Here is a 55,326-nt window from a genome sequence, read left to right as displayed (position 1 = left end):
TGATGAACGCCCACAACTGGTACAGCCAGATCGGCGCGGCGAGCACCACGCCCGCCGTCATGCCCACCTTCAATCGCAGCATGAACTGTTCGAACGGGGCGGTCGCCAGCAATCGGCAGGCGCCGTCCGGTGTGAGCGAGGCTCGGGAGGAGGCAGGCAGCGAACAGTACGGCCCGAGCAGAACATCGCCGAGACTCTCGAGGCCGAAGATCGAATGCGAATACCAGAAGAAGCCGAACAACGTGGTCAGCAGGACCGCGGCGATCGAAATCAGCAGTCGGCTGCGCAGCTCTTGCAGATGCTCGACCAACGACATGGTGCCGTCGGGATTCGTCCTGCGCTTGCTGTGCCGAGGATCGAACGGGATTCGCATGGTGGTGTGTTGGCCCCTGGGTTGGATGTGCCCGCGTCGGCGGCGGCGGCGTCGATCGGCGGGCAACAGCGCTATGCCCGGAGTGAGTGCGACTCACCCCGGCGCTGAAGCTCGACTCAGACCGACTTCGGCGTGGTGTGGGGCTCCGCGACGGTCGCCTGCGGCTGGGCGATCGTCGCCTGCGGCAGCTCCTGGACCGGTTGCTGAACCGGTGCCGCGCTCGCAGGCGCGGTGCTCTCGTTCTGCATCTGGCTGACCTCGCTCTTGAAGATGCGCAACGACCGGCCCAGGCTGCGGGCGGCGTCGGGCATCCGCTTCGCGCCGAAGAACATCACGAAGAGCCCGGCAATGATCAGCCAGTGCCAGATGCTCAGACTGCCCATGGTTAACCTCCCAAGAATGTGGTAGCTCCGATGCTACCGGACCATGACGTGGGCGAACTCCCGCGTCAGTACTCGTTTGCCCGGCGTTCAACCCCGGCCGGTGGCGGCCGCCGCCCGCAGCTGTTCCCAGAGTTCGGGGCCCGTCCAGGTACGCCGGTCGCCGTGTTCGGCGGCCACGATCAATTCGATCAGTCGTTGATTCACCGGCGTCGGCGTACCGACCATCGCGCCGAGGCTCACAATTTCGCCGCACAGCCAGGAGATCTCCGTCTTGCGGCCGAGGGCGAGATCGTCGGCCATCGACGAGCGCGCGACCGGGTCGATGGCCAGCACCTGACCCGCTACCCGCCGAAAGATCCCGTCCGGAACGGTCAGCAGCCGGACCATGAGCCGCGGCGGCAGCGGGGTCAGCCGGGCCGGGCGAATTCGCGCTCTGTTCATCGCGGCGAGCGCTTCGCCCTGGGTGAGTGCCAGGCAGCGGCGGTAGTTCCGGTCGGCGAGTTCCTCGCGCAGCGGCCTGCCGGACAGCGCGTTGATGGGATTGTTGAGATTGAGCAGTAACTTCGCCCACTGCACAGGCAGCAGGTCGGGATGGCGGCGCAGCGGCAGCCCGGCCTGCGCGAAGAGCTCGACGAAGTGCGCCAATGCCGGATCGTCCTGCACGGCGAGCCCGCCGTCGGTGCCTCGATGGAAACGACCGTCTCCGTGGTGGACGACGTTGAACATCACCATGCCCGCAAGCACCACACAGGTAGGCAGGACATCCCGGATCACGGTGTCGTTGCCGATCCCGTTCTGCAGGCTCAACACGACGGTGCCCGGGCGAATCTTGCCGGCCAACTCGCGCACCGCCTCGGAGGTCGCCGCCGATTTCACGGTGACGAGCACCAGGTCCGCCGACCCGACGTCCGCAGGCTCGGTGGCCACCCGGAACCCGTCCGCGGCCACTACGTCATCACCGCCGTCGAGGTCGGTCAGGTGCAGCCCGGACGCGGTGATCTCATCGAGTGTGCGACGCCTGCCGACGAACGTCACGTCCGCGCCTGCCGACGCCAGCTTGCCGCCGACGAAGGTACCGATACTCCCGGCGCCGAGCACCATCACGTGACAGGTCACACCGGCCCGACTTCCGCTGATCCGGCTTCTTCGTACGCCGCCAGCGCGGCATTCGAGCGCTCACGCACTGCGGCGACCAACTCGGGCGGCCCGAGCACGGTGACACCCGAGCCGAAGCCGAGCAGCAACCGCGCCATCCAATCCAGGGTGGCGAACCGCATGGTCGCCTCGAGACTGCCATCGGGATGCACGGCCAGCCGATGCATCGGATACTGGTCGAGCACCCAGCCGTAGTCGCCGCGAATCCGTAAGCGAGCCAAGGGAACCGCGGGATCGTCCTGGAACAGGTCGAGTGCGGCGGACTCCTCGGTCGCATGGCTGGGCGGTCGAGCCTGCTCGTCCAGTTCGGTGGCCGCCTCGATCCGGTCGAACCGGAACAGCCGCACCCCTTCGGCCTGCCTGCACCACGCCTGAAGGTAACTGTTGTTGTCCACCAAGACGATTCGAATGGGATCGACGACCCGTTCGGACACCACATCGCGACTGGCCGAGTAGTAGACCAGTCGCAGCACGTGCTGGCGAGCCAGCGCAGAGCGCACCGTCGCCACCGCGGGCGCCTCGACCGGCGCGCTCGACGACTCCCCCAGCCCCACGCCTTCGGCAGATCCACCGTGGGAGATGGCCGATTCGATTTTCGCGATCGCCGCGTGCGCCGCCGTCGGATCGACCATGCCGGGCATGTCCACGATCGACCGCAATGCGACAAGCAAGGCCGTCGCCTCGGTGGAGGTCAGCCGCAGCGGACGGTCGATGCCCGCCGAAAAGGTCACCTCGATGCTCTCCTCGGAGAACGACAGATCGATCAGATCACCGGGTCCGTAACCGGGCAGCCCGCACATCCACAGCTGATTCAGATCGCCCATCAGCTGTTTGGTGGTCACGCCGAGATCGACGGCCGCCTCGGCGGCGCTGATCCCGGGATGGGCGATGAAATACGGGATCATGTTCAGCAAACGCGAAAGCCGAACAGATAACCGTGAGCTCACGCTGTCACCTCCGTGCGATCGAAGACCGACCGCAGTCTCGCGACGACATCGGCGCGCAGTTCCTCCGGCGCGAGCACCACCGCATCGGGTCCGAGCCCGGTGATCAACCGCGCCAACCAGTCGCGGGAGCGGACGGGCAGCTCCACCACGACACCGTGACGTGCGCCGATCATCCGGTCGCCGGTGATCCGGCCGAGCCTGCGGATTTCCCGACCGCGATCGTCGGCCACCCACACGGTGGCCGAGCCGGTCACCGGAGCGCTGCCGGTGACGGTGTCGACGATGGCGCGCAGGTCCACCCCGTCCGGCTTGCTGACAGCGTTCGGCGGGCCGTACGCGGTCACATCATCACCGATCCGCGAGAGCCGGAAGCTGCGCACCGCGTTCCGGTCCCGGTCGTGACCGACGAGATACCAGCGGCCGTGGTGGGTGACCACACCCCACGGCTCCACATCGCGCATGAGATAGGGCGCGTTGACCGCGCCCCGGTGTTCGAACCGGACCGCCTGCCCGGCGTCGATGGCCGTCAGCAGTTTGCCGAGCACCGGTTCCGAGCCGCGAGTCCGCGCGGGTACCGCAGGCACCGACGCCACCGCGGCATCGGTCTCGACGTGGATTCCGGCCGCGCGCAGCTTGAGCAGCGCGCCCTCGGCCGCAGCGGCGAGCTCCGGCGACTCCCACATCTGCACGGCGACCGCGACAGCCGCGGCCTCCTCGCTGGTCAAATCGATCTCGGGCAGCTCGTAGGCGTCGCGGTTGATCCGGTAGCCCTCCATCGTGGAGAACCGGCTCACCGGCCCTACCTCGAGCGGAATGCCCAGGTCACGCAGCTCGTTCTTGTCTCGCTCGAACATCCGGCTGAACGCTTCGTCGCTGACCGACTCCTCGTAGCCGGCGACGCTGTCCCGAATCCGCTCCGCGGTCAAGAACTGCCGGGTCGACAGCAGCGCGATGACCAGATTCATCAGCCGCTCGACCTTGGATATCGCCACCCGAACAGGGTAATGGGCCGGGCGGCGCAACGGCGCGGCGGCGCACTATTCGCGCGCTACGGACATGTCACACTTGTCGAATGATCGTCGCTTTCTCCGTGACTCCGCTCGGTACTGGCGTCGACGTCGGCCGTGCCGTGGCCGAGGCGGTCCGGGTGGTCCGGGCCAGCGGACTGCCGAACCGCACCGACGCCATGTTCACCACGATCGAGGGCGAATGGGACGAGGTGATGGGTGTCGTGAAGCAGGCCACCGACGCCATCCTCGCGGTCGCGCCGCGGTGCAGTCTGGTACTCAAGGCCGACATCCGGCCCGGCGTCACCGACGCGATGACCACGAAAGTCGAGAAGGTCGAGCGGTATCTGACGGAGTCCTAGCCACCACTGTTCGCTTCGGCCACAACAGTTTTCGTCGACAGCAAGGGGGCCCGGGTTCCGAGGAAACCGGGCCCGCTGCCCGAACGCTCGCTACATCGAGGCGATGAGCCGGTCGACACGCTCGTCGACCGAGCGGAACGGGTCCTTGCACAGCACGGTGCGCTGCGCCTGGTCGTTCAGCTTCAAGTGCACCCAGTCGACGGTGAAGTCGCGACCCGCCTCCTGCGCGGCGGTGATGAAGTCGCCGCGCAGCTTGGCCCGGGTGGTCTGCGGTGGAGTGTCGACCGCCGCGTCCACGGCTTCGTCCTCGGTGACACGCTTGGCCAGGCCCTTGCGCTGCAGCAGGTCGAAGACGCCGCGGCCGCGCTTGATGTCGTGATAAGCCAGATCCAGCTGGGCAATCTTCGGATCCGACAGCTCCATACCGTAGCGGTCCTGATAGCGCTGGAACAGCTTGCGCTTGATCACCCAGTCGACCTCGGTGTCGACCTTCGCGAAGTCCTGTGCCTCGACCGCGTCCAGGGTCCGCCCCCACAGGTCGACGACCTGGTCGACGTGGGGATCGCGGTCGCGGTTGCGCAGGTGCTCGACGGCGCGCGCGTAGTACTCGCGCTGGATCTCCAGGGCGCTTGCCTGCCTGCCGCCAGCCAGCCGAACCGGGCGCTTGCCGGTCAGGTCGTGGCTGACCTCACGGATGGCGCGGATCGGGTTGTCCAGGGCGAAGTCGCGGAACGAGACCCCCGCCTCGATCATTTCCAGCACCAGCGAGGCCGTGCCGACCTTGAGCATGGTGGTGGTCTCGGACATGTTCGAGTCGCCGACGATCACGTGCAGACGGCGGTATTTCTCCGCGTCCGCGTGTGGCTCGTCGCGGGTGTTGATGATCGGCCGCGACCGTGTGGTCGCCGAGGACACACCCTCCCAGATGTGCTCGGCACGCTGCGACAGGCAGAACGTGGCCGCCTTCGGCGTCTGCAGGATCTTGCCCGCCCCGCAGATCAGCTGGCGGGTGACCAGGAACGGCAGCAGCACGTCGGAGATCCTGGAGAATTCACCGGCGCGGACCACGAGAAAGTTCTCGTGGCAACCGTAGGAGTTGCCCGCCGAATCGGTGTTGTTCTTGAACAGGTAGATATCACCGCCGATGCCTTCCTCCGCGAGGCGCTGCTCGGCGTCGATCAACAGCTCCTCCAGCACCCGCTCGCCCGCCCTGTCATGGGTGACCAGCTGGGCCAAGTTGTCGCACTCGGCCGTGGCGTATTCCGGATGCGACCCGACATCGAGGTAGAGCCGAGCACCGTTGCGGAGGAACACGTTCGAACTACGTCCCCAGGAAACTACCCGGCGGAACAAATACCGGGCTACCTCGTCAGGGCTGAGCCGGCGGTGTCCGTGGAAGGTGCACGTCACACCGAATTCGGTCTCGATCCCCATGATTCGTCGCTGCACACTATCGACATTACAGCCATGTCATGTACTCGCGTGGGGGTGCGGACAACCCGGATGCATACGTCTTCACAACGATTTTGCACGTCGGCGCAACATTCGACGGAAAAGTACCGGCTACGAACGAGACCCCCGACGCTCCGTGGGACGGAACACCGGGGGCCTCGACGACCGGATACGGCGACGATCACTCCGACTTCGGAGCGTCCTCCGCTTCCGCCGCGGCGGTCGCGGCGGCGGCCTTGCTCTTGCTGCCCGATTTGCTGCCGGCCAGCAGCCCTTCCAGGGCGGTGTCCGAAACCCGGCGGAACGCCCGCCGCGGCCGGGCCTGCTCCAGCGTGGCGACCTCGAGCGAGCTCACCCCGAGTACGCGCTTCTCCTTGTCCGCACCCTCGGGAACACCCGCGGTCAGCGCCTTGACCGCCACGCCGACGGCCGAGGACAGGTCGAGACCGGGCTGATAGGACGCCTTCAACGCGGTGAGGATCGGTTCGGTCGTACCGCCCATCACCACGTATTCGCGCTCGTCCACGATCGAACCGTCGAAGGTGATCCGGTAGAGCACCGAGGTCGGCGTCTGCTCCGGATACCCCACCTCGGCCACACAGATCTCCACCTCGTACGGCTTGAGCTGATCGGTGAAGATCGTGCCGAGAGTCTGCGCGTAGGCGTTGGCGAGGCCGCGACCGGTGACATCGCGCCGGTCGTACTGATAACCCTTCAGATCGGCCTGCAGGATGCCGCCGCGGCGCAGCGCCTCGAACTCGTTGTACTTGCCGACCGCGGCGAACCCGACGCGGTCGTACAACTCGCTCACCTTGTGCAGCGTCGCCGACGGGTTCTCGGCGACGAACAGCACGCCCTTGTCGTACACCAGCACGATGACACTGCGACCACGACCGATGCCCTTGCGCGCAAGTTCGGTCTTGTCGCGCATGATCTGTTCGGCCGACGCGTAATACGGCAGTGTCATGCTTGCGCACTCCCTTCTTCCGCGGCCTCGCGGTCGGCGACGATCCCGCGCGCGATCTCCGCCAGACGCTCCTCCGGCACCAGATCGGCGCCCTCCTCGTTGACGACGATCGCCGTCGGATAGATGCCGCGCATGATGTCGGGACCACCGGTAGCGGTGTCGTCATCGGCCGCGTCGAAGAGCGACTCGACGGCGATGCGCAACGCGCGGTCCTCGTCGATTCCCTTGGCGTACAGCTTCTTCAGCGAAGACTTGGCGAAATTCGAACCGGAACCCACAGCGGTGTAGCCGAAACGTTCCTCGCTGCGGCCGCCGACCACATCGTAGGAAACGATGCGGCCCGCTTTGTCCGGATCGGTGGCGTATTCGTCGTAGCCGACGAGCACCGGGACCACCGCAAGACCCTGAAGCGCCGCGGGCAGGTTGTCCCGCACCATCTTCGAGAGCTTGTTCGCCTTACCGTCGAAGGTCAGCGAGACGCCTTCGATCTTCTCGTAGTACTCGAGCTCCACCGCGAAAAGCCGCACCATCTCGATGGCCATGCCCGCGGTGCCCGCGATGCCCGCCGCCGAGTAGGTGTCGGTGATGTACACCTTCTCCATGTCCCTGCTGGCCAACAGGTTTCCCATGGTGGCCCGCCGGTCACCGGCGATCAGCACGCCACCGCGATAGGAGACCGCGACGATGGTGGTCCCGTGCGGAGCCAGGTCCTTCGCGGCGGTGCCACCGGAGCTACCGGTGGCACCCTCTATCGCGGCGAATCTGTTGCCGGGCAACAGTTCCGGTGCGTGCATGCGGAGATGTTCGGTGAATGACGAGAGAGCGTGTCCCGGGTGGAGACGCAACGGGTCACCTGCTGTCACTGGCCACCCTTCTGCACGTACGCACGAACGAAGTCTTCCGCGTTCTCCTCGAGCACATCATCGATCTCGTCGAGCAGGTCGTCGGTCTCCTCCGCCAGCTTCTCGCGGCGCTCCTGTCCGGCGGCGTCTACGCCCTCCGGGCCCTCATCCTCGTCGCCGCCCCCGGCGCGCTTGGTCTGCTCTTGTGCCATGGCAGCCGACCTCCTCTGTCCTCATCATGACCAGGGCTCATGGTCCGAGCACGGCCCTGATCATGAGCAATGTCCGTGCTCGTCCTTCAACACTACCCAGCGACACCGACACGGTGTCGTATTCCGAGCCGATGTGCGGCCGAGTCGACACCGGATCTCACTCAGGTGGTCAGCTGTTCGACAAGCTCGGCGGCGGTGTTGACGCCGTCGAGCAGCTTGCCGACGTGCGCCTTTGTCCCGCGGCGTGGCTCGAGCGTCGGGATGCGCACCAGCGAATCCCCGCCGAGATCGAAGATCACCGAATCCCAGCTCGCGGCAGCGATATCGGCGCCGAAGCGGCGCAGGCACTCACCGCGGAAGTAGGCACGGGTGTCGGTGGGCGGCTTGGTCATCGCATCGAGAATCTGCTGCTCGGTGACGAGACGTTTCATCGATCCGCGTGCCACGAGGCGGTTGTAGAGCCCTTTGTCCAGCCGCACGTCGGAGTACTGCAGGTCCATCAGGTGCAGTTTGGGCGCGGCCCAGCTCAGGCCCTCACGCTTGCGCATCCCCTCGAGCAGACGCAGCTTGGCGGGCCAGTCGAGCAGGTCGGCGCATTCCATCGGATCGCGTTCGAGCAGGTCGAGCACCATCGCCCAGTTCTCGATGATGTCGCGAACCCGGGGATCGTCGTTGGCGCTGCGTGCCACGTACTTCTCCACCCGATCCAGGTAGATGCGCTGCAGGGCGAGGCCGGTGAGCTCACGACCGTCGCTGAGCGCCACCGTGGCGCGCAGGGTGGGGTCGTGTGAGATCTGGTGCACCGCGGTGACGGGACGGGCCAGCTGCAGATCCGACAGGTCCTCGCCCGCCTCGATCAGGTCCAGCACCAGCGCGGTGGTGCCGACCTTGAGGTAGGTGGACATTTCGGCCAGGTTGGCGTCGCCGATGATGACGTGCAGCCTGCGGTACTTGTCGGCGTCGGCGTGCGGCTCGTCGCGGGTGTTGATGATGCCGCGCTTGAGCGTGGTCTCCAGGCCGACCTCGACCTCGATGTAGTCGGCACGCTGGGACAACTGGAAACCGGCGTGGTCACCGGACTGGCCGATGCCGACCCGACCGGAACCCGTGATCACCTGACGCGACACGAAGAACGGGGTCAGGCCGACGATGATCTGATTGAACGGGGTTTCGCGGCTCATCAGGTAGTTCTCGTGGGTGCCGTAGGAGGCCCCCTTGCCGTCGACATTGTTCTTGTACAACTGCAGCCGCGGTGCGCCCGGCACGCTCGACGCATGCCGCGCCGCGGCCTCCATCACACGTTCGCCTGCCTTGTCCCAGATCACCGCGTCCATCGGGTCGACGACCTCGGGTGCGGAGTACTCGGGATGCGCATGGTCGACATACAGCCGGGCGCCGTTGGTGAGGATCATGTTCGCCGCACCCACCTCGTCGGCGTCGATCACCGGCGCAGGCCCGTTCATCCGACTCAGGTCGAAGCCGCGCGCATCGCGTAGCGGCGACTCCACCTCGTAGTCCCATCGAGTTCGCTTCGCGCGCGGCACACCCTCCGCCGCCGCATAGGCGAGAACCGCCTGGGTGGAGGTGAGGATCGGGTTGGCGGACGGCTCGGTGGGAGTGGAGATGCCGTATTCGACCTCGATGCCGATGATGCGCTGCATAGCGACGAGCCTAGTGTGCAGTCGGCGAAGACCGTCGACAGTCCCGCACTTGAACGACGGCCGCGGCCCCCGATGTCCCGAGGCGGCGAAAGTCCGTCGTCGGCATCCGCGCTCGGTCGAGGGCATCGTCCATCCGGCGGACCTCGATCTCATACCGTGGGTGGTACTTACGGAGGACCTGTCCCGGCCCGGGTGAACGGGATATTCGGAGCATGACCGAATCGATCGCCGATTCCCACTCGGATACCGCGGGGCGGCACCGCACAACGGACGAGCCGAGCACGGCAGCACCGACTCCCGCCGCGCCCTCGCGAGTCGTCGCGCTGGATGTGCTGCGTGGCATCGCCATCCTGGGCACGCTCGGCACGAACATCTGGATTCTCACCCATGCCGAAGGCCTCGTCGGCTACCTCGACGAGCTGCGCACCGACGCGACCGGCTGGATGTGGGTCGAGCGGGTCATGCAGCAGATGGCGCAGGGTAAGTTCCTCGGGCTGCTCACCATCATGTTCGGCATCGGGCTTGCCATCCAGCAGGGTTCGGCCACGCGAGCAGGCCGCCGCTGGCCGGGCAGCTATCCGTGGCGGGCCGGGCTGCTCCTGCTCGACGGACTGCTGAATTTCCTGTTCGTCGCCGAGTTCGACGTGCTGATGGGGTACGCGCTCACCGGACTGGTCGTCGCCTTCATCCTCGCGACAAGCGCACGGGCGCAACGTCGTTGGCTGATCGTCGCGGCGGGCCTCCACGTCGCGATGTTGACATTGATCGCGGTCGGCATGGCGTTCGATTCCCGGTCGGACTCGGGGCCGAGGGCAGCGCTCGACCCGAATCCCTATGCCGACGGATCGTTCTGGGATCTCGTGCTGTTCCGGCTGGAGAACGCGGGTATGTTCCGATTCGAGGCGATCTTCGTGTTCCCCATGTCGATCGCGCTGTTCCTGGCCGGTGCCCGGCTGTTCCGAGCCGGGGTCTTCCGGCCCGAAGGCGCACGAATCCGCAAGCGGCTCATGATCGCCGGGTTCGCGCTGGCGGCTCCCCTCGATCTGATCGTCGGTGTACTCGGTGGGGGCGACATGCTGCTGTTCACCCGATACGGCACGGCACCGGTCGTCGCGTTCGGCATCCTGGCACTGGTGGCCGAGTTCTTTCTGCGCCGCCCGCGTGTCGGATTCCTCGGCCGCCGCCTCACCGACGTCGGCCGTACCGCACTCAGCTGCTACATCCTGCAGAACCTGGTGGCGTCGATCCTGTGCTACGGCTGGGGTTTCGGCCTCGCCGCCCGAGTGTCGCCCGATGCCCGCATCCCCTTCACCGTGGGCATCTATCTGCTGGTCGCCCTGATCATCGTCGCCTTCGCGCACCTCTGGCTGCGCCGCTTCGAGCGTGGGCCGGTGGAGTGGCTGTGGAATGCCAGTTACCGCGCGCTCACTCGCGAACGCTGACCGGTGCGGTCAGCCGATGTAGTGAACTACTCGACCGGTGTTGTCCGGACCGCCGTTATCGGCGATGTAGACGCCGCCGTACGTGGTGGCGGCAAGGCCCTTCACGTCGACGAGGCCGCTCAACGACAGGCGGGTCGCCACCCCGCCCTCGAACCAGGGCGGCAGCTTGTAGACGATATCGTCGCCGCCGAAATAGAGCGCACCCGATTGGTCTACGGCCACGGCTCTCGGGCTGCGGAGGCCCGCGAAATCCTGCCTCGCGCCGGAGACGCTGTAGGCCAAGAGCCTAGCCGCCGGGCCATTCACCTGTGCCGCCGCTCCGGTGTACAACCGGCCCTTGCTGTCGATCGCGAGGCCGACATAGTCGAGCGGACCGGGTATCCCCCGTGCCTGAACAACCCCCGCACCGCCACGCTCCCACATCCACACCTGCTGAATGTTGTCTCCGTTGGCCGAGTTTCGCGCCAGGATGTAGACGGTTCGCCTGCTGTCGACCGCCAGCCCTTTGATGTCGCTGAAGCCGGTGAAAGGCAATGTCTCTGCGGTGGCCGCGCCCGAACCGAGCATGAACACCCGCGACGAATCGGCGACATAGACCGCGCCGGTCGAGTCGAGCGCAAGTACCCGTGGACGGTCACCGCCGTCGAAGGGCGGGAACGGCAGCTCTACCGCAGTCGCGGAGCCGCCCGGCAGCTTCAACACACTGTTATCGGCCACATATACCGTCCCGGCATCATCGACGGCCACCGCGTTCGGCGAGACGAGCGACGGAAACGGGAGGGTCGCGATCGCGGCTGAGGCCGAGGCCATGGAACCACCAACGGCCGAGGATTCACCTACGTCGTAGAGCCATGGGAGTTTTCCGCTCCGTGCGAGAACGAAGGTCGAGATCGCCACAACCAGCAGCATGACTGCCGCCACCGCGACAACCAGGTGCCTGTGAGGTGACAGCCGCCTTCGGATCATTGCGAAGGACGCACCCGCCATAGAGGTTTTGACAACCGGTCGGCTGCCCAGAGCGGCTCCGAGAGACTGTTGGTCGTTCGAAGGGATCTCCGATCGAGCATCCGATGCGGTGTCGGCAGGTTGCGCGCCGGGCCCGAGGGGGCTCGGCGAATCGGGGTCAGCGACGACCATCGTCTCGGCTGTGCGACCGCTTGCAGCCGAATTCGACCCCTCCGCCGAAACCGCACCCTGGTCGGACGAACCCGCGGGGACCGGCTCGACCACTATCGACACCGGGCGCGCACCTCGGCTGCCGCTCGCCGCACCTAGCGCTGAGACCGAATCCGTGAGATCCGGTTCGGCCACAGCAGCCACCGATGTGGGCTCGCCTTCGACCGCACCACGCAAATCCCGCTGGGCCGAGACCGATTCCGCAGATTCCGGCCCCTCCGCAACAGACGGCGTGGCCGCATGTGATTCGAGCCAATTGTGCGCCGCGGCCGAGACCGACCTGCTGTCGTCGTCGAGCAGGAAGCGCGCTTCGTCGCGCAGCCGGGCTCGAACCGCCGGATTTCCGATCTGGTGCAGATGATCGAAATGTTCCAGCGCGGTGAGACGTTCGCGCGACAGCGGACTGTTCAGCGCGTTGCGCACGTACCCGGGAATCGTCCAGTTGACGTTCGCGGCCAGCACCGTGCGGCCCTCGACGTTGTCCTGCTTCTTCGGGCGCTGTTGTGGCCGCTCCTCGACGACTTTGTCATGGACATAGCTGTAGAGCTCGTCAATGGTGATGTCACCGTCGTGATCGAGGTCCGCGCTGCCGTCGCGCAATCCGGCGACCAGATGTCTGGTGAACACCGATTGCTGTGCCGTGCCGCGGATTACGCCGCCCTCGAACGCATACTGCGTCGCGTCGGACGCGGTGAGTACGGTGCGACCGCGACCGCCGAGCCGTTCCACCGCGTGCACCGCATCCCCCGACTTGGCGATCGCGCCGGAGGGAAATGCTCCGCTGTAGCAGCAGTCCAGGATCAGCACCTGACGCCGCGACGGACTGTTCGTCATCGCGTAGTCGAGCTGGTCGGCGGGTAGCGAGGTGAACAGCGGGCTGAGGGGTCGTGTGTTGGTGGTGGCGAGATAGAGCTTGCCACCCTCGTCCTTCAGCCCGTGACCGCTGAAATACAACAGGGTCAGATCATCTCGCCGCACGTGCGTGTAGAAATCGCCGACCGCCTCACCGACCTTGTGATGTGGCTCGTTGATCAGGGCGGTGACCTCGAAACCGCCGATCAGCGGGTCCCGCAGCACCTCGGCGAGCGCCTCCGCGTCGTGCGCGGGCGCGATCAACCCGCGCAGGCCGGGATCGTCGTAATCGTAGGTTGCGATGATCAAGGCGATACGCCTTCTCACCGCCGTCGCCCGTCCGCGTTGTGCCGCACCAGGAATGCCTCGATCAACGCGCCACGCTGCTCGGCCGTTGCCCGCTCCAGCTCGATGGTGTCGCCGTCGATCGTGACCGATATCTTGCGGGCCGCGGCCTGCCGGTTGAGCCAGTCACGCAGTGTCTCGATCACCGCGGTGAAAACTCCACCGGATGCGCTCAATGCGATAACCAGTGCGCCCACCGTGACAGGGTCGGCCGACTTCGCCGCGTCCGGCGGCGGACCATCGCGAACCAGTGCCACCGAATCGATGTCGAGTTCGGACAGTTCCGCGCGCAATTGCCGCGTGAGACGGTCCACGTCGTCGGTATCGGAATCCGCGGCCAGGGCCATCACAATTCTTGCCGTCAGCACGTGTGCTGCGTCGTCCCCGCTCATTCGACCACCTCCCGCGGCCATCTCTTCAGGCCCACATGTTCCCGCACCGAACCTGCCCGCACAAGGCTTCCACCGAAAGCCCGTCATGTGGTCGGCGGATTCGGCACAACGGCGAGCCATGACCGCGCACGCATCATTGCCTGATCACATAATCGCACGTCGGGATACCCACGTGACGACGCAGCGCCGCCTGCCCGCCGGGTAGGGGCGGACGGGAATACGAGTACGCAGCTACTCGTGTCCTGCGCGGGACCCCGACCAATATGTTCATCGCCGATTTCTTCCGCAGCGTCTACGACTTCATCGCCACCGAATGGCAGGACACCTCCGACGGCGCGGACCCTGCCGGCGTCACCACCGCGATCGGCGGCAGCGGCTTCATCATGCACCCGGACCACCCGGCGTCCCACCCGTTGCCCGCCAAGAACGGCCGCGAGGCGCATTTCAACCACATTCACATGCAGATCGGCAAAACCGGCACGAAATAGCTACCGTCGTCGGTGTGACACTCGCCGACCGGTATCCCTTGCTGCACACCCCCACTCGCTGGGAGTGGGGCGGTCTGGACGTCCAGTTCTCGGCCGACCCACCGCCCGATGACCTCGTGACGAACATCCATGTCATCTGTTTCATCGGTAGCGAAATCGTGCTGTGCCGCGACGACCGCGACGTGTGGCTCGTCCCGGGCGGCACCCGGGAGGCGGGCGAGAGCATCGACGAGTGTCTGCGGCGTGAGCTGCGCGAGGAGGCGGGCGCCCGGCCGGTGGGCTCGGTTCGGTGGCTCGGCGCCCACTATGCGACCTCCGATCATCCCGCGCCCTATCGCGATTGGCAGCCGCACCCGCACAAGGCGTGGCTGTGGTGCGCTGCCGACGTCGTCCTGGAATCCGCGCCCAGCAATCCCGACGATGCCGAGAACATCATCGAGGTGCGCGCATTCCCGATCCCCGAGGCCATTCGGCTCGCCCGCACCGACGGCGATCACATGGCCGAATTGCTAGCGCTCGCAGTGGAACTCCACCGCCCGTAGTTCACCCTGCGTGCGCGCCAAGGGTTTCCGTGCAGGCCGCGCACGTGATGGTGTTCCAGCGCACACAGCACTGGGCGGTACCCAAACCCGATCGCGCGGTCGCGGCATGGGAGCACCGGATGTTCCGCTGTCTACCCGCCTCTCAACGGTCGTACCGTTGGGCAATCTGTTGGGGTACGAATCGCTGATCCCGGAGTTCATGCACCCGGGACTCATGCGGCGCGTCGAGACCGTCGCCCGCGAATATCTGCGCCGCCGGGCTGCCGACCAGGAACTGCGCCGCAGCCTGACCCCTGACCGCCGTTTGTCACCGGTGACGTCATCCAGTCCACGTACTTCAGCTGACCCGGGCGAAATCGAGCCGTCGACCACATGAATTTGGTCGAATGCACAAGGCCGCAGGCAACAGTCTTGGTGTTTGCCGCTGGCGCCACTGCTCGGCCGTGCGGTGAGGTGAGAGATGCCAACGAGGTCGGCCGAGTCGCCAGTACGACGGTGGGCCTCGACCAGTTGTGAGCAGAAGGTTGGGTCTTGGTTTCATCGACAGTCCCGGCGGGCGCGGCCCGTCCGGACACGCTGTGTGCCGCATTCCAGGCGAATGCCGCGAAGTATCCCGACGCCATCGCCTTGCGCACCATGGGCGGTGCCGTCACGATCACCTGGCGGGCTTATGCCGATCGAGTGCGCACCATCGCCGCCGGGCTGGCCGGACTCGGTGTGCGCCCCGGCGACACGGTCGCGCTGATGATGACCAACCGCCCCGAATTCCATGTGTGCGACACCGCCGTTCTGCACGCAGGCGGCACCCCGTTCTCCGTGTACAACACCAACCCCGTCGACCTGCTCGCCTACCAATTCGGCAACGCGGGCAACAAGGTGGTGATCTGTGAGCGCCAGTTCGCGCCGCAGATCCTCGCGGCGGCGGCCAAGGCCGCCGAGCACGGCAACCGGGTCGAGCACGTGATCTGCGTCGACGAAGCACCGGATGGCACGATTGCCCTTTCGGCCGTCGAGGCAGCGCCGCTGGAGGATTTCGATTTCGACACCACCTGGCGCGCCGTGAAACCCGATGATCTGCTGACCATCGTCTATACCTCGGGCACCACCGGCCCGCCCAAGGGTGTCGAGCTCACCCACACCAACTTCATCGAAAACGCCCGTGTCATCGAACAATTCGGCGGCGGCGGACCGGACGATCGGGTGATCTCCTACCTACCCGACGCGCACGCCGCCAACCGGTGGTTCGCACACTATCTGACCATGCTCGAGGGCGGCGAGATCACCACCGTCGCCGTTTTCGGGAAGGTGGCGGACGCCCTTACCGAGGTGCGTCCAACAGTCTTCCTCGGCGTACCGCGCGTGTGGGTGAAAGTCAAAGGCGCTCTGGAGGATCGATTCGACGCCCAGGGCCCGATCAAGCGCCGTTTGGTGCGCTGGGCGATCGGCGTCGGCCGCGTGAAGGCTCGGGCGATCTCCGACGGCCGCAGCCTCGGCCCCCTGGATCGACTCCGGCACCGGGTCGCCGAGCGCCTGGTGCTCGCCCCCATCCGCACCCGCCTCGGCCTGGATCGGACGCGCGTCGCGGTCACCGGATCGGTGGCGATCCCGCCGGAGGTGCACGAATTCTTCCTTGGTCTCGGTCTGCCGTTGTGCGAGGGGTACGGCATGACCGAATGCACCGCGGGAGCAACACTGAACGGGCCGGACCGGGTCAAGATCGGCACCGTCGGCAGGCCGCTGCCCGGCGCGGAGGTGAAACTCGGCGACGACGGCGAGGTGCTGATCCGCGGCAAGATGGTGATGCGCGGCTACCGCAACGACCCGGAGAAAACCGCGGAAACGGTGGACGCCGACGGCTGGCTGCACACCGGCGACGTCGGCATCATCGATGCCGACGGCTACCTCGCGATCGTCGACCGCAAGAAGGAACTGATCATCAACGCGGCAGGCAAGAACATGTCGCCGTCCACTATCGAGAACACCGTCACCGAGAACTGCCCGCTGGCCGGCACCGTCGTGGTGATCGGCGAGCAGCGCCCGTACAACACCGCGCTGATCTGCCTCGACCCCGATCTGAGCGCCGCGTTCGCGCAACGCAACCAACTCGCCGAAGCCACCGTCGCCGAGTTGGCGAAGAACCCGGAGGTGCTCGCGGTGATCGAACGAGGCGTCGCGGCCGCCAACAGCAAGCTCTCTCGCGTGGAGCAGATCAAGAAATACCTCGTGCTCACCGAGGTGTGGGAGCCGGGCAGCGACGTTGTGACCGCCACCGGCAAACTCCGGCGAATCCCGATCGCCACCCGCTACGCGGATACGATCGAGTCCCTCTATTCGACATAGTCCGGGATGGAGGACAGCAATGATGTCAGCGCGGACCCGGAGGTGCGGATGAGCGATCCCGGCAAGGCCCCGCTCATCGGAGCCGACCGGATGCGGGTGCCCCGCGCAGTGCCGGTGTTCGACGATTTGCACCGCAAGGTCGCGTCGATGATCGACGGGTTCTACACGGTGCTCCCGCCTTATCAGCGACTACCGCAATCCCTGGTCGAGACCGACTTCGCCCGTGGGACGAAGCTGAATGTCGACCTGTTCTTCGAGTATCTGCGCGGTGGCGCGGAGCCGTCCGAGGAGGACACCAGAGAGCTCGTGGAGCTCGCGATGGAGCGGATGCGCGACGGCACGCCGCTGCCGGAGGTGCTCGACCGTTACCGGCTCGGCGCGTCCTTTCTCTGGGAGCGGCTGCGCGAATCGGCCTCGCCTGCCGAGCGCGAGCTGCTGCTCGACGCGTCGCTGGTGTTGTTGAAGTACATCACCCTGGTGACGGGGCGCATTGCCGGCGCCGCTACCCAGCGTTCGCACGATCCGCGCTGGGAACTGCTCGAGCGCCGACGCGGCATCGCCGATGCCCTGCTCACCGGGCGCGACCCGATCGAATGGGCCAATGACCCGGTGATCCCGGTGGCCGATGCGTTCCTCGTCGCGGTGTTCCGCCTGTGCGGCACCCGCGGTGGGCCCGCGGCCGCACTGCGGCACCGGGTCGAGGCCATCCCCGGGGTATTCCTGCGCCTGGACGCGGGCGGCTGGACCGCGCTCATTCCGCTGCCACCGGGCGATGACGGCACGGCGACGCTGACCGCCCTCACCGCGCGCATGCCCGCCCAGCTACCCGGACAACCGCCGCCGTATTGGGTGGGTGTCTGCGCTGCCCGGTCGCGTGTCGAGATTCCCGCGATGTTCGCCGAGTCGCGGGTGCTCGCGGAACTCGGACGTTGCCTGGCGCGCCGTGAAATCCTGTGCCGCAGAACACATTTGCAATTCGAGTACACCGTCGCGGTCAGTGACGCGGCCCGACCGGGACTCGCCTCGGTGCTCGCGCCGCTGGATGCGCAACCGATACTGGCCGAAACCCTCGCAGTGTTCGTCGACAGCGGTTTCAATCAGCTGGCCACCGCACGTCAGCTCAGCGTGCACCGCAACACGGTCACCTACCGCCTCGCGCGCGTTCATGAACTCACGGGCCTTGACCCGCATCGGCCCGCGGACGCCATGACCCTGTCGGCGGCCCGCCTGGCTCGCCGCTTGGAGGCCGCCGACTTCGCCCCCTGACCATTCGTTGGGGGTCCTTTCCACGCAACGCGGCGCAATTCAGCCGCAGCGCACCGCTGGACGATGTGCAGTTGTGTTCACCCGCAGCGACAACGGCCTCGCGTTGCGCACCCGGTCCGCGGACACTCCGCCGCCCGGCCTCTGGTCACCGACTTCCTCGATCGGGTCGCCGATACCCTGACAATCGCCGTGCGCCCGGGATAGTCTCGGCGGGGGGATCCGAACCGGGATTCGCAGTCTGCCGGGAGCATCCGATGATGAAGGCTCTGGTTACCTCGACCTCACCTCGATCCGCGAGCGCTGCCGTCGGCCCGCCCGGCGACGCTCGCAGCGAAGGCACCGCATTGCTGCGAGCCGGCGTGCTCGCCTTCGGCGGTTCGATCGGCCCGACCACACTGCATGCCCATCATGCTGTGCAGATCGTCGTAGCCTGTACCCCGGTAATCGTGGTGGACGCCAGCGGCATTCGCCATCAGGGCACCCACGTGATCGTCCCCGCCGACGCACCCCACCGGATCGCCGCGGGCGCCGACCGCGGCACGGCGATCTACCTCGACCCCGAGACCGCCGCGGGCGCGGCCGCCGACCGTAGGGCGCACACCTACGGTTGGGCGGACAGCGCCCACTCGCTGCCGGTCGATCCGACGGGAGCGGCACTCGCCGACCTGGTGGCCGATGTCGTCCGCGATCTCCAGCACGACCAGCGCCACACCGGCGAGCCCGCACGGCATGCCGCGGTGACCGAAGCGCTCGGGTTGCTTCCCACCTTGATTCGCAGCGGTCCGGTCCGCGGCGCCGACGTCGCCCGCAAGCTCGGCATTTCGGCGACCCGGCTGACCCAACTGTTCACCGAACAAATGGGAATCCCGATGCGTCCCTACATCCTCTGGCTGCGCCTGCACGTCGCCGTGACCCGGGTCCGATCCGGCGACGACCTGACCGTTGCCGCCCACGCCGCGGGCTTCGCCGACAGCGCCCAGCTCACCCGTACCTGCCGCCGCACCTTCGGTCTGCCCCCTTCGGCGCTGGGCGACCACACCGACTGGGATCTCGGCGACGAGCCGTAGCCGCGGGGATCAACGGTCCCGGGTGAACCAGGCCGTGGATTCGCTCTTGCACAGCAGCGCGAGGACCGCGAGCGACAGGCCGAGACCGAGAAATCCCGTCAGCGGGCCGATCGCCACCAGCCCGAGGCACGCGAAGGCTTCGACCGCTGCGAGAACGACACCGATCACCTGAACCGGTCGACCGAAGATGCCGAATACGAACGCAACAACGGCAAGCGACCAGGCGAAGAAATATCCGAATGCCATGGCGCCCGCCAATTCGACGTTCTCGGCTCGCCAAGCAATGGTCGTGAGTGCGCCACCGAATGCGCCGAGAGACCACGCGGCCACCTGGGCCGAACGGACGGTTTCCGGCATCCCCTGTCGGCTATCGGGTTGCGAGATTCCCGCGCGTGTAAGAGGCACCGCATATTCGGTACCGCCACCGCGAGTCGATTCGTCGGGGACAGATTCGTCACTCAATGCGCGCGCCTCCATTCACCGGTCAAACCTTCGACACCTGTGTGGAGCTCCCGCGAACCATAACTTCGCCGCATAGGGTCGCCGACACGACGCGCTCGAAGATTCGGCACGCGGCGCGATGTCGCGACATCGACCGGGTACGCTCGGAGAATGTTCGCGCGGGTTCAGCTCTCGACGTTTGCGGTTTTCGCAGTCGTCCTGCCCGCGCTCGCGCTGATCGTGGCACCCACCAACGAGCCCGGCTCCTTGGCCTTGCTCGGCGTGATCGCGGCATCGGCGGTCTTCGCGCTCATCGCGCTGCAGACCACCCGCAGGCTGCCGCTACTGGCTGCCCGATCCGGCCCGCCGCCCTCCGCGCAACGCAGGCGACGGGGTTCCTTTCTGCGCCAGAGCAATCCTGACACCGCGGGTCGGCCGCGCCCTCGAGCGCCCGGTCTCGCCGACGCCTGACGTCCACCTCGCACCTGGTGTGTGGTGTCGTCGGCGTTCCGGCTGGCCATTCCCATTTCCGTGCGCGCTCGCACGTTTCGCAGTCAGGTATTCCCTCATGCTCGACTTCATCTATTACCCCGTGTCCGCCATTCTCTGGATATGGCACACCGCATTCGGCGCGATCCTCGGCCCGGACAGCGGGCTCTCCTGGGTCCTTGCCGTGGTATTCCTCGTCGTCACCCTGCGCGCGGCGCTATTTCTGCCGTTCCTGAAACAAGCGCGCACCCAAGCCGCCGTCAAGCGCCTGCAACCGCAGATCACCGCGCTGAAGAAGAAATATGCCGACGACCGGCAGCGGCAGACGACCGAGATCCAGAAGCTGCACAAGGAGCACGGTGTCAGCCTGCTCGCAGGCTGCCTGCCGATACTCGGACAGGGTCTGGTGTTCCTCGGCCTTTTCCACGTGTTGCGGTCCTTCGACCGCACCGGCACAGCCGGGCACCTGCCCTTCCTCACGCCTACCGCCCCGATGACCGCCGCTCAGAATGCCGTCACACCCAACTACGTGTTCAGCGCCGCCGACGTGCAATCCTTCATGCAGGCCAAGCTGTTCGGCGCACCGCTGTCGGCAACGCTGGCCACTGCGGGCGACCTCGTCTCAACAGTCACTCTGGTCGCGATTCCCTTGATGCTGATCGCCTCTGTCGCAACACATTTCACCGCCAGAGCTGCCATCACACGGCAGGACCCCACCGCGAACCAGCTGCCACTGATGAATACGTTGTCGCTGTGGGTGTTTCCCGCGGGCGCGATCGTCGGCGGCGCACTGCTGCCGGTGGCGATCCTGTTGTACTGGGTGTCGAACAATGCGTGGACTCTCGCTCAGCAACACCTCGTCTACCGGCGGCTAGACGCCGAATCCGCCGCCGAGGCACGACGAGTCGCAGTGGTGCGGGCGAACACCGCCCCGAAACCAGGCGTGAAGCCGAACCGACGCCGACGGTAAGCTCCCATACCGCCCCACTTCCCAGTGGGGCGGTATGGGCGTGGCACACCGAGTACACCGCGCGTCCACTACGAATCCGCCTGGCTCGATGTTCCCGGGTGATGTCGTCGACCACGAACTGATACGTTGCCCGGTTGCTCGAGTCCGGTCGGACCTTTCTCGTACAGAGCCGGGACTGCTCTCGGCCTCGCTGCGGTGGAGTGGGAAGATTGAGCGGTCAACCATGCCGTGACCTACAACCTCCGGAGGATGAACGTGCCGCGGAACCGCGAAACACAGACACATCGAGACGGTGACGCGCTGACCGCATCCGGGTACAGGACGTTGGAGTCGCTGAATGCTCCGCCGCCGCGCGGGGTTCAAGCGATTCAGGCCCAGCAGGCTCAGGCGGGTCCCAGTGCCCAGACACAGGGGCAGTCCGTCGGCGCAGCCGCATGTGACATCAAGGATTAGGCGTCGACGGCTATGACGCCGAACAACTGGTTGGGCATCATCGCGTTCTTCTTCTTCATCGCTCCTGGGCTTCACTACGACAGCAAGGTAGTGCGGAAGAAGGTCAAACCTCGCGAGACGGTCTTCGCGGAGATCAGCCGTGTCGCTCTGGTGTCGACCTTGTGCAGTGTCCCCGCGTTCCTGTTCCTCGGCGGGTTCGCCGCGATATGCGCCTGGCAGGACTGGAAGCTGTTGCCGGATCCAACAGCGTGGATCAAGCAGGGAACCGGCTACCTCGCCGACAACATCTTGAAGGTGTCGATCACCTTCCTCGCCGTCGCTGCGGTCGCACTCGTCATCGCCGATCTGGCCTTCTGGTGGAACCACCGGAAGGATCCAGGGAACATCACCTTCGAGTCGACCTGGCGAGAAGTCCTGAGATGGCGAGCCCCTGAGGGAACCGTCCCCCATGCCCGAGTCAGCATGAAAGACGGCGCGGCCTGGACCGGCAGAGTGGCCTACTACTCCCCGGATATGGAATTGGCCGACCGAGAGATCGTCCTCTCGCCGCCCATCTACCGCACGCCGAAGCCTGATTCGAATGGAAACCGGCAGGAGACCGTCGACTACCCCGAAGTGTTCGAGCACGTGGTCCTCAAAGACTCGGAGATCGCTTACCTCGCAGTGAAGTACGAGCCCGACACGGACCCCCCGGAGGCGCCGCCCTCACGCTGGTGGCAGCGTCTCTGGTCGCGTACGAGAAGGGTATTCAACCGCACTCCGTCACCTGCACCGCCCAGTCCGGCCCCTGCGGGTACTGGTCCCGCAAGCAGTTGACCTGCTTCATCCAGCAAATCCGTCAGTGCCCGCTCGCACAGTTCGCACTGTGTCCGAGTCCTGTGCTCTCGCGGTTTCTGGTCCTCTCCGGTAATAACGACGCAAAGGCATTTATCGAGCACGCGCTTTCGAGGAGACGTCGATGACCACGGGGTACGCCACGGCGGTCTGGTTCGGTCGCCGGTCGCGGTCGAACGCTGAGACCACCTGAGCCACCAACGCCACCTGAGCGTTGCGACCATCGAGGGTCCACGGGATCGGCAGCCGCCGCCCACGAGCCAGCTTGCGGTCCTACGCGATATCCAGCCGCATGGCTACCGCATCGATACCGGGGGCGAAACCATCACGCTCGGTCCGGGTCGTCACGAAGCCCAGACGTTCGAAAAACGGGCTGGAACGTTGGCTGGTCTCTAGGAGGACACACGATGCCGAGCCCCCTGCAGCAATCAGGTGAAGGCGCTCGCGGAGCAAATAGGCCCCGATACCTCGGCGGTGTTCGGTCCTGCTCACCATCCCCCAGCACAGTGATGACGAACGGTCGGGACGGAGCACCCATCCGCCGCATGCCACGATGACACCGTTCTCCTCGATGACATGGTAGGAACAGCGCGGGTTATCGAGGAAAGCGTCGAACTCCGAAACCTCGTGGGGTGCGAAGAACTCAGGCGTGTTGCTGACAAAGATGCCCAGGCACTCGTCCTTGTCTCGTTCGTGGTATTCCCTGATGTTCACTCAGTGCATTCCGATCGATTGGTATGTGTGTTGGGTTTGTCTCAAACCTTTCGCCATGAAGTCCTTGGCGTGCCCGTGAGTATGGAGACGGCTTTCGTGCTGTCCACCCTGTCGGCGGCACTTCTCTTCGATCATCCCGGGGCAGCGGTGCGGGCTAGGGCGTGGAATGATCCGCGTAGCAGGTGATGTCGGTATCCGGCATGGTTCCCACGCTGAAGTATGTGTTGATCGCATGGTTCACGCAGCCGCTGAGTTCGGGCCGGAATGTCATGTGAATACGGACATCCTGCAACGTCACCATCCGCGACTCGGACATGTCCTGATGCAATCGCGCGCCGTGGGCATAAGGCGTTCGTGGATCTCCCGTCGCCTGCAGGATGAGCGCGGGCACCGAATTCCGGACGACAGTCGGAGGCTCGACCGGGCGAGGCCAGAAGGCGCACGGCTGGATGTTGTTCGCCAGCGCGCCGAAAACCGGCTGCGTGGCACGGGTCTCTTCGATGTTGCGCCAGTACCAGGTCGGATCAATCGGTGCCCCGACATCGCCGCAGGCGATCTGCGCAAGCACCGAATTCTCATTGTCGCGCAGCGCCTCCACGATGGCACGAAGCCGGGGTGTTCGCGATGTAGTGGGCGGACCACCCGCGGCATCGGCGATCTCCCGCACAGTGGCGGCCATCGCTTCGTTCAGCCGGAAGTTCATCAGCAATCCGTGCATGATGAACGGAAGCCAGTGATCGTCAATGGCAAACCCATCGATGACAATCGGTTGGCGTGCGGCGACACGAACGAGCTCCTCGATCTTCGCTCGCACCTGCTGCGGCGTCGTACCGAGCCGGAACTCGTCATCCCGACCGGAAACCCATCCGGCCCAGTCGTCCAACGCGATCTCATCTGCCGGACCCCAATCCTGAACCAAGCCCTCCCAGTACCGGTCTGGGTCGATCGCGCTATCGAGCACGACGCGGTCACTCCTCTCGGGGAACATCTGCGTGAACACGGCACCGAGGTAGGTGCCATAGGACACGCCGTAGAAGTTGGCCTTCTCCTCACCCAGGGCGGCACGGACAATGTCCATGTCACGCGCGGTGTTGCGAGTGGTGAACTGCCTCAGCTTGTTCGGATCACGAATCAGGCAGGTCGCGGCCATCCCCACCGACTGAACGGTGTCGTGCACGAATCCCAGCGGATCCAGACCTGCCGACCGAATCATCTCGCCTACCGGCCACCCGCACCGCGGACTCCGACCGGATTCGCCGACCCCGCGCGGATCCATGCCGATCAGGTCGTAACTCGCCAAGACCTCCGGCGAGAGCACATCACCGAGCAGATCCAGACTGTCCAGACCCTCCCCACCGGGACCGCCCGGATTGGACAGCAGAATTCCCCGCCGCTGCACCGGATCGCCGGCCTTCACCCGCGAAATCGCCACGGTCATCGTGCGATCGTCGGGATTCCCGTAGTCGAGCGGCACCAGCACATCCGCGCACTCGCCACCGGCCTTGTCGACATTCTCGATGCCGCAAGGCTTCCACTCGAGCCGCTGGTGATAGAACCGGCCCAACCCGATCGGGCGCGCGTCGTCCTCCGGGTCCGCCTGGCTGTTCGCAGGCACAGCCACCAGCAGGGACACCGCCACTACAGACATCGAACGCCAGAACAAGTTCACCGACAACAGACATCGCCTCTCGACCCGAGGGATCACGCAGGTTGGTGCGACGTGAACCGTAGCCGATACGGGGTTCGGTTGTGGTAACCCACACCCACTCAGGGTGAGTCAAGCATTCCGGCGCGCATCGAGTCCATCCAGCACGCGGCCCGTAGTAAAACTTCCGCGCGCATCTCCGCCGGGTCCCTGTCCCGATCGGCCTGCCGAACTCGCGGGGATGCCAGCGCCGCTTGATCTGCGGCGGGCCGCAGATCGGCGATCAGCTCTTTCTCGGTCTGTCCGCTGCGCGTCGGCATGCTCAGCCGTGCCGCCTCGGTGATGCCCATGCCCACCACGTAGCTGCCCGCGCCGCAACGTCTCGAAGGTACTACGCTACCGGGGAGGCCGGCCGATCACCGCACGGTAAGCGCCTCCGCCGCCGCACTTCCCAGTGGGGTGGCATGGGCTAAGCCGTGCGCGCCTGCAGGTAGTACGCGGCCGAGATCGTGCTCAACACCTGCCGCACGCCGACCGGTGCCCAGGTCGCCGACGCATCGTGTTCGACGACCGGGTCGACGAGTGAGACGACCCGCCCCTTGGTCTCCAGCTCGAAAGCGCCTGCGGTGCAGATGTTCTTGACCCAATCGACATCACGGCCGTAGGTGAGCGCAATACGGCAGACGCCGTCGCTTTCGAAGACCCAGACCGGAGTTCGGTAGGCGCGACCGGATTTTCGACCCTTGTGCACGACGACGCCGAAGGGCGCAACCTTGCCTGCCAGGCGGTTCGCGACGGGATTGGTGATGTGTCGATTGAAATTCGCCAGTGCGCGCGGAAGCACCATCGGGGCGATCCTCTCTCCAGGTGGCGTGCGCCCCACACGTTACTCTCGACCCGTGGCAGCTCAACCGAACTCGGAGATGATCGCGGTCTACGACGAGGCAGGAAGCGTAGTCGGCGCGGCCGACCGCGCCACGGTCTACCGTGACGGAATCTGGCATGCCAGTGCTGGTGTGCTCGTTCGCTCGGGCGACGGCACGCGCATCTATGTGCACCGCCGCACCGACACCAAAATGGTGTTCGCCGGGCTGCACGATTGCCTGGCCGGTGGCGTCGTCGAGCCCGGCGAAACACCCGCGCAGACCGCGGTCCGCGAACTCGCCGAGGAACTGGGCATCACATTGACTGCGGGTACGACCCTGCCGCTGCTGCGCACGATTTCCTGGGACGGCGAATGGCACGGCAAGCCGATGCGCTGCCACCTGTTCGCTTATGAATTGCGCTACGACGGTCCACTGCGGCATCAGCCGGAAGAGATCGCCGACGGCTGGTGGTGGACCGACGCCGAACTCGCCGCCCACCTGGCCGACCCGACCTGGCCTTTTGTTCCTGACACCCGCATCCTCGTCGAGGGCGTGCTGGGTTGACTCCCCCGGTCGTCCCGGCGGCCGAAGGGAGCCGCATCCATGGTGGATCCCCACGGCCGCCGGGATGACCTCGGCAGCAGACGCTGCCGCGGCAGATCAGCCCGCGCTGCCGCTGCCGACCTTCAGGATGGATTCGAAGATCGCGGCCACGACTTGGAGCAATTCCATATTTCTTCCCTAGCTTCGTGCGGTGTCGAACATTGACGAAGCTGGAAGTCTCGACGATGGAGATGTCCGGCAGGTAACCCGCTCGTGAAAAGCCTGCTCAGCTCGACGAGGCGACCGATCCCGCCCATGCGGCGAACGCGCCGGGGTTGCGGGTCTGCAGCAGCACCCGGCCCGGTCCGACGAAATCGAAGACGAAGCCCTCGCCGGATTTCAACGACTGGATCGACCGCCCGGAGACCGCGCGGCGGATGGTGAAGTTCATCGCGAGGTCGTAGGCCACCACGTGTCCGGTGTCGATGGTGATCGGTTCGCCCGGCTGCAGATCAATGACGTCGATCGCGCCGAATACGCCGACCACGATCTCGCCGTCGCCGTGCGCCCGCAGCCCGAAGCCGCCCTCGCCGCCGAACAAATTCGCGAAGCCGCCCCACTTGCTTTCCACCTGCACGCCATGGGAATTCGCGATCCAGCCGCCGCGGCTGATGAAGAACGGGCGGTCCGGGGTGATCTGCAGGTTCAGCATGTCGCCGGGCAGCGCGGGCGCCACATCGACCCAACCGCCCTGCGGGGGCGCGGTGAACGTGGAGACGAAGAACGATTCACCCGCCAGCACCGAGCGCTTCAACCCGGCCAGAATCCCGCCTTCGGCCTTGGCCTGCAACGTGACTCCCGCCGAATGCGCGACCATGGCGCCGCTTTCGACCCGCATCGGCTCGCCACCCGCGAGGAAGCATCGCGCGATGGTCGACGCGGGGTTATGGCGCAGTTGTACCTTCATATTCGCCGACCCTACCGCCTCCTGACGACAGCCGAGAGGCAGCGATCGCAAGCACGTCAGGGCACCAGATCCCTCGTCACACCGTCGTCGGTGTCACTCCAGCGATCGCAGGGCGGCGTCGTCTCGCGCGACCACGCCGCCGCCGTCAGCGGTCAGCACTATCGGCCGCTGGATCAGCTGCGGGTTCGCCGCGAGCGCCGCGATCCAGCGTTCCCGGTCGGCCGCACCGCGACCCCAGCCGGACATGCCGAGGTCCTTCGCGATCTGCTCGCCGGTGCGGGTGATGTCCCACGGCTCGGCGCCGAGCCGCCGCAGCACGGTGCGCAGTTCCTCGGCCGTCGGCGGGTCGTCGAGGTAACGCCGGACTGTGTAGTCGACGCCCGCCTCATCGAGGAACGCGGTGGCATCGCGGCTCTTGGTGCACCGCGGGTTGTGCCAGATCTCGGTCTGCCCGGAAGTCATGGACGCACACTATCGCCTTCACAGATGCATCCAGAACAGATAGCGACTTCAGGAACATGAGATACCCGCATCGGGCAAGCTGCCTGCGACTCGCGTGGAATGCTTATCCGCAGGACAGTCCTCTTCCACAACCGGAAAGGAAGTTCGATGAGCGGTCTCGGTCAAGTTGTCTACGCAATAAAGAACAATGGCGTGATGCAGTGGTTCCGCCACGAGGGGACAGCGGAAGGCACAAACAATTGGGCCAATCTTGTGTTGGATATCGGATCGGGCTGGAATGTGTACAAGACCATCTTGTCCGGAAATCTGCAGGGGGCGATCTACGCGATTACCCCCGACGGCGTAATGCACTGGTACCGCCATAACGGGTGGAAGGACGGCGCGCCCGGCTGGACTGCCGGCGAAGGAGGACGGACCGTCGGTAGCGGCTGGAACGTGTACTCCCACGTAGTCCTCGGAGGCAGGCCGATGCCACCAGAGGGACCCGACGGCGTCATCATCTACGGAATCAAACCCAACGGCGACATGGATTGGTACCGCCACGACGGCTGGACCGACGGATCAGCCACCTGGACCGCGGGCAACGGCGGCCGGCACGTCGGCGGCGGATGGCAGTCCTACCCCAGGGTGTTCTCTATCGGTCGCGGCATCATCTACGGAATCACGGCAAACGGCGATGTGGATTGGTACCGCCATGACGGCTGGACCGACGGATCAGCGGCCTGGACCGCGGGCGACGGCGGCCGGCACGTCGGCAGCGGATGGCAGTTCTACACCGAGGTCTTCGGTTCATACGATGCCAACGGCCAGATCTATGGAATCACGCACGAGGGCTTCCTCGATTGGTACCGGCACGAGGGCTGGCCCGACGGATCACCCACTTGGGTCGCAGGCGACGGCGGCAGGAGAGTCGGCGTCGCCTTTGATCATTTTTCGCGGGTGGTTCTGGGGCCGGTGGTCGAGCTCGTATAACGAAATCCGCTATCCCACGAACTCATAGATGCATCCAGACCGGCCACACCTCTGACCATGGGTGGCGCAGCCCGGTGCACTTCCAGACGATGACATTCCGGGTGTTGCCTTCGTAACCGAGTCTGCTGTCGACCTTGCCGACGGGTGCTATCCGATCGAAGTTCCAGCGCAGGAAGCCTTCATTGACGCCGACCGCGAGTACCACGGTGGCCGTCTCGGGCGGTGTGCCGAAGTAGCCGTAGCCGCGGCTCGGGCTGTAGATCGGGGGCAGCCGGTCCCGGGCGAATTGGTCCAATGCACTTGCCTGCCAATAGGTATCGGTCACCACGATGGCCCCGGCCTGTTCCTCGGGTGTCAGCGAGTCGTAGGCACCGGTGACCGCGGTGGTCAGCTCCGGCCAGCCGAACTCGCCGTAGACGCTGATATTGATCGTCGCCTCGGCATCGTCGGCGGGCGGATCGACGTGCGCCGCGTCCCGCCATGGCGTCGACATCAGCACGTACGCCGTCGCCACCGCGGCGAGCGCGATGCCACCGGAAGTCAGCCAGCGGCGCGGCGCGGGACGCAGCCGCGCGGCCAGTTCGGTGAGCCCGACCGCGCCCGCCGCGAGCACTACGCCGTACATTCCGGCCACGTAGTAGATGCGGCCGCCGATCGCCAGGAAGATCGCGACCAGCAACAGCAGGCTCACCCCGAGGAACCGGTAGGGACGCAGCGAGACGCGCCACAGCAGCGCCCACACGCCGAACACCAGCAGGACCGCGCCCAGGTATCCCGCCGTGAGCAGGGCGAGCGGCACGAACATCACTCGGCCACCGAGAATCCCCTGTTCACCACTGATCACCGTGCCCATTTCCAGTTGCGGCCAATCGTGCCGCGCCTGCCAGATCAGCGTCGGCACCGTCGCGACGACCACGATCAACCCGCCGAGCCACAGCAGCGGTCGCCGCACCAGCTCGCGCGGACCGAACGCCAGCGCGCTGACCGCGACAGTGATCCAGAAGAACGGGATCAACCACTTGACCTGCATATCGACCGCGGTCACCAGCGCGGCGCACAACAGCAGGCGGTCACGCCGCGTGCGCACCCATCGCACCACCAGCCAGGTGATGATCACCCACAGCACGGTGTCGACGGCATTGGTGGTGAGAATCTTGCCCTGCAGCAGCAGGAACGGCGAGGTGGCGTAGGCGACGGCGGCGAACAGTTGCGCGCCGCGACCGCCGCCGAGCTCGCGGGCGATCATCGCGCACAGCACGATCGCCAGCACGGTCAGCGCGACCACCGGCAGCCGCAACACGAAATAGGACCCGGGCGCGATGGTGTCCATCAGGCGGGCCAGCATCGGCAGCACCGGGCCTTGATCGGCATAGCCGAAAGACGGCCGCCGTCCCGCGGCGAGGAAGTAGAGCTCGTCACCGAAGTAGTCGTAGCGGCTGATGGAGAACAGCAGCACACCCGCAGAAACCGCGGCGACAACGGCGATGCCAGTGGTTGCCAGCGGCGGGCGCGCATCGGGCGCGGCGTCGAGCTCGTGACGATCTTCGGTGTCGGTCACGCCAGCTCCTGAAGGAGTTCCGAGTCGGACGCGATCGAATGTAGCGGGAAACGGCCGTCGGCGTGTTCACCTGACGGGCGAGTCCGCTGCGCGGCGGCCGAGCGGGGTCGTGGTGGCCTCGACCCCGCGCCGGCAGCCGTCAGGATGCGCCGACGTATTCGTCGGCCACCCTCAGCACCTCGTCCACGATCTCCAGGCCGGTGCGGATTTCGTCCGCCGAGGTGGTGAGCGGCGGCGCGATCTGGAAACGATTGCCCGCATTGAACGGCCACAGCCCGCGCGCCTTCGCGGCGGCGGTCACTCGAGCCATCGGCTCGGCGGCATCGCCCGCGGCCGCGAACGGGATCAGCGGCTGCCGGGTATGCGGGTCGCGCACCAATTCCAGCGCCCAGAAGAAGCCGAGGCCACGCACCTCACCGACGCTCGGGTGACGAGCGGCCAACTCCGCCAGGCCTTTTCCGAGGACGTCGGCTCCCACCGACCGCACGTGGCCGAGAATGCCGTCGCGCTCGAATACCTCGATCGAGGCGATCCCGGCCGCGCAGGCCAGCGGATGACCCGCATAGGTGAGCCCGCCGGGGTACACCTCGTCGTCATAGCGCTGCGCGATCCGCTCGGCGATCAGCACACCACCGAGCGGGACATAGCCGGAGTTCACGCCCTTGGCGAAGGTGATGATGTCGGGCTCGACCCCGAACGCCTGTACCGCGAACCACTCCCCGACCCGGCCGAAGCCGACCATCACCTCGTCGGCGATGTAGACGATGCCGAATTCGTCGCACAGCGCGCGCACCCCGGCCAGATAGCCGGGCGGCGGGACGAGCACACCGTTGGTGCCGACGACCGTCTCCAAGATCAGGCCCGCGATGTGCTGCGGACCCTCCAGCTCGATCACCTGGCGCAGATGCTTCAGCGCCGCGGCGGTCTCCGCTTCGGGAGTAGCTGTGTCCCACGGTGATCGGTAGGGGTAAGGCCCGAAGAATCGCACCACGTCGACATTGGTCGGCTCCGCGCCCCAGCGCCGCGGCTCACCGGTCAGGCCGATGGCGACACCGGTGCCGCCGTGATAGGAGCGGTAGGCGGCGAGCATCTTGGTGCGGCCGGTGAAGCTGCGCGCCAACCGCACCGCGTGCTCGACGGCCTCCGCACCGCCGGTGGTGAACAGCACGCGGTTCAGGTCGCCGGGTGCGCGTTCGACGATCAGTCCGGCCAATTCGCTGCGCGCCTGGTTGCCGACCGTCGGAGAGATGGTGGCCAGTTTCTGGGCCTGCGCAACGATCGCGGCGATCATATCCGGATGCTGGTGGCCGATATTCACATTCACCAGTTGGGAGGAGAAGTCCAGATATCGCTTGCCGGAGTCGTCCCAGAACCACGAGCCCGACGCACCGGTGATCGGCGTCGGATTCGCGCCACCCTGCGCCATCCACGGATAGAAGACGTGATCGGTAGTCATCTCCGGTCGCTCCGCTCTTGCCCTTCGGCATCCATCGTTCGATCGTCGGCGCTCGGCTCCGGCCGACGCGCCACCTATTTACCACCCTCGGTCAACGTCACCTGGCTCGGCGCGAAACTCGTTCCGGTGACGTCGATCCCACCGGACTTCAGCAAGTCCAGCGCTTTCGTAACGTACTCGTTGGTGAAAGCACCGGCGTCGGGATCCTTCTTCAGGACCGTGGCACCCTCTTGGTTGCGGGTTTCCTTGGCGATCTTCACGGTGCGATCCCAGGCGGCCTGATCGATGAGCCCGACTCCGGCGGGCGAGGGCCAGATCAATTTGTTCACCTCGTTGATCTGCCACTGCTGATGCGTCGCACCCAGCGTGCTGCCCGCGGCGACGGTGATGTCACGGCACTTGTCGACATTGTCACGGCAGAAGGCCCAGCCCTTCAGCGAGGCCGCGATGAACTTCACCGTCTGGTCCTGGTACTTCACATCCTTCAGCTTTTCGCTGTTCGCCCAGATCGCGTCCTGGAGCATGGCGACGCCCTCGTCGTTCCAGTCGATCGTGGCGAAATCGTCTGCGGTGTAGAGCTTTCCGGTTGCCGGGTTCTTGGTCTCCAGCAGCTGCGCGTATTCGTTGTAGGACATGGCCTGTGCGGCATTGATGTCCTTGGCGAGGAAGGCATTCATGTCGAATTGCTGTTGGACCAGCTTGACGTCCTTGGACGGGTCGATGCCCGCCTTGGTCATGCCGGCGAAAAGCTCGAACTCATTGCCGTAGCCCCAGTTTCCGACGGTCTTGCCGCGCAACGCTGCCGGTCCGGAGATATTGTCGGACGTGAAGGAGACCTGTTTGGTGCCCGAACGCTGGAAGATCTGTGCGACATCGGTGATGCCCGCACCGGCCTCGCGCGATGCCAGCGCCTTCGGCACCCAGGCGACGGCGTAATCAGCCTGACCCTGAGCGAGTACGGTCTGCGGCACGATGTCGGTGCCGCCGTCGAGGATCTCGACCGACAGGCCCTGCTCCTTGTAGAAGCCCTGATCGACCGCCGCCAGATAGCCTGCGAACTGCCCCTGCTTGAACCACTGCAGTTGCAAGCGGACCTTCGTCAGTCCATCGGAGGTCGTCGTCGAGCCGTTCTCAGTGGTGCTGCAGCCGGTCAGCGCCGCGGCGGCCAGTGCTGCCAGCGCCAGACAGGCGCGCAATCGCTTGGGGGTGGGTGTCATGTCGTTCTCCAAAAGGTGTTGCGGGGTCGTCGGGTGAGTTGTTCGAGCAGCAGGACAGCGGCCAGAAAGAGCAGGCCGACGAGCATGGCGCCCGCCACATAAGCCCAGGCCCTCGGATATGCGGTATTGGCCGCGGCAGAGGTGATCCTGCTGCCGAGGCCGTTCTGCAGACCGCCGAAGTATTCGGCGATGATCGCGGCTATCACCGCGCCGGGTGCGGCGATGCGCAGACCCGTGAACAGGTACGGCATGGCCGCGGGCAGCCGGACGGTCCGGGTGATCTGCCAGCCGCCCGCCGCGTAGCAGGTCATCAGATCCGACTGGACCTGCGGGACCTGGCGCAGTCCGCGCGCGGTGCTGACGAACATCGGAAAGAAGACCACGATGGTGACGACGATGCGGCGCGGCGTGTCGGTGGTGGTGGAGTACATCGAATTGAGCAACGGCGCGAGCGCGACGATCGGCACCGCCGCGGCGGCGCCGGCCAGGGGCGTGAGCAGACCATTGACCAGGCGGAAGCGCACGGCCAGCATCGCGGCGGCGATACCGAGCACCGCACCGAGCAGCAATCCGATGAGCGCGTTCTTCCCGGTCGCGCTCGCGGCGTCGACGATGCGGGCAAAGTTGTCGGTGAACTCGCGCGCGATGGCCGTCGGTGCGGGAAGAAGGAACGAGGGCACGCCCGCGGCGACGGTCAGCAGTTGCCACAGCGCGAGACCACCGACGCCGAATACCAACGGCGGCAGCACCGTCCGCAGCGGCAGCGCACCGGCCGCCGAAAGCGCCGCTTTCATCGCAGATCCCGTCCGGCTGCCGCAGCGTCTGCGCCGTGGCCGTCGCGCAGGGCCGCGCGAACCTCCGCTACCGCATCGAAAAACGCGGTGCTGGCTCGCACATCGTCCCCAGCGGCGGCGCGGTCGCGGCCCCAGCCATCGGTCGCGACGACGTCGGTGATGCGGCCGGGGCGCGGCGACATCACCACCACCCGATCGGAGAGGAATACGGCCTCGGGGATCGAGTGCGTCACGAAAACCACGGCCGCACCGGTCTCACCGGCAATCCGCAACAGCTCGCCCTGCATTCGTTCGCGCGTCATCTCGTCGAGCGCACCGAACGGTTCGTCCATCAGCAGCAGCGACGGCTTACGGGCCAGCGCCCGCGCGATCGCGACGCGTTGCTGCATACCACCCGACAGCTCCGCGGGATAGCGGCGCGCGAAATCGGTCAGCCCGGCCATCTCGAGCAGTTCCGCACTGCGGGTCCGGCGCTCGGCCTTGGGCACCTTGTGCAACTCCATCGGCAATTCGACATTGGCCTGCACTGTGCGCCAGTCCAGCAGCCCCGCCTGCTGGAAGGCGATGCCGTAGTCCTGGTCGATTCTGGCTTGCCGTGCGGTCTTGCCGTGCACCGCGACGGTGCCGCTGCTGGGTTGCTCGAGATCCGCGATGATCCGAAGCAGCGTCGACTTGCCGCAGCCGGAAGGGCCTATCAGCGAGACGAATTCGCCCGCGGCCACGGTGAGCGACACATTCGACAGCGCGGTGACGGCACCGGCCGCGAAGATCTTGCCGACATGTGCAAGCGCGACGGCGGCCACCGACTCGACAGCGCCCGCCGCACCGGCCGAGTGATCAGCCGTCGTGCTCGGGTCCCCGGTCTCGGCCGCTCCGCTCTCCGGTAGTGCATCGTCCGACACCGCCGCCGACGAGGTGGCACCGTCGGTTGCTTCCCGGTCTGCCTTGGCGATCAACGGATACCTCCTGAAGAGCTGCGCGCCCCGATCGGGCGGCTGTAGCGACGCAATACGAACTCGGCGAGGCCGACCACGGCGGTGACCGCGACGCCGAGCAGGGCGGCGGCGAACACCGCCGCGTACAGGCGCGAGGCGTCACCGGTGGCCTGCTGGGCGAAGACGATGATCTGGCGGCCGATGCCGCCCGCGGTCCCCGTCGAGATCTCCGCGACCACCGCGCCGATCACCGAGGCCGCCGCGGCCAACCGCAGCGCGGGAAGGAAATGCGGCACCGCAGCGGGAAACCGCAAGTGCACCAAGGTCTTCCACCAACTCGCCGAGTAGCTGTGCAGTAATTCCACCGAGGCCTTCGACGGGGCTTGCAAACCGCGCAGCATGCCGACCGCGACCGGGAAGAAGGCGAGATACGCGGCGATCACCGCGATGCTCATCCACGGCCGCCACGGCTGGCCCGCGATGACGATCTTGCCGCCCCACCCCGCCACGAGCGGAGCCAAGGCAATCAGTGGCACCGTCTGCGAGACAATGATGTACGGCAGCAGCCCGCGTTCGACAAACGCGAAACGCTGCATCACCACGGCCAGCGCCACCCCGACGACGGTGCCGAGCAACAGCGCGAGCAGTGCCAGTTCGAAGGTGAATCCCGCTGTCCGCAGCAGCGTTCCCCCCACCGTGCCGCTACCGTCCTTTTCCCCGAGCACGGTGATCACCGACCACACATGAGGCAACGCGGCATCGCTGGTGCGCGGCAATATCCGCTGATCGCCAATACTCACGCCGCCTTCGGGCACCGCGAACTTCACCAGTTCCCACAGTCCGACGACCAGCACCAGCACGCCGATCGCGTACCCGGCCCGCTGCGCCCGCCATGCCGCACTCATCGCGCACCCGCCCATACCGGCATGGGAGAGACGTCGCGCTCCGTGAGCTCACAGACCGCGTTCGGAGGCACCGGCCACTGTCGAGTCGTCATGGCGCACCCACTGGCACTGTCACCGGTTGCGCGGCACGTTCGGCAAGCCTGCGCCGAACCAGCTCGGCGCACGCTGCCGCGAGCGCCGCGGCAGCGGCTATCTGGGCGATCACTCGGCCGCCGCGGTCGCGGTGACGGGGTGTGCGATACGCGGAATGACCGACTCGCCATAGGCTTCCAGCGTCGCGGTCTTCGCGTCGTGCTGGAGGTAGACCGCGAACTGATCGACGCCGAGCTTCTCGAGTTCGCGCAAACGGGCGACCTGATCGTCGGGTGTGCCGATCAGGCAGAAGCGATCCACGATGGCGTCCGGGACGAAATCGGCATGGGTGTTGCCCGCCATGCCGTGCTGGTTGTAGTCGTAGCCCTGCCTGCCCGCGATGTACTCGGTCAGTGCGGCCGGAATATCTCCGCCGGTCCCGTATCTCGTGACGATGTCGGCGACATGGTTGCCGACCATGCCGCCGAACCAGCGGCATTGCTCGCGCGCATGGACGGTCGCGCCCTCGGAGCCGTCGGTGACATAAGCGGGTGCGGCCACACAGATTTTGACCGCGCCGGGATCACGGCCCGCCCGCTCGGCCGCCGCTCGCACCCGCGCGATGGTCCACGCGGTGATGTCCGGATCGGCCAATTGCAGGATGAAGCCGTCGGCGACCTCGCCGGTCAGGTCGAGGGCGCGCGGACCATAGCCGGCGACCCAGACCTCGAGCTGTGAGGCGCCTGCCCAGGGAAAGCGCACCATGGTGTCGCCGATGCGGGCGCTGCGACCGTTGCCGAGTTCCCTGATCACCGCGATCGATTCCCGCAGTGTGGCCAGGGTGGCCGGCTTGCCGCCCAGCGTCCGCACCGCCGAATCACCGCGTCCGATTCCACACACGGTGCGGTTGCCGAACATGTCGTTGAGCGTCGCGAATGTGGAAGCGGTGACCGTCCAATCCCTGGTGGCCGGATTCGTCACCATCGGACCGACGACTACTTTGCGTGTGGCGGCGAGGATCTGGCTGTAGATGACATACGGCTCCTGCCACAGCAGATGCGAGTCGAAAGTCCACACGTGTGAGAAGCCGTGCGTCTCGGCCTGTCTGGCCAGCTCGACCACCCGCGAGGCAGGGGGTGTGCATTGCAGCACCACGCCGATGTCCATGCGGCACTCTCCGTTTCGAATCAGGTGCGTCGTGTTCCGGACGCGCGTCAGATCAGGTTTTGCGACAGCTCGCGGACGATGAACCGGCCGTGCCCTTTGCTGCCGCGGTATTCGCCGCGGTCGATGACCACCCGGCCGCGCGAGAGCACCGTGTCGACGTGGCCATCGATGTCGAAGCCCTCCCAGGCCGAGTGGTCCATGTTCATGTGATGGGTCTTGCCGAAGCCGATGCTGGTGTGCCCGTTCGGGTCGTAGATCACGATGTCGGCGTCGGCGCCCGGACTGATGACGCCCTTGCGCGGATACATGCCGAACATCCGGGCCGGGGTGGTGCAGCAGACCTCCACCCAGCGTTCCAGCGAGATCAGGCCGTTCTTCACGCCCTGGAACATCAGGTCCATCCGGTGTTCCACGCCGCCGATCCCATTGGGGATCTTGCTGAAATCTCCGACGCCGAGCTCTTTCTGGTCCTTCATGCAGAACGGACAGTGGTCGGTGCTGACGGAGCTGACGTCGCCGGTGCGGATATACCGCCACAGCTCGTCCTGATGCCCCTCGGCCCGCGACCGCAGCGGCGTCGAACACACCCACTTCGCGCCTTCGAAACCCGGTGCGCCCAGATGCTCTTCGAGTGAGAGGTATAGATACTGCGGACACGTTTCGCCGAAGACGTTCTGCCCGTTGCCCCGTGCGGTGGCGATCTGTTCCATCGCCTGCTTGGCCGAGACGTGCACGACATACAGCGGCGCACCGGTCAACTGTGCGAGCATGATGGCCCGGTGGGTAGCCTCCTCCTCCATCTGCCACGGCCGTGAAACACCGTGGAAGTACGGCGAGGTCTGGCCGCGGGCGAGCGCCTGTTCGACGAGCACGTCGATGGCGATTCCGTTCTCCGCGTGCATCATCAGCAGCGCGCCGAGATCACCCGCCGCCTGCATGGCCCGCAGGATCTGGCCGTCGGTGGAGTAGAAGACGCCGGGGTAGGCCATGAACAGTTTGAAGCTGGTGACGCCCTCGGCCACCAATTCACTCATCCCCTTGAGGGATTCGTCGTTGACCTCGCCGATGATCTGGTGGAATCCGTAGTCGACGGCGCACTGCCCCGCGGCCTTCTCATGCCAGGCGCCGAGGGTGTCCTGCACTCGCTCCCCGGGCTTCTGCACCGCGAAGTCGACGATCGTGGTGGTGCCGCCCCAGGCCGCGGCCCTGGTGCCGGTCTCGAAGGTATCGGACGCCTCGGTGCCGCCGAAGGGCAGTTGCATATGGGTGTGTCCATCGACGCCGCCGGGGATCACGTACTTGCCGGTGGCGTCGATCACGACGTCCGCGGATCGCGTGAGGTCGGCGCCCAGCGCGGTCGCACCGGGCTGCAGCACGGCGATGATGGTTTCGCCGTCCACGAGCACGTCGAGCAATTGCGATCCGGTCGACGAGACGACCGTGCCGCCGTGGATGAAGGTCTTTGTCATATGAGTCTCACCGGCCTCAGGGTGTTACCAATGGTCCGTAGGCGTCGGGGCGACGATCGCGGTAGAAGGCCCACCGGTCGCGCACCGTCTTGATCAGGTCCATGTCGAGATCGCGGATGACCAGTTCGGGGGCCGTGTCGGAGGCGACGTCACCGACGAACTTGCCCTCGGGATCGACGAAGTAGCTGGTTCCGTAGAAATCGTCGTCGCCGTATTCGGCCTCGATGCCCACCCGGTTGATCGCGCCGATGTAGTACTCGTTGGCGACCGCGGACGCGGGCTGCTCCAATTTCCACAGATAACCCGAAAGGCCGCGCGAGGTGGCCGACGGGTTGAATACGATCTCCGCGCCCGCCAAGCCGAGCGCCCGCCAGCCCTCCGGGAAATGCCGGTCGTAACAGATATAGACACCGACCTTGCCGACCGCGGTGTCGAACACCGGCCAGCCCAGGTTTCCCGGCCGAAAGTAGAATTTTTCCCAGAACCCGTTGACGTGCGGGATGTGGTGCTTGCGGTATTTGCCGAGATAGCTGCCGTCGGCGTCGATCACCGCCGCGGTGTTGTAGAGCAGCCCGGGCTGCTCCTGCTCGTACACCGGCAGCACCATGACCAGGCCCAATTCTTTTGCCAGGGCGGCGAATCGTTCCGTGGTCGGACCCGGCACCGATTCCGCGTAGTCATAGAACTTCGCGTCCTGTAACTGGCAGAAGTACGGGCCGTAGAACAACTCCTGGAAGCAGATCACCGTCGCGCCCTGCGCGGCGGCCTGACGTGCATAGTCCTCGTGCACTTTGATCATGGACTCTTTGTCGCCCGTCCAGTTCGTCTGGACGAGCGCCGCTCGAACGATTCCCATGCTTTGTTATACTTCACTCCGATCCAATTCGGTTGTGTTACAAGATTGCGGAAACAGTTTCGTGGCCGTAAACCTTGGTACCGACGATGGTTACGGTCCGGTGCCCGAAGCAGAATGAGCGTGTGACAATCGAGCCCGCGACGACCTCCGGCGCACCGAACAACGGCGAGGTGCCCGCTCCGGCCGTGGTGTCACCAGCCGAGTTCACCGCGGATCTCGACGATCGCACCCCGGCGGGCATCGCCGCCGCCGTCAGCCGCCGGATCCGTTCCGGCGCACTCCAACCCGGCTCTCGTCTGCCCACCGTCCGCGAGGTCGCCAGGGAGCTACGGGTATCGCCGTCCACGGTGAACCAGGCCTGGCGAGCGCTGGCCGCGACCGGGGCGATCATCGCCCGCGGACGGGCAGGCACCTTCGTCGGCCAACCCGAAACCGGACGGCCCACCACCCCGACCGGCCGCTACCAGCGCCTGCACCCACCGACGGACAGCGCGTTCCGTGTCGATCTGTCCCGTGGCACCCCCGATCCGGATCTGCTCCCCGATCTCGCCGCGGCGCTGCGCGACATCACCCGCCATGGTGACGGCGACCTGGCCGCCGACTATATGGGCGAGGCGGTGTTGCCCGACCTCGCCGCGAAGGTGCGCACCGACTGGCCCTTCCGCGCCGAACGTCTCGCCGTCCTCGACGGCGCACTCGACGCCGTCGACCGGCTGCTCACCGCACACATCCGACTCGGCGACGCGGTCGCCGTCGAAGACCCCTGCTTCCCGCCGTTTCTGGACCTCTTGGCCCGCATCGGCGCCCGCCCGATACCGGTTCGAATGGACGAATCCGGTTTATTACCCGGCGATCTGGCTCGCGCTGTCGGTCCGCACGCCGCCACCGCTCTGATTCTGCAACCCCGCGCTCAGAACCCCACCGGCGTTTCGCTCACCGGGAGCCGGGTCCGTGAACTGTCCGACATCCTGCAGAACACCGCCACCCTGGTGATCGAAGACGACCATTCGGCCGGGATCGCCGCGGCCCCGTTGCGCTCTCTCGGCAGCAGGCTGCCGCGCCGCACCGTGCACATCCGCTCCTTCTCGAAATCCCACGGCGCCGACCTGCGTCTCGCGGTGGCCGGCGGACCCGCCGGACTCCTCGACCCCGTCGTCGAACGCCGCATGCTCGGCCCCGGCTGGACCAGCCGCCTGCTGCAACGCGTCCTGCTCAGCATGCTCGACAACGAAGACGCCGTCCACACCGTCACCGCGGCCCGCGCCGAGTATCGAAGACGCTCGGGCGAACTCCGCCGCGCGCTGTCCAGCAGAGGCATCACCGTGGCCCGCAACGACGGCATCAACCTCTGGCTCCCGGTCGCCGACGAGAACGCGGCCATGATCTCGCTCGCCGCCGCAGGCATCAAAGTCGCCCCCGGGGGCCCCTTCGAAGTCGGCGACCACCCCGTCCGCGACCACCTGCGCATCACCGTCGCGGCCGTTACCGACAGCGATCTCGACTGGCTGACAACGGAATTGGCCGCCGCCACCACCGCCGCCGCCACCTATCGGCGGGTCCGCCGGGCCTGAAAGCATAGCGACGAGCCGTCCGTACTCACGGCCGATCGACGCGGCAAAGCACCAACCTGCCACGCGCTTCGGGGTGAGATGGAATGATCGCCCGGAGCATCGTCCGGTGCGCAACCCGACAGAAGGAGATCCCGACCGGTGAGCAGTGAACTGCAGGCCCGAGAACTCGACCACGATCGGCGCAACCGGCAGCAGCATCGCCGCATCGGCGTCCCTATGCGCGCGGTGCGCCTGCTCGGCGTCCTGGCGGCCGGTGCGGCGGTGGCGATTCTCGCCGCAGGCGGCGTCTCGGCCGACACCGGGATCCGACTCGAAAAAGCAACGGGCTCGGGCTGTTCCGAACCGGCCGCGGGCCAGCCCAACGGCAAGCAGTGGCAGGCCGAGCCCGGCATGATCATCGATACCAGCGCCGGATACACGGCCACGCTGGAAACCACCTGCGGCACGGTGACCATCGCACTGGAGGCCGCTCGGGCGCCGCGCACAGTCAACTCCTTCGCGTTCCTGTCCGGCGAACAGTACTTCGACCACACCAAATGCCACCGGCTGACCACCCAGGGCATTTATGTGCTCCAGTGCGGTGATCCGACCGCCTCCGGCATGGGCGGCCCCGGCTACAAGTTCCCCGACGAGAACCTCGCGGGCGCGACCTACCCCGCGGGCACGGTCGCGATGGCGAATGCCGGACCCGGCACCAACGGCAGCCAGTTCTTCCTGGTCTACCAGGACACCAGGTTGCCCGCGAACTACACCCCGTTCGGCCGGATCATCGGCGGCATGGACGTGCTGGGCGCTATTGCCGCGGCGGGTGTCCAGGACGGTTCGGGCGACGGTGCCCCCGCCACCGACGCGATTCTCGATTCGGTGACCACCGTGCGCAACTGAGTCCGACGGCTCACGAACGCCGACGGCCCACCAGACCTCGCGGTCTGGTGGGCCGTTCTCGCTTGCCGGTGGTGCGCTGCACGCGCGTTCGGACGCAGCAGGTCGATGAGCGCGGACGCTGCGGGCTCCGCTGCCGATGGATGTCGCGTCAGTCCAAGCGGAGCATGTCCGGCCACGCCTGCGACCAGGCACGACGTGGCTGCTCACAACGCCAGATCGTGACATCGCGGGTGACGCCCGGGTATCCCAGGCGGGCATCCACGCGGCCGATCGGTGCCACGGTCTCGAAGATCGAGTGCAGGTCCACTTCGTCGCCGCCGACCCACAGCACCGTCGTCGCGGAGTCCGGTGGTGTGCCGAAATACCCGAAGCCGCGGTTGGGGCTGTAGATCGCGGGCAGCCCATAGCGCTCCCGATCCACGTCCAGCGCACTCGCCTGCCAGTAGGAGTCGACGATGACGACCGCCTTCTCGCGCGCCGGCTCCGGCAATCCGCGATAGGCGTCGGCGGTTTCCGTGCGCAGCTCTGGCCAGCCGAACTTGCCGTATACCGAGATCTGCAGCCCGGCCTCGGCCTGACTGTTCACCGGATCGATCGTCGACTCGGATTTCAAGGGCAACGAAAACACCACTACCGCAACCGAAATCGCCACGAGTGGAACTGCGACAAAAGGCCGCCAGCGTGCGGTGCTCTGCGTCCACCGCACCGCGCCGGCCGCCATGACGGCCGCATAACAGCCTACGGCGTAGTAGGGACGGCCGTTGGTGATCATGAAAGCGACCGCGAGCAGGATCGGCAGCAGACCGAGGAAACGATACGGGCGCAACGATTCCCAGCGAAACAACGCCCAGACGCCCGCGAAGAGCAGCACCGCGCCGAACACCCCTGCCGCCGCGACAGCGAGCGGCACCCATGTGTAGCGACCGCCGATCACGCTCTGTTCCGCGGCGACCACCGCGCCGAGGCGCAGTTGCGGCCAGTCGTGACCGGCCTGCCAGATCAAGCTCGGCACGGTGGCCACGACCACGATCGCCCCACCCAGCCACAGCGCCGGGCGTCGCAGCAGTTCTCGCGGACCGTAGAGCGACACGCCGATTGCCACCGCAACCCAGAAGAACGGGATCAGCCATTTCACCTGCATGTCGATCGCCGTCGCCACTGCCGCCCACACCAGCAGGCCGTCCTGGCGGGTGCGCACCCACCGGATCAGCAGCCAGCTGATCAGCACCCACAGTGCGGTGTCGATGGTGTTGGTGGCCAGCTGACTGCCCTGCACGAGCAGGAACGGCGAGGTCGCGTACGCGGTCGCGGTCAACAGCTGTGCGGCGCGGGAGCCGCCGAATTCCCGTGCTATCTGCGCACTGAGGAAGATCGCCGCGACGGTGACCAGCACGGCCGGAATCCGCAGCGCTATCAACGATCCCGGTGCGATCAGATCCATCAGTCGCGCGATCGCGGGCACCAGCGGACCCTGATCGGCGTACCCGAAGGCGAGCCTGCGCCCGGCGGACACGAAATACAGTTCGTCACCGAAGTAGCCGTAGCGCCCGAGGGTCGCCAGCAACGCGATAGCCGACACCAGGGCGATCGCCGTGACACCGACGAGCGCGTACGGCTGTGGCGCTTCGGGTCTATCACCCTCCCGCACATCGGTTTCCAGCACACTAGTCATCGTCCCCCACCTTCCGCGTCGCCAAATCGAACAACCTCCTCAAATGCACCGAGTACTTGCCCATGTCGAAATCCGGCTCCCGGATCGAGCGTCCGGCCGCGCTGTCGATGGAGTCACGGATCGACTTGGCCATGATCACCACATCGAACTCGCCGAAAACCCCCGTGCCCTGGCCCTCGCGCAGCATCTCCACCAGCGGCTCTAGCACCTCTCGCTCGCCGTCCGGGTTGGCGAAGACCGACTTCCCTTCCGCATCACGAAGATTCACCACCACGTCGGTCATCGCCGCGACGTAATTCTTGTTCGCCTCGATGAACGCCAGATTCGAATCCAGGTACGCCAGCAGCCGATTGCGCGGCCCCTCGGCCGCGACGATCACCGGAACCATGTACTCCGCGCCGGACACATACAGCTGAATCACCAACTGCATCATCAGATCGTCTTTGCCCTCGAAGTGATAAGAGATCACGCCTTTCGAGATACCGGCATGCTTGGCGATTCGCGCCAGGGACGCCTTTCCGTACCCGACCTCCGAGATCACTTCCACCGCGGACGCGATGATCTGCCGCCGCCGCGCCTCCTCGATAAAGGACCGCTGCTGGCCGATTGGACTATTTTCTGGCCGCACGGCCAAATTTTAGCACGAACGATCAGCGGGGGTGCCGCCACATCGCCCACAACGTCGGGCCGCCGTCAGCCAGCGCGACCCGGTTGACGACTTCGAAACCGAAGCGCTCGTAGTAGGGAACGTTGTCCGGGTGGCTGGATTCCAGGTAAGCCGGGTGCTGGTCGGCGTCGCATTGGTCCAGGCGGTGTTGCATCAGCGCTCGCCCGTACCCGGCTCCACGGACCTGCGGGTCGCTGCCGATCGCCGCGAGGTACCAGTGCGGCTCACACGGGTGGCTACGCGCGAGGGTGTCGCCTACCGCCTTTCCCGCCAGAATTCGAGTGCCGAAGCCACTGATGAGGGTGGGCAGCATCCGCAATTCCGACAGTGTCGAATGCTCCCATCGGCCGGGCCGGTTCCACAATGCCACGCCCGCCATCGCGCCCGCAGCGTCATAGGCGATGTCGACGCCGCCCGCGGCGAGGTGGTGGTGGCGTGTCATGGCCGCGAAGAAGCGCGGCAGGCCGTATGCCCGTTTGTCCTCGCGCGACCACAACCAGGTCATGACCGGGTCGTCATGGAAGGCGCGGGCCAGCGTTCGCGACAATGGCGCGACATCGGTCCGGTGCGCGGAACGCACATCGATAGTTCTGCTCATGTCTTCCCCTTCTGACAATCTGTTCACTCGACGGCCTGACCTGCAAAGTGGTGGGTTGTGCCGCGCGCCCAGCCCGGATCACCGTCCCGGACGAAGCCGATCCAGCCGCGGCGGACCTCGGCCAGGAGGCCGGCCGGGCGCACACCGTCGAGCATCGGCGCATGTCGCCACGCCGCCGCGTGGCCGAGCAAGAACGGCAGCTCGATGCCATGGCAGGCACCGAACGGGCCGGTGCCGGGATGCCAATCGAAGCGGTACAGCCACGGTGGCTCGCCCTGGTCGGTAAGCGACTTCGCCAGCTGCATCGCCGGCTCGTGAAACATCCGGCCTGTCACCGTCGCCACGACATTCCGATCGCCTGCGAAGAACGCTGCCGCTTCGTCGCGCGTTGTGCCCATGAGGATCTCGGCTCCGTCCGCGCCGCGCCGCCCGATCGCCTGGACCGGATCGGCGGCGACCATCGTGCCGTCGGCGACGAGTTGGAACGGCGGGACCGGGTTCGTCGGGCCCGCCGTGCGGCGCGCGATCGCGCCTTGGGCGGCGAGCAACCGCGCCACCGGCACGTCGATGATCCGCTCGGCCCGGTTCGGATCGATGTCCAACTCTCGCAACAACATTTCCCCGATATCCGCTGCGGCATCCGGGGATGCCGGGAGCATACCGAGAGGCGCACTCTGCACGATCGCGCGACGGACCAGCCCGCGCGCACGGCTCCCCGATAGCAACGCCAGAATCGAGAGCGCGCCCGCGGACTGTCCTGCGACGGTGACTTTCGCGGGATCACCACCGAAGGCGGAGATGTTGTCGCGCACCCAATCCAGCGCCGCGAGCGTGTCCGACAGCCCCATATTGCCCTCGCACACTCCAAGCAGCCGCAGGTAGCCGAGCGCGCCGAGCCGATAGTTCGCGGTCACCACCACGACATCGCCCTGCGTCGCGAATTCCGCGCCGTCGTACCACGGCAGCCCACCCGAGCCGGTGAGGAACCCGCCACCGTGCACGAACATCAGGACCGGATGGCCGCTGCCCGCGGGCGCCCACACGTTCAGCGATAAGCAGTCCTCCGACTGTTGTGGTGCCGCGCCAGGCCCCATCACCCGCGCTAAGCGAGATGGCGGCTGCGGTGCGGCCGGGCCGGGTTCGACTGCCTCGCGCACCCCCCGCCACGGCATCACGGCCCGCGGCGGCCCGAATCGCGTGGCGCGCGCGAACGGTATGCCGAGGTAGGCCGCTACCTCTCCCTCGGAGATGCCGCGGACACAACCCGAGGTGGTCTCGACGATCATCGCGCCGCGAAGTACAAACCGGCGCCGTAGGCGTCACGCGCGGAGACGAAGAACCCGTCCGAGGTGGACCGAGTTTCGGTGCCTGCGCTTTCCACGATCCCGCGGGCACGATTCACGTCGTCGACCTGGATGGTCATCGCCGCGAGGTAGGACTGCGCGAGGAGAGGTTCGCCGGGCAGTACGTCCGGCACGTCCGAGGCGCGAATCAGCTCCAGCCGCACGCCTTTTCGCTCCAATACTGTGCGCGGACCCTCCGGGCTGGAATCGGTCTCCAGCACCCGGCGATACCGCTCCACGACCGCGTCGAGCTGATCGTCGGCCGCCACGATCAGAACGGTCACGATGCCGCGGGCGCCGTTCGGGTGGTCGAGATAGCGCGGCTGGTGCACATACTCCCTGGTGAGGTGCTGGGCGATGCCGATGTAGCCCTCGACGGTGGTGCGCGGATCGATGTGCAGGGAGCGGGCCCGCATGGTGCGGGTGCCCTCCGCGGTGTCGACCTCGCGTTCCAGATCGAGGACGCCCGAGGTGCGCAGCCCGGCGGCGGTCAGCGCACGGTCGACGCCCTCGGCGTTGTCGGTGTCGAAGTTCAGGATCTGGAAACCGTCGGCCATCGACTTGGTACGCCACGGGTCCGGCGCGGATTCGTCGACGATGCCGAGCAACTCTATGTACGAGCCGCCGAACAACAGGCACGCATTGGCGGTGCACCCCGGCTGCGGCGGCTCACCCGGCCGCTCACTGAGCAGGTGGCGAGAACGCGGGCTCGCGGTGAAACCGAAGGAGCGGTATGTGCGTTCCAGTCCGTCGAGGTCGCGCGTCAGAATTCCGGTGTGGTGAAAGGCGTTGATGCTGTAAGTCATAGGACGAGTCTGCGATCGCGGCGGCTGCCGGGCCCCCAGCACGGGACGCTACGCCGGTATCCGACACTCACCTACCCTGGACTGGTGGAATCGGACACGCACCACCCGCTCGACAACCTCGACCTGCAGCTGCTGCACGCACTGCAGATCGACGGACGCGCGTCGTTCAGCAGAATCGCCGAAGTACTCGGCGTCTCCGACCGCACCGTCGCCCGGCGCTATGAACGGCTGCGCGCCGCGGGAAAGCTGCGGGTGACCGGCGCGACCGACAGCGACCTCTCCGGTGCGGCCGAGTGGGTGGTGCGCATGCGTGTGCTGCCGCACGGGACCGATGACCTGGCCCGCGCACTGGCCCGGCGCCCCGACACCACCTGGGTGACCGCGATGTCGAGCGGCACGGAGATCGCCTGCGTCTTTCGTGTCCCGGACGGCGGGTCGGCCCCGCTGGCGGCGCTGGCACGAAACCCACAGGTCCGCGACGTGTCCGCGCAACAACTGCTGGCCCAACTGATGGACGGCCGTTGGCGTGGCCGCACCTCGGCGCTCACGGGCTCTCAGGTCGACGCGCTGCGGCCGCCACATACGGATGAAGCTGCCCCGGTCTCCCTGATCGATCTCGACCGCGCGCTCGTCCCGGCGCTCGCGGTGGACGGCCGCGCCACCTACCCCGACCTGGCGCGCAGGCTCGGCTGGTCGGAATCCGCGGTCCGGCGCCGTCTGGAAGAACTGCGGCGCGCCCAGGTACTGCGGCTCGAGGTCGAGGTCGAGCCCGGAGTGTTCGGCTACTCGACGCAGTGTGTGCTCTGGCTGACCGTGGCGCCGGCCAAGCTGATCGACGTCGCTCGTGCCCTGGCCGCCGACGACGAAGTGGCGTTCATCGGCGCGATGACCGGTGTGCACAACCTGATCGTGATCGCGGTCCTGCGAGATTCGGCCGCCCTCGCCACCTACCTGACCGACCGGATCAGCACACTGAACGGCGTCGAACGCATGGAGGCGACACCGGTCACCTCCTATGCCAAACGCACCGCGCCCCGGCACTGATCCCCGTACACCACAAGGCCGCGCTTCCCATGGAAAGCGCGGCCCTCGGTCTCGAACCTACAGGTACTGACCCGTATTCGACTCGGTGTCGATCGCGCGGCTGGCCGAGGCGTTCTTGCCCGTCACCAGTGTGCGAATGTAGACGATCCGCTCGCCCTTCTTACCCGAAATGCGGGCCCAGTCATCGGGATTCGTGGTGTTGGGCAGGTCCTCGTTCTCGGAGAACTCGTCCACGATCGAATCGTAGAGATGCTGGATGCGCAGACCCGGGCTGCCGGTGTCGAGCACCGCCTTGATGGCGTACTTCTTGGAGCGGTCCACGATGTTCTGGATCATGGCGCCGGAGTTGAAGTCCTTGAAGTACAGGACTTCCTTGTCACCGTTGGCGTAGGTGACCTCCAGGAAGCGGTTGTCCTCGCTCTCGGCGTACATCCGGTCGACGACCCGTTCGATCATCGCGCGGATGCACTTGGCCTTGTCGCCGTCGAACTCGGCGAGATCGTCCTGGTGCAGCGGCAGGAACTCGGTCAGGTACTTCGAGAAGATGTCCTGTGCCGATTCCGCGTCCGGCCGCTCGATCTTGATCTTCACATCGAGACGACCCGGTCGCAGGATCGCGGGGTCGATCATGTCCTCGCGGTTGGAAGCGCCGATCACGATGACATTCTCGAGGCCCTCGACACCGTCGATCTCCGACAGCAGCTGCGGCACGACCGTGGTCTCCACATCGGAGGACACGCCCGATCCGCGCGTGCGGAAGATCGAGTCCATCTCGTCGAAGAACACGATCACCGGCGTGCCTTCGGACGCCTTCTCTCGTGCCCGCTGGAAGATGATCCTGATGTGCCGCTCGGTCTCACCCACGAACTTGTTCAGCAGCTCGGGGCCCTTGATGTTGAGGAAGAACGACTTGGCTTCCTTGGCATCCTCACCACGCGACTCGGCGATCTTCTTGGCCAGCGAGTTGGCCACCGCCTTCGCGATCAGCGTCTTGCCGCAGCCGGGCGGACCGTAGAGCAGCACGCCCTTGGGCGGGCGCAGCGCGTACTCACGGAACAGCTCCTTGTGCAGGAAGGGCAGTTCCACCGCGTCGCGGATCTGCTCGATCTGGCGACCGAGGCCACCGATATCGGTGTAGTCGACATCGGGCACTTCCTCCAGCACGAGGTCTTCGACCTCGGCCTTGGGAATGCGCTCAAAAGCGAAGCCCGCCTTGGTATCCACCAATAGCGAGTCGCCAGGGCGCAGCTTGCGGATCGGCGAATCGGGGTCGTCCATATCGTCGACCTCGGCGACCTTGGCCAGCGGACCCGCCAACCACACCACGCGCTCTTCGTCGGCATGGCCGACGACCAGTGCCCGGCGGCCGTCGTCGAGGATCTCGCGCAGGGTGCCGATCTCGCCGACCTTGTCGAAGTAGTTCGCCTCGACAACCGTCAGCGCCTCGTTGAGGCGGACGGTCTGGCCGTATTCGAGGGTCGTGGTGTCGATGTTCGGTGAACACGTCAACCGCATCTTGCGACCCGAAGTGAACACGTCGACCGTCTGATCCTCGTACACACCGATCAGAACGCCGTATCCGCTCGGTGGCTGACCCAGCCGATCGACTTCCTCACGCAACGCGACGAGCTGCTGACGCGCTTCCTTGAGTGTGTCCATCAGCTTGCCGTTGCGAATGGTCAGCGAATCGATGCGGGCTTCCAATTCCCGCGCATGATCCGGCGAATCGGCAAGTTGCCTTCGGAGTGCAGCCGCTTCGGCGCGTACCGCCTCGAGCTCTCTCCAGGCCGCCGAATCCGAATTCTCGATGGGGCTCATGTGCTGCTCCTCCCAGTCCCGGTCTATCAACGCTACCGGGCGCGAACTGTTCTCGCTTTCCGACATGGTTTCGTCGTGATCACATCTAGGCTGCGGTCAGCGGCCGGACGAACCATGTTAGCCTGCCCTAACCTGCTTCCGGCGACCTCCTGCGCCGACTGAACCGAAAGGTTGCTGACGATGCTTCTTCCCGCCAGGACACTGCGCGTTTCCGTGGCTACCGCCGCAGCGGCCGTCGCCGTTACCCTCGGGCTCACCGCCTGCGGCTCCGACGACAAGTCCGACACCGCAACGGCGACAACCACCAGCGCGGCGGCCGCCGGCGCCGACCACGGTGCGCACGGCACCGCGACCGCGCCGACGGCGGACGAGCTGAAGGCCACCCTGGTGCTGGTCGCGGATCCGGCCAAGCCGACCGCCGAGAAGACCGCGATCATCGTCAACGGCGACAAGCGCACCGCCAATATCGATCAGATGAACCAGGCGCTCGCCGGCTACGGCGCGCTGACCTTCGCCGTCACAGACGTCAAGGTCGAAGGCACCACCGCGACCGCACAGGTCGTCATCACGTCCCCGCACGGAGCCGCCCCGGCCATGCCGATGACCTGGGAGCACGTCGATGGCAAGTGGAAGCTCTCCGACGCCACCGCCTGCACCATGCTCGGCTTCGCCCAGGCGCCCTGCACGTCGTAGCGGGCACGGACCCGAGGCCGCCCTCGCCCGATACGAGGGGACGAGGGCGGTCTGTTGTTCGATCGGTCATGTCGCGCTCGCTACATCAGCCCTTGGACGGCCTGCGCTGCGGCTTCGGCGTGACGGTGCCCTCGGCCAGTCGCCGCGCACTCACCAAGAAGGCGGTGTGGCCCTGCATGCGATGTTCCGGCCGGACCGCAAGACCGACCACATGCCAGCCACGCACCATCGATTCCCACGAGCGCGGCTCGGTCCAGCACTCCTGCTCGCGCAATGCCTCCACGACTTTCGACAGCTGTGTGACGGTGGCCACATAGACGATCAGCACACCGCCGGGCACCAGAGCCTTACTCACGGCCGGCAGCGCATCCCATGGGGCGAGCATGTCGAGCACGACGCGATCGACCGGCGGGCCGTCGTAGGCCGCGACGTCGGCGACGGTCAGCGACCAGTTAGCCGGACGTTCGCCGAAGAACGTCTCGACATTGCGTACGGCGTGCTCGGCATGGTCATCGCGGATCTCGTAGGAGATAACTTCGCCCTGCGGGCCGACCGCGCGAAGTAGCGAACATGTCAGCGCGCCGGAGCCCGCTCCGGCCTCCAGCACCCGCGCGCCGGGGAACATATCGCCCTCGTGCACGATCTGCGCGGCATCCTTGGGGTAGATGACGGCGGCGCCGCGCGGCATCGACAGCACGTAATCGACCAGCAACGGGCGTAGCGCCAGATAGGGCGTGCCGTTGGTCGAGTTCACCACCGTGCCCTCGTCGGCGCCGATCAGGCTGTCGTGCTTGATCCCGCCGCGATGCGTGTGGAACTCCTTGCCGGGTTCCAGCACCACGGTGTAGAGGCGCCCTTTGGCATCGGTCAGCTGTACCCGGTCACCGGTGGTGAATGGCCCGGTCCGTCTGGCCGTCATGAATCTCCGTTTCGATCGGTCGATGCGGTCCTACAGCATTGGCACCGGCGTGTCGGTACCGCCGGATAGCCTGCCAGGTATGCCAGTGCCCGTGACCACGCCCCCCGCCGACGCCGACACGGCGCCCGAGCCGAGAGCGATGCCAGATCGCTCTCGCCCGGCGTTGTCCCCTTCGCGGGCAATGGATTTCAAGCAGTGCCCACTGAAATACCGCTTCCGCGCCATCGATCGGATCCCGGAGCCGCCGTCGCGCAATGCCGTGCGCGGCACGGTTGTGCATGCGGTGCTGGAGGACCTCTACGGGCTTCCGGCGGCCGAGCGCGGGCCCGAGCGCGCCGCCCTGCTCGCCGAACCGGCCTGGGCCCGTGTGCTCGCCGAACAACCCGAGATCGCCGACCTCGTGGCCGGCGACGGTCTTGCCGAATTCCTCGGCGAGGTGCGCACACTCGTCGAGACGTACTACCGGCTCGAAGATCCGACCCGGTTCGACCCGGAATCCTGCGAGTCGAGAGTCGAGGTCGAACTCGACGACGGAGTGCTGCTGCGCGGCTTCGTCGATCGCATCGATGTCGCGCCCACCGGTCAGCTCCGCGTGGTCGACTACAAGACCGGTCGCGCGCCGGGAGTGGTGCAGGAGGCCAAGGCGCTGTTCCAGCTGAAGTTCTACGCGCTGGTCGTGCTGCGCACCCGTGGCATTCTGCCCACCCAACTACGGCTGATCTACCTGGCCGACGAACAGCTGCTCACCTACGCCCCCGATGAGGACGAGCTGCTGCGCTTCGAACGCACCCTCTCCGCGCTGTGGCAGGCGATTCTCGAGGCGGGCCGCACCGGTGACTTCCGCCCGAACACCAGCTGGCTCTGCGGCTATTGTGCCTACAAAGACCTATGCCCCGAATTCGGCGGCACGCCTCCGCCGTATCCCGGCTGGCCGGATGGCGGAACCCGCGAATCACCGGATGAGACACTGGCCGACGCGGTCTCGGAGTGAGCGCCTACTTCGCACGGAACGTCAGCAGCGCATCCAGCGCGCCGCCCTGGGATCCGAGCACGTACACCGCCCCGCTCAACACCAGCACGCCCACCACGTCCCCCACGGCGATCAGCAGATTTCGAGTTCTCCGCCAAGGTCGGGCCGTCTCGACGCCGATGTCCATCACTGTCCTCCGATAGTCACGTGGCACCGCGGCGCCCCAGACATCGTCCGATACCGTCGGCATCCGGCGCCGGGAACGGATCATGAACATTTCGTGAGCAATCGAGGTCGGTCACCGCGCCGCACCCACCGGCGTGTGGATGCGGCGCGCCGGTCACACCGTGAAGTTGTGGAACAGCAGCACCGAAAGGCCGAGACCGACAAGAAGATTCACGACGACGGCCGAACCGAAGACCACGATCGGGCGCCAGCCCGCCTCGCGCAGGCCGCGCAGCGAGAACTCCAGGCCGATGGAAACGAATGCGAAGATCAGAAACCAGGTGCGCAGATCGTTGACGATCGCGATGTGGGCCACGCCGGTCTTCTTGTCCACCGACTGCAGGTAGAGGGTGCCGATGACGGAGGCGGCCACGAAGCCGATCACGAACTTCGGGAACCGCTCCCAGAACTGCGCGAGCGACGGCCGCGCCGCGCCCGCGCGCCGCTCGACCCGCAGGGTGAAGTAGGCGGTCAGCGCGATCGCGACAATGCCGATCAGTGCGTTCTGGGTGGTCTTCACGATGGTGGCGATCTGTAGCGCCTGCTCCCCCGCGATGGCGCCGGAGGCGGCGACGGCGGCGGTGGTGTCGATATTGCCGCCGATCCACGCTCCGGCCACCGCGTCGGGCAGCCCGAAAACATCAGCGAGCCACGGTAATACGAAGATCGAGGGCAGCGCGAAAATGATCACCAGTGACGCCGCGTAGGCAATCTGCTCCCGTCGGGCCTGCACCGCGCCCGCGGCCGCGATCGCCGCGCTCACGCCACAGATCGACACCGCGGACGACAGCAGAGCGCGCAGCTTGTCGTCGAGCCCGAGACGACCTCCCAGCCACCAGGTGAAGGCGAACACCGAGGTGATCAGCAGCAGCGCCTGCAGGATCGACGGACCCGCGGCGGTCACCAGAACCTTCAGGTTGATCGATGCGCCGAGCAGCACGACGCCGGTCTTGATGAAGAACTCGGTGCGGAAGCCGGCCGAAAGACGTTCGCGCAAGTCGAGTTTGGTGAGTACCCCATTGCCCAGCAGTCCGATGGCGATCGCGTAGACCGGGAACTCGATCGACTTGGCGACCCGCTGGAACGGAGTGTCGACGGCCCAGCGCGGCACATGGGTGTCGAAATAGCGGGTCAGCGCACCCAGCAGTAGGACGACGGCAATGCCTGCCGCCACCTCCGTCACCGTCGGGCGGGTGATCGCCTGCAACGCAGCGGTTTCCGACTGCACCGGCGTATCGGGCCGCGCGGCATCGACCCCGTTGTCGCCCTCAGCTTCCGCGGATACCACGGCTTCGGGTTCCGACATCATGGCACCAGCCAATCCGGGATAGCGCCGAGCAGAACCAGCGCAATGAGGGTAAGACCGACGATGGCCGCCAGCCAGTCCTCACTCCACGCGAATGTGCTGCCCGAGCGTTCTTCGGGCGATGTCTGTGACACGGATGTGCTCCTTGCGTTCCTCATCGAGAGGCCGCACGGTACCAACGCTGGATCGGACAACACATCGGTTGCACTCAGTGTGAATCAATCGCCTGCGGCCCCACGCCGGGGAACGACCGCTTGACCTTCCGATGGCGAGAGCCGCAGGGTTACCGCATGGAACTCACTCTGCGTACGACTTCCCGGGCCGTAGTTCAGGTCGCCGCGGGACTCGTCAGCGGAGCGGCTATCTGGTCGGTTGCGTGGTTCGGTTGGCTCGCTATCAGCGCGGCGTTCGAAACGGCGTCGCTCATGCTGCTGTTGTTCGGCCCCTTTTTCTTCCTCGGCACCTTGGCGACCGCACTATGGCTCCGCGTTCCGCCACTTCGTGTCTATGCGGTGGCGATGCCCTTCGGCGGGATCGTGCCATTCGTCTATACGGTCGCCACGATCATGGAGATCTCACACGGCATCCACCAGAACGCATGATCCGCATCGAGGGCACGGCCGCGCCACACGGACGATAACGTCAGAAAGCTCGGCAGGAGCGGATGTCGGTGGCGAGGATGGCTTTGGCACCGAGATCGGCAAGCTGGTCCATCACCTCGTTGCCCTGCTTGCGCGGGACAAGAGCGCGGACGGCGACCCAGTCCTCGTCGGTGAGCGGCGACACCGTCGGCGATTCGAGACCAGGGGTGATCTGCACCGCGGCGTCGAGCAGTGCCCTCGGGCAGTCGTAATCCAGCATCAGGTACTGCTGTGCGAACACCACGCCCTGAACGCGCGCGATGAGCTGGTTGCGTGCGCGGTCCTGCTGATCGGAGCCGGCGCGTTCGATCAGCACGCCCTCCGAATCGCACAGCGTCTCACCGAACGCGACCAGGTTGTGCTGACGCAACGTGCGCCCGGAGCCGACCACGTCGGCGATGGCGTCGGCGACGCCGAGCTGGATGGAGATCTCGACCGCGCCGTCGAGGCGGATCACCTCGGCCTCGATGCCGCGTGCACGCAGATCGCTGAGCACCAGATTCGGGTACGAGGTGGCGATGCGCTTGTCGTAGAGGTCCTCGACCTTCCATTCGCGACCGGCCGGGGCGGCATAGCGGAAGGTGGAGCGGCCGAAGCCGAGCGAGAGCCGTTCCTGGACGGTGGCGCCGGAATCCAGCGCGAGGTCGCGGCCGGTGATGCCGAGGTCGAGCTCGCCCGACCCGACGTAGATGGCTATGTCCTTGGGCCGCAGGAAGAAGAACTCCACCTGGTTGGCCGGATCGAGGACGGTCAGGTCACGGGAATCGGTGCGCTTGCGGTAGCCGGCCTCGGACAGGATCGAGGTGGCGGATTCGGACAGGGCGCCTTTATTGGGGACTGCGACGCGCAGCATGGGGAGGGTGTCCTTTCGGAAGGGAGAAACTTTGGAATCCGGCGACCGTCACAGATGTCGGTACACGTCTTCAAGCTTCAATCCGCGGCCGACCATCAGCACCTGGACCCAATAGAGCAGTTGCGAGATCTCCTCCGCGAGCGACTCGTCGCTCTCGTGCTCGGCGGCGAGCCACACTTCACCGGCTTCCTCGAGCACCTTCTTACCCTGGCTATGCACGCCTGCGTCCAGCGCAGCGACAGTCCCCGACCCCTCGGGG

General features: G+C 66.3%; 59 protein-coding genes (2 of these 59 cut by a window edge). 19 read left to right on the top strand and 40 right to left on the bottom strand.

Annotated elements, in window-relative coordinates; translation table 11 throughout:
• From tatC to ACFU4Z_RS16860, 5 genes are all read right to left on the bottom strand, one after another.
• Positions 1 to 373, bottom strand: partial view of a twin-arginine translocase subunit TatC gene (gene tatC / locus ACFU4Z_RS16880; RefSeq protein ID WP_379063805.1) — the start only. 581 nt of this gene lie to the left of the window's left edge; 373 of the gene's 954 nt are visible here — the first part of the coding sequence; the start codon lies at positions 371 to 373; its stop codon lies beyond the left edge, outside the window.
• Between the two features lie 116 nt (positions 374 to 489).
• Positions 490 to 756 (bottom strand): Sec-independent protein translocase subunit TatA, encoded by a 267-nt coding sequence (tatA, locus tag ACFU4Z_RS16875; RefSeq protein ID WP_364904726.1) that lies wholly within the window; start codon positions 754 to 756, stop codon positions 490 to 492.
• Between the two features lie 87 nt (positions 757 to 843).
• The gene (locus ACFU4Z_RS16870; protein ID WP_379063802.1) at positions 844 to 1,872 is read right to left on the bottom strand and encodes a 2-dehydropantoate 2-reductase; all 1,029 of its coding nucleotides are present in this window, start codon (positions 1,870 to 1,872) and stop codon (positions 844 to 846) included.
• Complete coding sequence (locus tag ACFU4Z_RS16865; RefSeq protein ID WP_379063800.1) at positions 1,869 to 2,858, bottom strand: helix-turn-helix transcriptional regulator; 990 nt, start codon at positions 2,856 to 2,858, stop codon at positions 1,869 to 1,871. Before ACFU4Z_RS16865 ends, ACFU4Z_RS16870 begins: the two co-directional genes overlap by 4 nt.
• The gene (locus ACFU4Z_RS16860) at positions 2,855 to 3,850 is read right to left on the bottom strand and encodes a helix-turn-helix transcriptional regulator (RefSeq protein WP_379063798.1); all 996 of its coding nucleotides are present in this window, start codon (positions 3,848 to 3,850) and stop codon (positions 2,855 to 2,857) included. The genes ACFU4Z_RS16865 and ACFU4Z_RS16860 overlap by 4 nt, the downstream gene beginning before the upstream one ends.
• A gap of 80 nt (positions 3,851 to 3,930) precedes the next feature.
• Between ACFU4Z_RS16860 and ACFU4Z_RS16855 the strand changes: the two genes are divergently transcribed.
• The gene (locus ACFU4Z_RS16855; protein ID WP_379063796.1) at positions 3,931 to 4,227 is read left to right on the top strand and encodes an MTH1187 family thiamine-binding protein; all 297 of its coding nucleotides are present in this window, start codon (positions 3,931 to 3,933) and stop codon (positions 4,225 to 4,227) included.
• Between the two features lie 90 nt (positions 4,228 to 4,317).
• Here the strand turns inward: ACFU4Z_RS16855 and pafA are convergent, their stop codons facing one another.
• The 5 genes from pafA to dop all read right to left on the bottom strand — a co-directional run bounded on the left by pafA (position 4,318) and on the right by dop (position 9,361).
• Positions 4,318 to 5,676: a Pup--protein ligase gene (pafA, locus tag ACFU4Z_RS16850; protein ID WP_379063794.1), complete on the bottom strand. Its 1,359-nt coding sequence runs from the start codon at positions 5,674 to 5,676 to the stop codon at positions 4,318 to 4,320.
• Positions 5,677 to 5,860: 184 nt separating this feature from the next.
• Positions 5,861 to 6,646 (bottom strand): proteasome subunit alpha, encoded by a 786-nt coding sequence (gene prcA, locus ACFU4Z_RS16845; RefSeq protein WP_328400448.1) that lies wholly within the window; start codon positions 6,644 to 6,646, stop codon positions 5,861 to 5,863.
• Positions 6,643 to 7,440: a proteasome subunit beta gene (gene prcB, locus ACFU4Z_RS16840; protein ID WP_379063792.1), complete on the bottom strand. Its 798-nt coding sequence runs from the start codon at positions 7,438 to 7,440 to the stop codon at positions 6,643 to 6,645. The genes prcA and prcB overlap by 4 nt, the downstream gene beginning before the upstream one ends.
• 65 nt (positions 7,441 to 7,505) lie before the next feature.
• Positions 7,506 to 7,700, bottom strand: coding sequence for a ubiquitin-like protein Pup (locus ACFU4Z_RS16835; RefSeq protein ID WP_019047503.1), 195 nt, complete (start codon positions 7,698 to 7,700; stop codon positions 7,506 to 7,508).
• Between the two features lie 161 nt (positions 7,701 to 7,861).
• Positions 7,862 to 9,361, bottom strand: a complete 1,500-nt coding sequence (dop, locus tag ACFU4Z_RS16830; RefSeq protein ID WP_379063790.1) for a depupylase/deamidase Dop — start codon at positions 9,359 to 9,361, stop codon at positions 7,862 to 7,864.
• A 212-nt stretch (positions 9,362 to 9,573) separates the two neighbouring features.
• Here dop and ACFU4Z_RS16825 point away from each other — a divergent pair, with 212 nt between their 5' ends.
• Positions 9,574 to 10,803, top strand: a complete 1,230-nt coding sequence (locus ACFU4Z_RS16825; protein ID WP_379063788.1) for a DUF418 domain-containing protein — start codon at positions 9,574 to 9,576, stop codon at positions 10,801 to 10,803.
• Positions 10,804 to 10,812: 9 nt separating this feature from the next.
• On the opposite strand, the gene ACFU4Z_RS16820 is transcribed toward ACFU4Z_RS16825, so the two are convergent.
• Complete coding sequence (locus ACFU4Z_RS16820; protein ID WP_379063786.1) at positions 10,813 to 13,140, bottom strand: caspase family protein; 2,328 nt, start codon at positions 13,138 to 13,140, stop codon at positions 10,813 to 10,815.
• A gap of 14 nt (positions 13,141 to 13,154) precedes the next feature.
• Complete coding sequence (locus ACFU4Z_RS16815) at positions 13,155 to 13,568, bottom strand: hypothetical protein (RefSeq protein ID WP_379063784.1); 414 nt, start codon at positions 13,566 to 13,568, stop codon at positions 13,155 to 13,157.
• Positions 13,569 to 13,831: 263 nt separating this feature from the next.
• Here ACFU4Z_RS16815 and ACFU4Z_RS16810 point away from each other — a divergent pair, with 263 nt between their 5' ends.
• The 6 genes from ACFU4Z_RS16810 to ACFU4Z_RS16785 all read left to right on the top strand — a co-directional run bounded on the left by ACFU4Z_RS16810 (position 13,832) and on the right by ACFU4Z_RS16785 (position 19,271).
• Positions 13,832 to 14,056 carry a hypothetical protein gene (locus ACFU4Z_RS16810; RefSeq protein ID WP_379063782.1) on the top strand — a complete coding sequence of 75 codons (225 nt, stop codon included), beginning with the start codon at positions 13,832 to 13,834 and terminating at the stop codon, positions 14,054 to 14,056.
• A gap of 14 nt (positions 14,057 to 14,070) precedes the next feature.
• Entirely contained in the window at positions 14,071 to 14,598 is a 528-nt protein-coding gene (locus ACFU4Z_RS16805) for an NUDIX domain-containing protein (RefSeq protein WP_379063780.1), read from the top strand.
• Positions 14,599 to 14,755: 157 nt separating this feature from the next.
• Positions 14,756 to 14,974, top strand: a complete 219-nt coding sequence (locus ACFU4Z_RS16800; protein ID WP_379063778.1) for a hypothetical protein — start codon at positions 14,756 to 14,758, stop codon at positions 14,972 to 14,974.
• A gap of 155 nt (positions 14,975 to 15,129) precedes the next feature.
• Positions 15,130 to 16,938: an AMP-dependent synthetase/ligase gene (locus ACFU4Z_RS16795; protein ID WP_379063776.1), complete on the top strand. Its 1,809-nt coding sequence runs from the start codon at positions 15,130 to 15,132 to the stop codon at positions 16,936 to 16,938.
• Between the two features lie 6 nt (positions 16,939 to 16,944).
• Positions 16,945 to 18,204 (top strand): PucR family transcriptional regulator, encoded by a 1,260-nt coding sequence (locus tag ACFU4Z_RS16790; protein WP_379063774.1) that lies wholly within the window; start codon positions 16,945 to 16,947, stop codon positions 18,202 to 18,204.
• A 254-nt stretch (positions 18,205 to 18,458) separates the two neighbouring features.
• Positions 18,459 to 19,271, top strand: coding sequence for a helix-turn-helix domain-containing protein (locus ACFU4Z_RS16785; RefSeq protein ID WP_379063772.1), 813 nt, complete (start codon positions 18,459 to 18,461; stop codon positions 19,269 to 19,271).
• Between the two features lie 9 nt (positions 19,272 to 19,280).
• Here the strand turns inward: ACFU4Z_RS16785 and ACFU4Z_RS16780 are convergent, their stop codons facing one another.
• Positions 19,281 to 19,628: a hypothetical protein gene (locus ACFU4Z_RS16780; RefSeq protein ID WP_379063770.1), complete on the bottom strand. Its 348-nt coding sequence runs from the start codon at positions 19,626 to 19,628 to the stop codon at positions 19,281 to 19,283.
• A gap of 255 nt (positions 19,629 to 19,883) precedes the next feature.
• On the opposite strand from ACFU4Z_RS16780, the gene ACFU4Z_RS16775 reads away from it, so the two are divergent.
• From ACFU4Z_RS16775 to ACFU4Z_RS16765, 3 genes are all read left to right on the top strand, one after another.
• Positions 19,884 to 20,183: a DUF6412 domain-containing protein gene (locus tag ACFU4Z_RS16775; RefSeq protein ID WP_379063768.1), complete on the top strand. Its 300-nt coding sequence runs from the start codon at positions 19,884 to 19,886 to the stop codon at positions 20,181 to 20,183.
• A 97-nt stretch (positions 20,184 to 20,280) separates the two neighbouring features.
• Positions 20,281 to 21,171, top strand: a complete 891-nt coding sequence (gene yidC, locus ACFU4Z_RS16770) for a membrane protein insertase YidC (RefSeq protein WP_379063763.1) — start codon at positions 20,281 to 20,283, stop codon at positions 21,169 to 21,171.
• A 465-nt stretch (positions 21,172 to 21,636) separates the two neighbouring features.
• Entirely contained in the window at positions 21,637 to 22,440 is an 804-nt protein-coding gene (locus ACFU4Z_RS16765; protein WP_379063761.1) for a DUF6338 family protein, read from the top strand.
• Positions 22,441 to 22,731: 291 nt separating this feature from the next.
• Here the strand turns inward: ACFU4Z_RS16765 and ACFU4Z_RS16760 are convergent, their stop codons facing one another.
• The 4 genes from ACFU4Z_RS16760 to ACFU4Z_RS16745 form a co-directional block, all read right to left on the bottom strand.
• On the bottom strand, positions 22,732 to 23,172 hold the full coding sequence (locus ACFU4Z_RS16760; RefSeq protein WP_379063759.1) for a GNAT family N-acetyltransferase: 441 nt from the start codon (positions 23,170 to 23,172) through the stop codon (positions 22,732 to 22,734).
• A gap of 154 nt (positions 23,173 to 23,326) precedes the next feature.
• Complete coding sequence (locus ACFU4Z_RS16755) at positions 23,327 to 24,820, bottom strand: alpha/beta fold hydrolase (protein WP_379063757.1); 1,494 nt, start codon at positions 24,818 to 24,820, stop codon at positions 23,327 to 23,329.
• 119 nt (positions 24,821 to 24,939) lie between these two features.
• Positions 24,940 to 25,167, bottom strand: coding sequence for a hypothetical protein (locus ACFU4Z_RS16750; protein WP_379063755.1), 228 nt, complete (start codon positions 25,165 to 25,167; stop codon positions 24,940 to 24,942).
• 119 nt (positions 25,168 to 25,286) lie between these two features.
• Positions 25,287 to 25,664 (bottom strand): nitroreductase family deazaflavin-dependent oxidoreductase, encoded by a 378-nt coding sequence (locus ACFU4Z_RS16745; RefSeq protein WP_379063753.1) that lies wholly within the window; start codon positions 25,662 to 25,664, stop codon positions 25,287 to 25,289.
• Positions 25,665 to 25,740: 76 nt separating this feature from the next.
• On the opposite strand from ACFU4Z_RS16745, the gene ACFU4Z_RS16740 reads away from it, so the two are divergent.
• Positions 25,741 to 26,247, top strand: coding sequence for an NUDIX domain-containing protein (locus ACFU4Z_RS16740; protein ID WP_379064298.1), 507 nt, complete (start codon positions 25,741 to 25,743; stop codon positions 26,245 to 26,247).
• A gap of 265 nt (positions 26,248 to 26,512) precedes the next feature.
• On the opposite strand, the gene ACFU4Z_RS16735 is transcribed toward ACFU4Z_RS16740, so the two are convergent.
• Entirely contained in the window at positions 26,513 to 27,193 is a 681-nt protein-coding gene (locus ACFU4Z_RS16735) for a TIGR00266 family protein (RefSeq protein ID WP_379063751.1), read from the bottom strand.
• A 93-nt stretch (positions 27,194 to 27,286) separates the two neighbouring features.
• The gene (locus ACFU4Z_RS16730; RefSeq protein WP_379063749.1) at positions 27,287 to 27,655 is read right to left on the bottom strand and encodes an arsenate reductase family protein; all 369 of its coding nucleotides are present in this window, start codon (positions 27,653 to 27,655) and stop codon (positions 27,287 to 27,289) included.
• Positions 27,656 to 27,802: 147 nt separating this feature from the next.
• Here ACFU4Z_RS16730 and ACFU4Z_RS16725 point away from each other — a divergent pair, with 147 nt between their 5' ends.
• Positions 27,803 to 28,627: a tachylectin-related carbohydrate-binding protein gene (locus tag ACFU4Z_RS16725; protein ID WP_379063747.1), complete on the top strand. Its 825-nt coding sequence runs from the start codon at positions 27,803 to 27,805 to the stop codon at positions 28,625 to 28,627.
• 22 nt (positions 28,628 to 28,649) lie between these two features.
• Here the strand turns inward: ACFU4Z_RS16725 and ACFU4Z_RS16720 are convergent, their stop codons facing one another.
• The 9 genes from ACFU4Z_RS16720 to ACFU4Z_RS16680 form a co-directional block, all read right to left on the bottom strand.
• On the bottom strand, positions 28,650 to 30,185 hold the full coding sequence (locus ACFU4Z_RS16720) for a glycosyltransferase family 39 protein (protein ID WP_379063745.1): 1,536 nt from the start codon (positions 30,183 to 30,185) through the stop codon (positions 28,650 to 28,652).
• 139 nt (positions 30,186 to 30,324) lie between these two features.
• On the bottom strand, positions 30,325 to 31,719 hold the full coding sequence (locus ACFU4Z_RS16715; RefSeq protein ID WP_379064296.1) for an aminotransferase class III-fold pyridoxal phosphate-dependent enzyme: 1,395 nt from the start codon (positions 31,717 to 31,719) through the stop codon (positions 30,325 to 30,327).
• Complete coding sequence (locus ACFU4Z_RS16710) at positions 31,716 to 32,858, bottom strand: ABC transporter substrate-binding protein (protein ID WP_379063743.1); 1,143 nt, start codon at positions 32,856 to 32,858, stop codon at positions 31,716 to 31,718. Before ACFU4Z_RS16710 ends, ACFU4Z_RS16715 begins: the two co-directional genes overlap by 4 nt.
• The gene (locus ACFU4Z_RS16705; RefSeq protein ID WP_379063741.1) at positions 32,855 to 33,652 is read right to left on the bottom strand and encodes an ABC transporter permease; all 798 of its coding nucleotides are present in this window, start codon (positions 33,650 to 33,652) and stop codon (positions 32,855 to 32,857) included. The genes ACFU4Z_RS16710 and ACFU4Z_RS16705 overlap by 4 nt, the downstream gene beginning before the upstream one ends.
• Entirely contained in the window at positions 33,649 to 34,608 is a 960-nt protein-coding gene (locus ACFU4Z_RS16700; RefSeq protein WP_379063739.1) for an ABC transporter ATP-binding protein, read from the bottom strand. The genes ACFU4Z_RS16705 and ACFU4Z_RS16700 overlap by 4 nt, the downstream gene beginning before the upstream one ends.
• Complete coding sequence (locus ACFU4Z_RS16695; RefSeq protein WP_379063737.1) at positions 34,605 to 35,492, bottom strand: ABC transporter permease; 888 nt, start codon at positions 35,490 to 35,492, stop codon at positions 34,605 to 34,607. Before ACFU4Z_RS16695 ends, ACFU4Z_RS16700 begins: the two co-directional genes overlap by 4 nt.
• A gap of 201 nt (positions 35,493 to 35,693) precedes the next feature.
• The gene (locus ACFU4Z_RS16690) at positions 35,694 to 36,731 is read right to left on the bottom strand and encodes a TIGR03842 family LLM class F420-dependent oxidoreductase (RefSeq protein WP_379063735.1); all 1,038 of its coding nucleotides are present in this window, start codon (positions 36,729 to 36,731) and stop codon (positions 35,694 to 35,696) included.
• Positions 36,732 to 36,778: 47 nt separating this feature from the next.
• Complete coding sequence (gene hydA / locus ACFU4Z_RS16685; protein WP_379063733.1) at positions 36,779 to 38,200, bottom strand: dihydropyrimidinase; 1,422 nt, start codon at positions 38,198 to 38,200, stop codon at positions 36,779 to 36,781.
• Positions 38,201 to 38,216: 16 nt separating this feature from the next.
• On the bottom strand, positions 38,217 to 39,056 hold the full coding sequence (locus ACFU4Z_RS16680) for a nitrilase-related carbon-nitrogen hydrolase (protein WP_379063731.1): 840 nt from the start codon (positions 39,054 to 39,056) through the stop codon (positions 38,217 to 38,219).
• Between the two features lie 122 nt (positions 39,057 to 39,178).
• On the opposite strand from ACFU4Z_RS16680, the gene ACFU4Z_RS16675 reads away from it, so the two are divergent.
• Positions 39,179 to 40,627, top strand: coding sequence for a PLP-dependent aminotransferase family protein (locus ACFU4Z_RS16675; RefSeq protein ID WP_379063729.1), 1,449 nt, complete (start codon positions 39,179 to 39,181; stop codon positions 40,625 to 40,627).
• Positions 40,628 to 40,765: 138 nt separating this feature from the next.
• A complete protein-coding gene (locus tag ACFU4Z_RS16670) occupies positions 40,766 to 41,512 on the top strand; it encodes a peptidylprolyl isomerase (RefSeq protein WP_379063727.1) in 747 nt (248 codons plus the stop codon).
• Between the two features lie 148 nt (positions 41,513 to 41,660).
• Here ACFU4Z_RS16670 and ACFU4Z_RS16665 read toward each other — a convergent pair whose 3' ends face one another.
• From ACFU4Z_RS16665 to ACFU4Z_RS16645, 5 genes are read right to left on the bottom strand one after another with little or no spacing between them, the layout of a single operon-like run.
• Complete coding sequence (locus tag ACFU4Z_RS16665; protein ID WP_379063725.1) at positions 41,661 to 43,184, bottom strand: ArnT family glycosyltransferase; 1,524 nt, start codon at positions 43,182 to 43,184, stop codon at positions 41,661 to 41,663.
• Complete coding sequence (locus ACFU4Z_RS16660; protein ID WP_379063723.1) at positions 43,177 to 43,812, bottom strand: TetR/AcrR family transcriptional regulator; 636 nt, start codon at positions 43,810 to 43,812, stop codon at positions 43,177 to 43,179. The genes ACFU4Z_RS16665 and ACFU4Z_RS16660 overlap by 8 nt, the downstream gene beginning before the upstream one ends.
• Positions 43,813 to 43,834: 22 nt before the next feature.
• On the bottom strand, positions 43,835 to 44,449 hold the full coding sequence (locus ACFU4Z_RS16655) for a GNAT family N-acetyltransferase (protein ID WP_379063721.1): 615 nt from the start codon (positions 44,447 to 44,449) through the stop codon (positions 43,835 to 43,837).
• Positions 44,450 to 44,472: 23 nt separating this feature from the next.
• Complete coding sequence (locus tag ACFU4Z_RS16650) at positions 44,473 to 45,735, bottom strand: carboxylesterase family protein (RefSeq protein ID WP_379063719.1); 1,263 nt, start codon at positions 45,733 to 45,735, stop codon at positions 44,473 to 44,475.
• Positions 45,732 to 46,598: a VOC family protein gene (locus tag ACFU4Z_RS16645; RefSeq protein ID WP_379063717.1), complete on the bottom strand. Its 867-nt coding sequence runs from the start codon at positions 46,596 to 46,598 to the stop codon at positions 45,732 to 45,734. The genes ACFU4Z_RS16650 and ACFU4Z_RS16645 overlap by 4 nt, the downstream gene beginning before the upstream one ends.
• A gap of 84 nt (positions 46,599 to 46,682) precedes the next feature.
• Between ACFU4Z_RS16645 and ACFU4Z_RS16640 the strand changes: the two genes are divergently transcribed.
• Positions 46,683 to 47,642 (top strand): Lrp/AsnC family transcriptional regulator, encoded by a 960-nt coding sequence (locus ACFU4Z_RS16640; protein WP_379063715.1) that lies wholly within the window; start codon positions 46,683 to 46,685, stop codon positions 47,640 to 47,642.
• Between the two features lie 57 nt (positions 47,643 to 47,699).
• Here the strand turns inward: ACFU4Z_RS16640 and arc are convergent, their stop codons facing one another.
• Positions 47,700 to 49,526 (bottom strand): proteasome ATPase, encoded by a 1,827-nt coding sequence (arc, locus tag ACFU4Z_RS16635; protein WP_379063713.1) that lies wholly within the window; start codon positions 49,524 to 49,526, stop codon positions 47,700 to 47,702.
• Between the two features lie 114 nt (positions 49,527 to 49,640).
• Here arc and ACFU4Z_RS16630 point away from each other — a divergent pair, with 114 nt between their 5' ends.
• Positions 49,641 to 50,153 carry a hypothetical protein gene (locus ACFU4Z_RS16630; RefSeq protein ID WP_379063711.1) on the top strand — a complete coding sequence of 171 codons (513 nt, stop codon included), beginning with the start codon at positions 49,641 to 49,643 and terminating at the stop codon, positions 50,151 to 50,153.
• A gap of 85 nt (positions 50,154 to 50,238) precedes the next feature.
• On the opposite strand, the gene ACFU4Z_RS16625 is transcribed toward ACFU4Z_RS16630, so the two are convergent.
• Entirely contained in the window at positions 50,239 to 51,072 is an 834-nt protein-coding gene (locus ACFU4Z_RS16625; protein WP_364904607.1) for a tRNA (adenine-N1)-methyltransferase, read from the bottom strand.
• Positions 51,073 to 51,211: 139 nt separating this feature from the next.
• Here ACFU4Z_RS16625 and ACFU4Z_RS16620 point away from each other — a divergent pair, with 139 nt between their 5' ends.
• Complete coding sequence (locus ACFU4Z_RS16620; protein ID WP_379064294.1) at positions 51,212 to 52,063, top strand: RecB family exonuclease; 852 nt, start codon at positions 51,212 to 51,214, stop codon at positions 52,061 to 52,063.
• Positions 52,064 to 52,067: 4 nt separating this feature from the next.
• On the opposite strand, the gene ACFU4Z_RS16615 is transcribed toward ACFU4Z_RS16620, so the two are convergent.
• The 3 genes from ACFU4Z_RS16615 to ACFU4Z_RS16605 all read right to left on the bottom strand — a co-directional run bounded on the left by ACFU4Z_RS16615 (position 52,068) and on the right by ACFU4Z_RS16605 (position 53,707).
• Entirely contained in the window at positions 52,068 to 52,313 is a 246-nt protein-coding gene (locus ACFU4Z_RS16615; protein ID WP_379063709.1) for a hypothetical protein, read from the bottom strand.
• Positions 52,314 to 52,382: 69 nt separating this feature from the next.
• Complete coding sequence (locus ACFU4Z_RS16610; RefSeq protein WP_379064292.1) at positions 52,383 to 53,573, bottom strand: YeiH family protein; 1,191 nt, start codon at positions 53,571 to 53,573, stop codon at positions 52,383 to 52,385.
• Complete coding sequence (locus ACFU4Z_RS16605; RefSeq protein ID WP_379063707.1) at positions 53,573 to 53,707, bottom strand: hypothetical protein; 135 nt, start codon at positions 53,705 to 53,707, stop codon at positions 53,573 to 53,575. The genes ACFU4Z_RS16610 and ACFU4Z_RS16605 overlap by 1 nt, the downstream gene beginning before the upstream one ends.
• Positions 53,708 to 53,863: 156 nt before the next feature.
• Between ACFU4Z_RS16605 and ACFU4Z_RS16600 the strand changes: the two genes are divergently transcribed.
• Positions 53,864 to 54,175, top strand: a complete 312-nt coding sequence (locus ACFU4Z_RS16600; RefSeq protein ID WP_379063705.1) for a hypothetical protein — start codon at positions 53,864 to 53,866, stop codon at positions 54,173 to 54,175.
• A 40-nt stretch (positions 54,176 to 54,215) separates the two neighbouring features.
• On the opposite strand, the gene hisG is transcribed toward ACFU4Z_RS16600, so the two are convergent.
• Complete coding sequence (gene hisG, locus ACFU4Z_RS16595; RefSeq protein ID WP_379063703.1) at positions 54,216 to 55,067, bottom strand: ATP phosphoribosyltransferase; 852 nt, start codon at positions 55,065 to 55,067, stop codon at positions 54,216 to 54,218.
• Positions 55,068 to 55,115: 48 nt separating this feature from the next.
• Positions 55,116 to 55,326, bottom strand: partial view of a phosphoribosyl-ATP diphosphatase gene (locus tag ACFU4Z_RS16590; protein WP_379063701.1) — the 3' portion only. 53 nt of this gene lie beyond the right edge of the window; 211 of the gene's 264 nt are visible here — the last part of the coding sequence; its start codon lies beyond the right edge, outside the window; the stop codon is at positions 55,116 to 55,118.

It is taken from the genome of Nocardia sp. NPDC057440 (genome assembly GCF_042802915.1).
In the GTDB taxonomy this organism is placed as follows: domain Bacteria; phylum Actinomycetota; class Actinomycetes; order Mycobacteriales; family Mycobacteriaceae; genus Nocardia.
The sequence above is the reverse complement of the archived record's forward strand: the minus strand, read 5'-3'. Positions and strand labels throughout refer to the sequence as shown.

Bases quoted from the DNA above. Each gene is read 5' to 3' on its own strand.
- tatA (WP_364904726.1), bottom strand. From the start codon at position 756: ATGGGCAGTCTGAGCATCTGGCACTGGCTGATCATTGCCGGGCTCTTC.
- ACFU4Z_RS16855 (WP_379063796.1), top strand. From the start codon at position 3,931: ATGATCGTCGCTTTCTCCGTGACTCCGCTCGGTACTGGCGTCGACGTC.
- prcA (WP_328400448.1), bottom strand. From the start codon at position 6,646: ATGACACTGCCGTATTACGCGTCGGCCGAACAGATCATGCGCGACAAG.
- prcB (WP_379063792.1), bottom strand. From the start codon at position 7,440: ATGCACGCACCGGAACTGTTGCCCGGCAACAGATTCGCCGCGATAGAG.
- ACFU4Z_RS16835 (WP_019047503.1), bottom strand. From the start codon at position 7,700: ATGGCACAAGAGCAGACCAAGCGCGCCGGGGGCGGCGACGAGGATGAG.
- dop (WP_379063790.1), bottom strand. From the start codon at position 9,361: ATGCAGCGCATCATCGGCATCGAGGTCGAATACGGCATCTCCACTCCC.
- ACFU4Z_RS16825 (WP_379063788.1), top strand. From the start codon at position 9,574: ATGACCGAATCGATCGCCGATTCCCACTCGGATACCGCGGGGCGGCAC.
- ACFU4Z_RS16815 (WP_379063784.1), bottom strand. From the start codon at position 13,568: ATGAGCGGGGACGACGCAGCACACGTGCTGACGGCAAGAATTGTGATG.
- ACFU4Z_RS16810 (WP_379063782.1), top strand. From the start codon at position 13,832: ATGTTCATCGCCGATTTCTTCCGCAGCGTCTACGACTTCATCGCCACC.
- ACFU4Z_RS16790 (WP_379063774.1), top strand. From the start codon at position 16,945: ATGGAGGACAGCAATGATGTCAGCGCGGACCCGGAGGTGCGGATGAGC.
- ACFU4Z_RS16785 (WP_379063772.1), top strand. From the start codon at position 18,459: ATGATGAAGGCTCTGGTTACCTCGACCTCACCTCGATCCGCGAGCGCT.
- ACFU4Z_RS16780 (WP_379063770.1), bottom strand. From the start codon at position 19,628: ATGCCGGAAACCGTCCGTTCGGCCCAGGTGGCCGCGTGGTCTCTCGGC.
- ACFU4Z_RS16775 (WP_379063768.1), top strand. From the start codon at position 19,884: ATGTTCGCGCGGGTTCAGCTCTCGACGTTTGCGGTTTTCGCAGTCGTC.
- yidC (WP_379063763.1), top strand. From the start codon at position 20,281: ATGCTCGACTTCATCTATTACCCCGTGTCCGCCATTCTCTGGATATGG.
- ACFU4Z_RS16765 (WP_379063761.1), top strand. From the start codon at position 21,637: ATGACGCCGAACAACTGGTTGGGCATCATCGCGTTCTTCTTCTTCATC.
- ACFU4Z_RS16755 (WP_379063757.1), bottom strand. From the start codon at position 24,820: ATGTCTGTAGTGGCGGTGTCCCTGCTGGTGGCTGTGCCTGCGAACAGC.
- ACFU4Z_RS16750 (WP_379063755.1), bottom strand. From the start codon at position 25,167: ATGGGCATCACCGAGGCGGCACGGCTGAGCATGCCGACGCGCAGCGGA.
- ACFU4Z_RS16745 (WP_379063753.1), bottom strand. From the start codon at position 25,664: ATGGTGCTTCCGCGCGCACTGGCGAATTTCAATCGACACATCACCAAT.
- ACFU4Z_RS16740 (WP_379064298.1), top strand. From the start codon at position 25,741: ATGATCGCGGTCTACGACGAGGCAGGAAGCGTAGTCGGCGCGGCCGAC.
- ACFU4Z_RS16735 (WP_379063751.1), bottom strand. From the start codon at position 27,193: ATGAAGGTACAACTGCGCCATAACCCCGCGTCGACCATCGCGCGATGC.
- ACFU4Z_RS16730 (WP_379063749.1), bottom strand. From the start codon at position 27,655: ATGACTTCCGGGCAGACCGAGATCTGGCACAACCCGCGGTGCACCAAG.
- ACFU4Z_RS16725 (WP_379063747.1), top strand. From the start codon at position 27,803: ATGAGCGGTCTCGGTCAAGTTGTCTACGCAATAAAGAACAATGGCGTG.
- ACFU4Z_RS16710 (WP_379063743.1), bottom strand. From the start codon at position 32,858: ATGACACCCACCCCCAAGCGATTGCGCGCCTGTCTGGCGCTGGCAGCA.
- ACFU4Z_RS16705 (WP_379063741.1), bottom strand. From the start codon at position 33,652: ATGAAAGCGGCGCTTTCGGCGGCCGGTGCGCTGCCGCTGCGGACGGTG.
- ACFU4Z_RS16695 (WP_379063737.1), bottom strand. From the start codon at position 35,492: ATGAGTGCGGCATGGCGGGCGCAGCGGGCCGGGTACGCGATCGGCGTG.
- ACFU4Z_RS16690 (WP_379063735.1), bottom strand. From the start codon at position 36,731: ATGGACATCGGCGTGGTGCTGCAATGCACACCCCCTGCCTCGCGGGTG.
- hydA (WP_379063733.1), bottom strand. From the start codon at position 38,200: ATGACAAAGACCTTCATCCACGGCGGCACGGTCGTCTCGTCGACCGGA.
- ACFU4Z_RS16680 (WP_379063731.1), bottom strand. From the start codon at position 39,056: ATGGGAATCGTTCGAGCGGCGCTCGTCCAGACGAACTGGACGGGCGAC.
- ACFU4Z_RS16665 (WP_379063725.1), bottom strand. From the start codon at position 43,184: ATGACTAGTGTGCTGGAAACCGATGTGCGGGAGGGTGATAGACCCGAA.
- ACFU4Z_RS16655 (WP_379063721.1), bottom strand. From the start codon at position 44,449: ATGAGCAGAACTATCGATGTGCGTTCCGCGCACCGGACCGATGTCGCG.
- ACFU4Z_RS16650 (WP_379063719.1), bottom strand. From the start codon at position 45,735: ATGATCGTCGAGACCACCTCGGGTTGTGTCCGCGGCATCTCCGAGGGA.
- ACFU4Z_RS16645 (WP_379063717.1), bottom strand. From the start codon at position 46,598: ATGACTTACAGCATCAACGCCTTTCACCACACCGGAATTCTGACGCGC.
- arc (WP_379063713.1), bottom strand. From the start codon at position 49,526: ATGTCGGAAAGCGAGAACAGTTCGCGCCCGGTAGCGTTGATAGACCGG.
- ACFU4Z_RS16630 (WP_379063711.1), top strand. From the start codon at position 49,641: ATGCTTCTTCCCGCCAGGACACTGCGCGTTTCCGTGGCTACCGCCGCA.
- ACFU4Z_RS16625 (WP_364904607.1), bottom strand. From the start codon at position 51,072: ATGACGGCCAGACGGACCGGGCCATTCACCACCGGTGACCGGGTACAG.
- ACFU4Z_RS16620 (WP_379064294.1), top strand. From the start codon at position 51,212: ATGCCAGATCGCTCTCGCCCGGCGTTGTCCCCTTCGCGGGCAATGGAT.
- ACFU4Z_RS16615 (WP_379063709.1), bottom strand. From the start codon at position 52,313: ATGATCCGTTCCCGGCGCCGGATGCCGACGGTATCGGACGATGTCTGG.
- ACFU4Z_RS16610 (WP_379064292.1), bottom strand. From the start codon at position 53,573: ATGTCGGAACCCGAAGCCGTGGTATCCGCGGAAGCTGAGGGCGACAAC.
- ACFU4Z_RS16600 (WP_379063705.1), top strand. From the start codon at position 53,864: ATGGAACTCACTCTGCGTACGACTTCCCGGGCCGTAGTTCAGGTCGCC.
- hisG (WP_379063703.1), bottom strand. From the start codon at position 55,067: ATGCTGCGCGTCGCAGTCCCCAATAAAGGCGCCCTGTCCGAATCCGCC.